Raw genomic sequence first — 56115 nt, forward strand, 5'->3', positions numbered from 1 at the left:
TCTCGCCGCCGGTCTGCTTGATGTCATAGCCTATGCCGATTGCCCCGGACTGCCACGGCAGCGTGAACTGACGTCTGGGGTCGTAGCCGATCGACTTCAGGTTCGGGACGAGGTTTCTCTTGTTCGGGACGTTTCTCCCGTCGATCGGCGTGACGTAGCCGAAGCGCACCCAGCGCGACGCCATGTAGTCCGTCAGCGTGACGATGTCGCGCCCGATCGGGACGCCCTGGGCGAGCTGCTGACGGACCTTGCCGTAGAACTCGTTGTTGTCGTTGATCTCCTCGACGTACTTGCAGTGGCCGCCGTACTTGTTGTTGAAGTCCTTGATGACGGACTTGTCGATGTAGAGCGGCCAGTTGGAGAACGTCCAGTCGCCGATCGCCGTTCTCGGATGGTTGACTCTGGCGGCCTCGGCCTGCAGGTCTCTGAGGTTTCTCGCGGCGGTGCCGTCGATGCCGCAGGCGGCCAGGACGGAGGCGAGACCGCCGGCCATCAGGACGGCGGAGGCGCCGCGGCCGAGGAAGCGGCGGCGCGAGAGGCGCTGCTCGGCGAAGAGCTTCTCCAGCTCGCGGCCGACGCGCTCGGGATCGGGCTGCTGGCCCAGCTCACTCACCGTCGTCACCGCGCGCCACGACGAAGGTATGGCGCGGGTCCCAGGAGAGCAGCACCTCCTGCCCGGCGCCGTAGGCGTCCGGCGCGACCCCCTCGTCGTTCTGGCAGTAGACGGTCAGCTCCTCACCGCCGGCGGCCTTGATCACGTACTGCAGCGAGACGCCGAGGAAGGCGCTCAGCAGCACGCGGCCGCGCAGCACGTTGGCGCCGGGCGGGGTCGCCTCGCCGACGGCGTGCAGGCGCACCTTCTCCGGCCGCACGCCGATCCGCACGGGCGTGCCGGCGTGCTCGGCACAGCGCCTGGCGGGCGCGTGCAGCTCGGCGCCGTCATGCGTTCTGACCGCCGCCATCTCCGCGTCGGAGGCGCCGACCTCGGCGTCGATCAGGTTCGAGATGCCGAGGAACTTCGCCACGAACGCGGTCGTCGGGCGCTCGTAGAGGTCGGTCGCGGAGCCGGCCTGCTCGATCTGGCCTCTGTTCATCACGGCGATCGTGTCGGCCATCGACATCGCCTCCTCCTGGTCGTGCGTCACGTGGATGAACGTGATGCCGACCTCCTGCTGGATCCGCTTCAGCTCGACCTGCAGCTGGCGGCGCAGGCGCAGGTCCAGCGCGCCGAGCGGCTCGTCGAGCAGCAGCGCGCGCGGGCGGTTGACGAGCGCGCGCGCGAGCGCGACGCGCTGCTGCTGGCCGCCCGACAGCTGCGCCGGCTTGCGCTTGGCCAGGTGCGGCAGCTGGACCGTCTCCAGCGCCTCGGCGACGCGCGTGCGCACCTCGGCCTTGGAGACCTTCTTGCGCTCCAGTCCGAAGGCGACGTTGCGCTCGATCGTCAGGTGCGGGAACAGCGCGTAGGACTGGAAGACGGTGTTGACGTCGCGCTTGTGCGGCGGGGCGTTGGTGACGTCGCCGCCGCCGAGCAGGATTCTGCCGGCGGTCGGCAGCTCGAAGCCGCCGATCATCCGCAGCGTCGTCGTCTTGCCGCAGCCCGAGGGACCGAGCAGGGCGTAGAAGGCGCCGCGCTCGATGTCGAGGTCGAGTGCGTCGATGACGAGCGTCTCACCGAAGCGCTTCGTCACTCTCTCGAGCCGGATGTCCGGCTCGTCGGTACCGCTGACGTCTCTCGTCGAATCGGCGACGAGACTCTCGTTCGCAACCAATAGAGCACCTCCAGATGCTGTGCCGACAGTAGCGCGCCGGCATGTACCTGTGTGGCGATCTTTACGAAACCTTTTACTCCTAAACGGAGTAAATTAGACAGCTGTCGAATCAGCCGGCCGCAAGCTCCTCCGCAGGGAGCTTGCGCAGCGGCTCAGCCGGTCGGTCCGTAGCGCTCCGTGCGCACGCGCGCGGGGTCGAACCCCTGTTGCAGCAGCAGCCTGCCGGCCGTCTCGACGAAGCCGTTGGAGCCGCACACGAACGCGCCGCCGTGCGAAGGCTCGACGCCGGCGGCGGCGATCAGCGCCGCGTCGACGCGGCCCGTGTGACCGCTCCAGCCGGGCGGTGCGACACGTGTGTAGGTCAGCAGCGTCTCGTCGCCCTGCGCCAGTTCGCGCGCGAAGATCACGTCGCCGGCGTCGCGCACGGAGTAGACGAGCTTCATGACCGCGTCCGGCGCGGTGCGGCGCCGGTGGCGCAGCATCGACATCAGCGGCACGACGCCGGAGCCGCCGCCGACCAGCAGCGTCGGCGACTCGCCGCTCCAGACGAAGTAGGCGGCGAACGGCCCGCGCACCTCGACCCTGTCGCCGATCTCGACGACGTCGTGGAAGTACGGCGAGACCTCGCCGTCGTCGAGCCGGTCGATCGTCAATTCGATCGCGCCCTCGTCAAGCGGCGAGGAGGCGATCGAGTAGGAGCGCTGCGCCTGGTAGCCGTCGGGCGCGGTCAGCCGCACGTCGTAGTGCTGGCCCGGCAGGTGCGCCGTCCACAGCGGCAGCGCGATCCGGAACGACTTGACGGTCGGCGTCTCGGTGAGGATCTCGGTGACGGTCCCGATCTGCCAGCGGCCGGGCGCCTTCGGCGCCAGCGGCGGCGTCAGTCGTTCCAATACCGCTCCTCGCGCCACGGGTCGCCGTGAGCGTGATACCCGTTGCTCTCCCAGAAGCCCGGCTCGTTGCTGTCCATCACGCGCAGCCCGGCGACCCACTTGGCGGACTTCCAGAAGTACAGGTGCGGGACCAGCAGGCGCGCGGGGCCGCCGTGCTCCTCCGGCAGCGTCTCGCCCTCGTGCTCGGTCACGACCCACGCCTTGCCGTCGGTCAGGTCCTCGAGCGCCAGGTTGGTCGTGTAGCCGCCGAACGAGTACGCCATCGCGAACTCGCCGAGCGGCTCGGCGCCCTCCAGCAGCGTGTCGACGGAGACGCCGCGGAAGCTCGTGTCGAGCTTGGACCACTTCGTCACGCAGTGGATGTCGCACGGCACGTCCTCGAACGGCAGCTGGCGGAACTCCTCCCAGCTCCAGCTCTGCGGCGCGCCGACGATCCCGTCGACTCTGAACGTCCACGCCCCGGTGTCGACCGTGGGGGTGGGGCCGGCGGTCAGGACCGGGAAGCCGCGCTCGTAGTACTGCCCTGGCGGGATCCGGTCCTCCATACCCTCGGGCGGCCGCCGGCGACCGCCGAAGCCGCGCGAGAAGAAGTCGCTCATGGCTGAAGATCCTACGCCGCCGCGCAAGGCCCGCAAGCCCCCGCGAAGGCGCTAGATCGGCGGCGGCGAGTCGATGCAGATCAGCCGCAGCCGCTCCTGCGCGGAGGCGTTGCGGAACATGTGCGGCCGGTCGCTTGCGTAGTAGGCGCTGTCGCCGGCGCCGAGCTCGTGCGGGGCGGCGCCGTCGACCTCCAGCATCAGCCTGCCTTCGAGCACGTGCACGAACTCCTCGCCCGCGTGGTGGCCGGACTCCGCCAGCGACGCGCCGGGGTCCAGCTCCAGCAGCATCGGCAGCATCGTGCGGTCGGTGCCGGAGGAGAGCAGGAAGATCGTCGTGCCCTCCTCGGGCGAGTGCAGCTGGCGCGTCTCGTCGGCGCGCACGACGTCGGGGTCCCTGCCGCCGGGCGCGGGCAGCAGGTCGGTGATCGTGATGCCGTAGTAGTCGACCAGGCGCGTGAGGCGGCCGATCGTGATGTCGCTGCGGCCGTTCTCGACGAGCGACAGGAACGAGGCGGAGATGCCGGTCTCGCGCGCGACGTCGCCGAGCGACAGCCGTCTGGCGCCGCGCAGCGAGCGCAGCTGCGCGCCGACGAACTCCTGCTGGCTCATCGGCTCGCTGGTCTCGGCCGCGTCGGCGGGTTCGGCCGGCTGCGGCTGCGGGGTCGTCGACGACACGATCCGCTCACGATATCCGGGCATCGGCTCGAAGGGGCTCCCGCGCGGCGACCGCAGCCGGACGCGCTCAGACGACCTGCAGCTCGGGGGTCAGCGTGCCGTCGGCGAAGCGGGAGGCCAGCAGCGGCGCGATCCAGTCGTCCGTCCTGCCGTCGACGACCCCGTCGGCGAGCACGCGGCCGATCGTCGGCGCCATCATCAGGCCGCGCCCGTTGAGGCCGGCGGCGACGAACAGGCCGTCGTGGCCGTCGAGCGGGCCGAGCACCGGCTGGCGGTCCGGCGTGACGTCGTAGAAGCCCTCGACGAGCACCGGGAACGAGACGTACTCGAGGATCGGCAGCAGCTCGGTGATCGCGCGGCGGACGTTCGAGTGCCAGATCTCTCTGTGCTCGTTCGGCCGGTTCGCGCTGCCGGCGCCGAGGTCGCTGGCGAGCACGGAGCCGTCGGCCAGCTGCTTGGCGGCGAAGTGGCGCTCCGGCGCGATCACGAGCGGCTCCAGCAGCCGCTCGCGGATCGGGTCGGAGTAGAAGAGGTACTTCGGCTCGCGCTCGATCGGCAGCTCTATCCCGAGCGGCGACAGCAGCGCCGGCGTGTCCCACGCGGCCGCGACGACGACCGCGCCGGCGCGCGCCGTGCTGCCGCCGCGCAGTCGCAGCAGCCAGCCGTCGCCGTCGCGCTCCAGACTCTGCACCTGCGCGTCGTGGAAGGTCGCGCCGCCGCGCACTGCCGCGTCGTGGAAGGCGCCGACGACGGCGAGCGGTCTGTCGAAGTAGCCGTCCTGGTCGCACCAGACGCCGCCGACGATGTTGCTCGCGTCGAGCCCCTCGACCAGCTCGCCGGCCTCGGCGGGCGTGACCTCGCGCGAGGGGATCCCGAGGCTGTTCTGCAGTGCGAGGCGCTCGCGCTGGCCGGCCAGCTCGGCCTGCTCCTGCGCGACGAAGAGGTAGCCGCAGGCGGTCATGCCGGGGTCGACGGCGGGCTGCAGCCGCGCGCCGATCTCGCCGTAGAAGTCGAACGCCTCGCGTGCCATCTTGCAGGCGACCGCGGTCGCCCATTGCTGTCGCACACCGCCCGGCTGGATCGCCGTCGCGCCCGATCCGATCCCGCGTCCGTCGAACGCCGCGACGCTCAGTCCGCGCCGCACCAGATGCCACGCGATCGACAGCCCGGTGATGCCCGCACCGACGATCGCGACGTCGACCGTGGGGACCGTTGTTGCGTGCAGAGAACTGGACATGTCGGCCAGCATACTGGATACTGACCTGGCTCGACCCGTCCGAGCAGCACTTCTGGAAGGTACGTCCGCGCACAAGGGAGCGAGTCGAAGATCATGCGCAGCACAACTCTTGGAAGGGCCGCCGGAGCCGCCGCGATCGCCGCTGCCATCGCGGTTTCCGGCTGCGGTGGTGGCAACGGAGGCAACAGTCCGAGCGCGGACTCGTCTGGCACGTCGACCGCCGGCGGCAGTGGCGGCGGCAGCGCGAGCGGCCCGACCGGCACGCTCGTCGTCGACCAGTCGTTCGTCGACAGAGGCGTCGACCCGCAGCGCCAGTTCACGCCGACGAACAACATGCTCGTGCACGCGATGTACGACACGCTCGTGACGTTCGAGCCGGGCAAGACCGACCCGGTCCCCGACGCCGCCGCGTCCTGGAGAGGGACCGACGACGCGAAGAGCTACACGTTCACGCTCAACCCCGACGTCGTCTTCTCCGACGGCACGCCGCTGACCTCCGCGGACGTCGTCTTCTCGCTCAACCGGCTCGTCAACGTGAAGGGCCCGGGCGCGTTCCTGCTGGAGGGCGTCACGGTCTCCGCGCCGGACGCCAGAACCGTCGTCGTCAGATCCGACAGACCGAACCCCGCGCTGCTGCGCATCCTCGCGACGCCGCCGACCTCGATCGTCAACTCGAGACTGCTGAAGGCCAACGGCGGCAGCGACGCGAGAGACGCCGACAAGAGCGACAGAGCCGAGGCGTTCCTGCAGAAGACCTCCGCCGGCTCCGGCCCGTACACGCTCGAGCAGGGCCAGCAGAACCAGCAGTACACGCTCGCGGCGAACCCCAGATACTGGGGCGAGGACTTCAGCGGCTTCCCGAAGGTCGTCGTGCGCAACATGCCCGCGCCGACGCAGCTGCTGAACGTGCAGCGCGGCGCGAACGAGATCGCGCTGGACCTGTCCGCGCAGCAGGCGCAGACGCTCGAGGGCAGAAGCGAGCTGCAGGTCAGAACCGACGCCTCGGTCAACGTCTTCGACGTCGAGGCGAACATGAACGAGTCGATCTCGCCGACCGGCGACGAGAACGTCCGCAGAGCGATCCGGCTCGCGCTCGACTACGAGGGGTACACGAGACTCTCGGGCGTCGGCGCCGCGCAGGCGCCGGGCGTGATCCCGTCGCAGTTCCTCGGCGCGCTGCCGCCGGAGGACGCCGTCAGACAGGACCTCGCCGCGGCCAGAGCGGAGCTGGCGAAGTCCGGCAGATCCGGCATCGAGGTCGAGCTGGCGTTCCCGTCCGACGCGACCCCCAACGGCGTCTCGTTCTCCTCGATCGCGCAGAAGGTCAAGTCCGACCTCGAGAAGATCGGCATCGACGTCGAGCTGAAGGGCACGCCGGCGGTCACGTTCCTGGCCGACTACGCGGCCGGCAGAAACCAGATGAGCGTGTCGTACTGGGGCCCGGACTACCCGGACCCCAACGACTACCTCGTCTACGCCCCGGGCGCGCCCGGCACCTCGCGCGCGGCCGACAACAGATACGTGCGCGCGATGAACCCGGAGCTGGCGGCGCTCGGCGCCAGAGCGGGCAGCACGCTCGACGACACCGAGCGTGGCACCCTGTTCCAGGAGTTCCAGCGAGGCCTCAACGAGGACTCGCCGTTCATGCCGCTGTTCCAGCCGGCGCAGGCGATCGTCGGCTCCACGACGCTCTCGAATGTCGTGCTCGACCCGACGTACACCCTCAACATCCCCGCAGTTGGCAGCAACTGACACAGCCGTCCCCGCGACGACGGTGCGAGCGCGACACACGTCGCGCTCGCACCGACCGTTGCTGCGCTTCCTCGGGCGCCGCCTCGGCGCGCTCGTGCTGCTGCTGATCGGGATCACGCTGATCTCGTTCGTGCTGACGCAGGCGGTCCCGGGCGACCCCGCGATCGCCAACCTCGGCCAGCACCCGACGCCGGAGTCGATCAGAGCCTTCAACGAGAAGTACGGGCTCGACGACCCGCTGCCGGTGCAGTATCTGACCTACCTCGGCAACCTCGTGCAGGGCGACCTCGGCGTCTCCCAGCAGACCCACCAGCCGGTCGCCGACGACCTCTCCGTCGCGATCCCCGCGACCGCCGAGCTGGCGATCTTCGCGATCGTCTTCTCGACGATCTTCGGCGTCGCGTTCGGCGTGCTGGCCGCGCTGCGGCGCGACACCGCGGTCGACCACGGCCTGCGCGTCTTCACGCTCGCAGGCATCTCCGTGCCGATGTTCTGGCTCGGCCTGCTCGGGCTCTACCTGTTCTTCTTCAAGTGGGGGATCCTGCCCGGCGGCGGGCGGCTTGACCCGACCACGACGCCGCCGACCGACATCACCGGGCTCAACACGGTCGACGCGTTGCTGGACGGCAACCTGTCGACCTTCTGGGACGCGTTGAAGCACCTGATCCTGCCGGGCCTCGTGCTCGTCACCTACAGCGTCTCGCTGATCTCGCGCTACACGCGCTCGGCCGTGCTGGAGGTGCTGCACGCCGACTACGTGCGCGCAGCGCGCGCGAAGGGCCTGCCCGAGCGGACGGTCGTGACGCGCTACATCCTGCGCGCCGCGCTGCCGTCGATCGTGACCGTGATGGGGCTCGTGTTCGCCAACGTGCTGGCCGGCGCGGTGCTGGTCGAGAACATCTTCAACTGGCCCGGGATCGGCCAGTACGCCTACAAGAGCGCGGTCAGCCTCGACCTGCCCGCGATCATGGGCGTGTCGATCTTCATCGCGCTCGTGTACGTGATCGTGAACCTCGTCGTCGACCTGCTCTACGCGGTGATCGACCCGCGGGTGCGGCTGTCATGACGACTTCCTCGCCCGCCGCCCTGCCGCCCTCGCGCCTGCGCCGCTTCAAGCGCGACCGCGCCGCCGCGCGCGCCGGGCGCTCGTGGTGGCGCCAGCCGACGATGCTGGTCGGCCTGACGATCGCCGGGATCTGGGTCTTCGTCGCGATCTTCGCGCCGCTGCTGGCGCCGCACGACCCGCTCGCGCAGGACTTCGCGATCACCGCCGCGCCGAGCGGCGCGCACCCGTTCGGGACCGACGAGCTGGGCCGCGACATCTTGAGCCGCGTGATCGTGGCGGCGCGCAACTCGCTGCCGCTGGCGGTCCTGCTGGTGCTGTGCGCCGGTTCGATCGGGACCGCGCTGGGCCTGATCGCCGGCTACGTCGGCGGCTGGGTCGACGGCGTCATCATGCGCCTCGCGGACCTCTTCTCCGCCTTCCCCGCGATCGTGCTGGCGATGGTCGTGACCGCGTCGCTGGGGCCGAGCACGCGCAACGCCGTGCTCGCGCTCGTGACCGTCACGTGGCCGATCTACGCGCGCGTCGTGCGCTCGCTCGTGCTGTCGATCGGGCAGTCGGAGTACGTGCAGGCGTTCCGCCTCCACGGCGCCTCCGCGCGCCGCGCGATGTGGAAGGAGATCCTGCCCAACGTCGTCGGTCCGATCACGGTGCTGGCGACGATCTACCTCGCCGACGCGCTGCTGCTGCTCGCCGGCCTCTCGTTCCTCGGCCTCGGCACGCAGCCGCCGACGCCCGAGTGGGGCTCGATGATCGCCGTCGGCACGCAGTACTTCCAGAACTGGTGGATGGCGACCTTCCCCGGCCTGGCGATCTTCACCGCCGCGCTCGCGTTCAACTTCATCGGCGACGGGCTGCGCGACGTGTTCGACCCGCAGTCGCAGGTCGGCGCGGGTGCGCGCGGCTCCGATCCGATCGAGGCCGTCGTGGTGGTCGAGTCGCCCGATCCCGTCGCCGCGCCGGGACGCGCGTCATGACGCCGCTGCTGGAGCTGGAGGGCCTGTCGATCAGGCTGCCGACGCCGGACGGGCTGCGGGCCGTCGTGCACGACGTCGACCTGAGCGTCGAGGCGGGGCAGATCTACGGCATCGCGGGCGAGTCCGGCAGCGGCAAGACGATGACGATGCTGTCGCTGCTGGGGCTGCTGCCGCGCGGCGGCGTCGCGTCGGGGCGCGCCACCTTCGACGGCCGCGACGTGCTGGCGGCCGGCAAGCAGGCGCGCCGCTCGCTGCGCGGCAAGGACCTGTCGATGGTCTTCCAGGATCCGATGACGTCGCTGCATCCGATGCTGACGGTCGGCCGGCAGCTGACCGAGCACGCGCGGCTGCACCTCGGGATCTCCAAGGCGGAGGCGTCGCGGCGCGCGGCCGCGATGCTGGAGGAGGTGCGGATCCCCGACGGCGAGGCCGCCCTGCGCGCCTACCCGCACGAGTTCTCCGGCGGCATGCGCCAGCGGATCGCGATCGCGATCGCGCTGATGTGCGAGCCGCAGGTGCTGATCGCGGACGAGCCGACGACCGCGCTCGACGTGACGGTGCAGGCGGGGATTCTGCAGCTGCTCGACCGCCTGCGGCGTGAGAGAGGGATGGCGGTCGTGCTGATCACGCACGACCTCGGCGTGATGTCGTCGATCGCCGAGCGCGTGTCGGTGATGTACGCCGGTCGCGTGATCGAGCACGGCGACGCCCGCGACGTGCTGCAGCGCCCGGGGCACCCGTACACGCGCGGCCTGCTCGGCGCGCTGCCGCAGCCGGGCGCCGGCGCCGGCAGCGAGCTGAGAGCGATCCCCGGCGTTCCCGCCTCGCCGCTGGACCCGCCGCCCGGCTGCGCCTTCCACCCCCGCTGCCCGCTGGCGATCGACGCGTGCCGCACGGCCGTGCCGCCGTTGATCGCCGGAGCGTCGGAGCCGCGGCATGCCGCGGCGTGCATCGTGACGATGGCCGACATCGCGCCGCGGGCTTCCACTGGTTCAGAGGTCACTCCATGACTGCCGTCGCAACCGCCCCGGCCCTCCAGGCGATCGACGTCGAGGTCGTCTACGAGCGGCGCGACCGCGATCCGGTGCGCGCGGTCGCAGGCGTGTCGCTGACGGTGCAGCGCGGCCAGATCGTCGGGCTCGTCGGCGAGTCCGGCTGCGGCAAGTCGACGCTCGCGAAGGCGATCGTCGGGCTGGAGAAGCCGCGCTCGGGACGGATCGTGTTCGAGGGTCGCGAGCTGTCGCCGCTGACGCGCCGCGCGCGGCCGATCGAGGACACGCGCCTGCAGATGGTCTTCCAGAACCCGTTCTCGTCGCTGAACCCGCGCCGCAAGATCGGCGCGCAGCTGGGCGAGGCGCTGCAGATGGCGTGGAGCGGCAGCAGAGCGGGCGGCAGCGGCTCGATCAGAGCGCGCGTCGCCGCGCTGCTGGAGCTGGTCGGCCTGCCGGCGTCCGCCGCCGGCCGCTACGCGCACCAGTTCAGCGGCGGCCAGCGCCAGCGGATCGCGATCGCCCGCGCGCTCGCCGCCGACCCGACGGTGATCGTGCTCGACGAGCCGCTGTCGTCGCTGGACGCCTCCGCCCAGGCGCAGATCGCCAACCTGCTCGTGCGCCTGAGCCGCGAACTGGAGCTCGCGCTGGTGCTGATCTCCCACGACCTCGCGATCGTCCAGCACATCGTCGACGAGGTCGCGGTGATGTACCTCGGCAAGCTGGTCGAGCAGGTCCCCTCCGGCGAGCTGTGGCAGCTCCCCGCCCACCCCTACACCGAGGCCCTGATCGGCGCGATCCCGAAGGCCGACGGCGAACGCCGCCTCCCCGTCGCCCTCGCCGGCGAGGTCCCCGACCCCAGCGCCCCACCGCCCGGCTGCCGCTTCCACCCCCGCTGCCCCTACGCCTTCGACACGTGCCGCGTCGAAGAACCCCAGCCGCTCGCGGTCGGCCGTGGCCGCTCGGTCGCCTGCTGGCTGCACGAGGGCGCGACGGAGCCGCGACGGCCGGGGGAGCTGGCGGCGGCCGCGAGAGCCGCGCCGCCGAGCGCGTAGCTCCGCGCGGCCGGGTCGCGCCGCGCAGCAGCCGAGGACCGAAGGACTCCTGCCCCATGGGGGCGGCGATCCTTCGGTGGTGGAATTCGGACGTGGCCCGACGGGCTCCCCGCGGCGGGCGCGGCTGGGGACGAGGGCCGCGCCCGCCGGTTGGTGCGGGGAGGGGGGTGGGGGAAGCGGGGGCGCGGCTACACGTCGGCGGCGAGCTCGCGCAGGGCCGCGAGGAGGGCGTCGACCTCGGCGGCGGTGTTGTAGTGGAAGATCCCGACGCGGACGGCCTTGCCGCCGATCAGCTCGCGCAGGCCGAGGCAGTAGAAGTGCTCGCTGGCGGTGACGTTGAAGCCGCGTCTGACGAGCTGCTCGGAGGTCTCGGCGGCGTCGTGGCCGTCGATCCGCAGCAGGAACGTGGGGACGCGGTCCTCGCTCGTCGGCGGGCCGATCAGGGTGACGCCCGCGGGCAGGCCGGCGAGGAAGCGCTCGCCGAGCGCGCGCGTGTGGGCGTGGCCGGCGCCCGGCGCGTCGACCGCTTCCCAGTAGGCGACCGCCGCCGTGAAGCCCGCGAGCTGCTCGTACGGCATCGTGCCCGTCTCGAAGCGGCGCCCGATCGGGTCGGCCGGCGCGGGGCGGACCTTGTACGGGCGCCAGGCCGCGAGCACCGAGCGGCGTCCGTACGCGAGCCCGAGGTGGGGGCCGCAGAACTTGTAGGGGGAGCAGACGAGCACGTCGGCGTCGATCGCGCGCACGTCGAGCGGCAGGTGCGCGGCGTAGTGGGTCGCGTCGATCCAGCTGAGCGCGCCGACCGCGTGCGCGAGCCGCGCGACGCGCGCGGCGTCGACCACGTTGCCGGCCGAGTTCGACGCGATCGAGAAGGCGACGACGCGGGTGCGCTCGCCGATCTGCGCGGCGAGGTCGTCGTAGTCGAGCGCGAACGTGCGCTCGTCGACCGCGACCGTCCGCACGACCGCGCCGGCGTCGTGCGCGGCCTCGATCCAGGGGGAGACGGAGGCGTCGTGGTCGGACCCCATCACGACGACCTCGTCGCCCTCGCGCAGCCCCGCGCGCGCGAACGCGCGCGAGAGCGTGAAGTTGAGCGACGTCATGTTCTGCCCGAACAGCGTCTCGTCGGGATCGCAGCCGAGGAAGCGGGCGGCGGCGTCGTGGGCGTCCTCGACGATGCCGGCGATCCGGCGGCTGGTCGGGAACGTGCCGCCGAGGTTGCCGGCGGCGTCGCGCAGCGCGTCGGTGACCGCGTTGCGGACCTCGTCCGGGACCTGGCTGCCGCCCGGCGTGTCGAAGAAGATCGCGGCCCCGCCGCGCAATGCCGCGAAGCGGGCGCGGACGGCGTCGACGTCGAAGCGCGTGTCGGTCGGGGCGGTGCTCATGCCGCGTCGCCCCCGCCGCGCGTGCTGCCGGCGTCGCCCGCATCGGCAGCGCCGTCGTCGGTCCTCGCGCCGGCTCCCGCGGCCACCGGTCCCGACGTGACCGCGTCGACCTCGACCTCGACGAGGCAGTCCTGCGGGATCAGCTCGGCGACGTGAAGCGTCGTGTTGGCGGGGTCGACGCCGCGGAACAGCTCCCCGTGCGCCTCGACAGCGCCGCGCCACTCGGTCCCCGCCAGCAGGTAGATGCGGGTGCGGATCACGTCCTCGCGGCGCGCGCCGAGCGCGGCGGCCGCGTCGAGCGCGCGCGCGAACGCCTCGCGGGTCTGCGCGGCGGCGTCGCCCGGGAACAGCGCGACCCCTCTGTCGTCCAGCGCAGCCGTACCGCTGACGGCGATCAGGTCGCCGATGCGCGCGGCGCGCGAGTACGACGCCAACGACTCGAACGGACTGCCGCTTCTGACCGTGTGCATGAGCCCACGATAGCGAAGCTATTCACTATCGTGGACGATTCGTGCAGTATTTAGCTGCGCCTCCGATGTCCCTCGTGCGAGAGTGAAGGACCCATGACCCCCAGCAGCCCAGCGCTCCTGATGTTCGCGGACACGACCCACACCGCCGAGATGCGCAACGAGGTCCCGCACTCCGTCCACGATCCGTTCCTCTACATCGAGCACGACGGCGAGCGCACGACCGTGCTGCGCTCGCTCGAGGTCGCGCGGATGTCCGAGCTGCCGCGCATGACGGCGCTCGCGCAGGAGCAGTTCGGGCTCGACGAGCTGGTCGCCTCCGGCCTCGACGGCGCGCAGGCGACGCTGGAGATCGCGCTGCGCGCCTGTCGCAGACTCGGGATCGAGCAGGCGATCGTGCCGCCCGCCTTCCCCGTCGCGCTGGCCGACCGCCTGCGCGCCGGCGGCGTCGAGCTGACCGTCGACGGCGACCTCTTCACGACGCGGCGCCGCGCCAAGAGCGCGCCGCAGCTGGCCGGCATCCGCCGCGCGCAGACGGCGGCCGAGGCGGCTGTCGCGTCGGTCGCCGCGGACCTGCACGCGGCGACCGTGGACGCCGACGGCGGCCTCGTGCTCGACGGCGCACCGTTGACCTGCGAGCGCCTGAAGGAGGGCGTCGCGCTCGCCTTCATCCGCAACGGCTGCGGCGGCGACGACGTGATCGTCGCGCACGGCTACCAGACCTGCGTCGGCCACCACTCGGGCTCCGGTCAGGTGCTGGAGGGCGAGCCGGTGACCGTCGACCTGTGCCCGCGCGACCCCGAATCGGGCTGTTACACCGACATCACGCGGACGTTCGTGAAGGGCGCCGTCAACGCCGAGCTGGCGCTCTACTGGCGGATCGTGAAGGAGTCGATCGACGCGGTCCTGGCGGCGATCAGACCGGGGCTGCCCGTGCGTGAGCTGCACCGCATCTCGTGCGAGCCGATCGCCGCCGCCGGCCAGCCGACGCGCCTGACGAAGAAGCCGGGCGAGGTCCTGGACGAGGGCTTCTTCCACTCGCTCGGCCACGGCGTCGGGCTGGAGATCCACGAGGCGCCGCACCTGGACCAGAACGACGACGTGCTCGTCGCCGGCGACGTGATCGCGGTCGAGCCGGGCTGCTACCGCCAGGGCTTCGGCGGCGTGCGGCTGGAGGATCTCGTGCTGGTGACCGAGAGCGGCAGCGAGCTGCTGACCGACTACCCCTACGAGCTGACCCCGCTGCCGCTGGTGCGCGGGGTGCAGGGCTGACGCGCGTGAGCGCCGCCACCGACGCGTTCGTCGCACGCGAGGCCGATCGCTTCGTCGAGGAGTGGCGCGCGATCTGCCGGATCCCCTCGGTCTCGGGCGCGGGGGAGCCGATCGCGGCCGCCGCGGACTGGATCGAGACGCGACTGACGCCGCTGTTCGACAGCGTGCGGCGGATCGAGATCCCCGGCCACGGCCCGCTGCTGGCGGCGACGCTGAACGGCAGTGGGGACGGGCGGCTGCTGCTCTACACGCACTACGACGTGCAGCCCGTGGGCGACGTCGACGCGTGGCGCTCGCCGCCGTTCGCCGCAGAGCTGCGCGACGGCGCCGTGTGGGCGCGCGGCGCCTGCGACGACAAGGCCGACGTGGTTGCGCGGCTGCACGCACTGGAGGCGTGGCTCGCGACGCGCGGCGGCGAGCGTCCGCCGTACACGGTGATCTACCTGTCCGATCCGGCGGAGGAGATCGGCAGCCCCGGCCTCGCCGCGGCGCTCGTCGAGCACGCCGCCGACCTGCGCGCTGACGCCTGCCTGTGGGAGTCGTTCCTGCGCGACGAGGACGGTTGCCCCGGGATCGGCTTCGGCTGCCGCGGCAACCTCGAGGTCAGACTCGACCTGCGGCTGCTGAAGGCCGACCAGCACACCGCCTTCGCCGCGATCGTCCGCTCGGCCCCGCTGGAGCTGATGCGCGCGGTCGCCTCGATGACCGACGGTCGCGGCCGCGTCACGATCGACGGCTTCCACGACGACGTGCTCGCCCCGACGCCCCAGCAGCTGGAGACCGCCGCCCAGATCCCGCTCCCGCGCGAGGCGGTGACGCTCGAAGGATCCGACGTGTCGCCGTTCTGGGCGGTGGACGGCGACGCTTCGCGCGACGCGGATGCGGCTGGATCCGCGAGCGGCGCCGCTGGCGCCGATGCGGTCGGTTCGCCGCCGTCGGCGCCGTCCGCCGCCGACGCCGAGCTGGCGCGGCGGCTCGTGTTCGAGCCCTCGCTGTCGGTCTCGCAGATGCTCGTCGGCGCGGACGGGGTCGGCTCGGTGCCCGCGCAGGCGAGCGTCACGCTGCGCTTCAGCCTCGTGCCCGACCAGGACCCGCAGCGCGTGTTCGAGGCCGTCGCGGCGCACCTCGGCGCGCACGGCTTCGCCGACGTGAGACTGACGAGCGGCCGGATGATCTTCCCGGCCGCCTCGCCGCTCGACACCCCGTTCGCGCGCGCGACCGTCGACGCCGCCCGCGACGTCTTCGGCGAGCCGGTCGTCTACCCGGTCCTGATCGGCGCCGGCCCCGGCCGGATCGTGCTCGACGCGCTCGGCGCCCCGGTCGTCTCGCCGGCCGGCACGCTGCGCCCGGACGGCAACATGCACGGCCCCGACGAGCACGGCGCCGTCGCCGACTACCTCGACCACGTCCGCTTCACCGCGCGCCTGTTCGAGCGGTTGGCGGAGAACGGGTTCTAGGCCAGCCCCACCGACGTCCGCCTCGCCGCTCCGGTCCGCCGCGGCCAGCCCTCTAGGCTTCGCTGCGCTTTCCAAACGCCGGGCGGCGCGACTTTGCCGGCGGTCGGAGTGTTGGAAGGTCGACCTAGCGACTCCGAGTGGGGACTACCGACATGAAGCGCACCGCATTGATCGCAGCGACCGTGACGGGCGTCATCGTCCTGTTGGTCACGGGGCTGCCGGCGCAGGCGGCTCGTCTGATCACGGGCAAGGACATCAAGGACGGATCGATCACGCGCAAGGACGTGCGCAGAGCCTCGCTGACGCTCGACCGGCTCTCGACGCCGACCCAGAGACTGATCCTCGAGCGAGGTCCTGCCGGCCCCGCGGGGCCGAAGGGCAACACCGGAGCGCGCGGGCTGACGGGCGCGCGGGGCTCGGTCGGCGCGACCGGCCCGAGAGGCGCCAGCGGCATCAGCGGCTACGCGGTCGTGACGGCCAACAAGCCGCCCGTCGTCATCGCGGCGCAGACGCTGGAGATCCCGTGCGCGGCCGGCAAGGTCGTGCTCGGCGGTGGCGGCGTGGTGGCCGGCGGCAGCGGCGGCGACGTGACGGGTGGCTTCCCGATGACCGGCAATACGGGCTGGACGGTCACCGCGACGGCCGACCCCACCGGCGGGCCGTGGCAGATCAACGGCTACGCGATCTGCGCGAACGTGACGACGCCGTAGGAGCGCCCGCGGCGGCGCGCCGACCCGCGAGGGAGGCGGCGCCCGCCGCCTCCCTCCGGCCTCAGGCCAGGTCGGCTGCGACCGCGGACTCGCGCGGCGCGACGGGCTCTTCGGAGCTGAACAGCAGCGCGTGCAGACCGGCGGCCAGCAGCGCTCCGACCAACGGCGCGACGATGAACAGCCACAGCTGCGACAGCGCCCAGTCGCCGACGAACAGCGCCGGGCCGATCGAGCGGGCCGGGTTGACCGACGTGTTGTCGACCGGGATCCCGACGAGGTGGATCAGCACCAGCACGAGGCCGATCGGGATGCCGGCGAAGGCGACGCTGGCGATCTTGTCGGTCGCCGCCAGCACGGTGAAGACGAGGAAGCCGGTCAGCACGACTTCGATCGCGAACGCCGAGCCCCACGGGTAGCCGCCGGGCGAGTGGGCGCCGTAGCCGTTGGCGCCGAAGCCCTCGGCGCCGGCGTCGTAGCCGCCGGCCTTGCCCTTCACGATCACGAGCAGGACCGCCGCGGCGACGATGCCGCCGACGATCTGCGCGATCCAGTACCGCACCGCCTCGGGCACGTCGATCTTCCCGCGTGCGAGCAGCCCGAGCGTGACAGCAGGATTGATGTGGCAACCCGAGATCGGGCCGACGGCATAGGCCATCGCCAGGAGCGAGAGGCCGAACGCGAACGCGACGCCGAGAAAACCGATTCTGTCGCCGGCGATCACCGCTGCGCCGACGCCGCCGAAGACCAGCACGAAGGTGCCGAGCGCCTCCGCGATTGCGCGCTTCAAAGCCACGGATCCGTCCTTCCGTATGAGTGAACCTGCCCTCGGTTGCGTTCGTCGCCGTGGTGCAGACTCCTGCGTGCGGAGCTATTCACTCTTCAATGCAGTCTCACGTCGCACTGCAACAAGACCTGTCCAATCCTCACCATGAGGGTCTGGACAGCGGGCGATAGGCCAGTTCTCATCTGACTCTCAGAATCGCCGTGCATGAGATCCCCACGCAGTCAGCGGCAACGACGCCGCGCGCTCGGCGTCGCGGCCGTACTCGCCGCCGGCGCCGGCGCCATCCTCGCTCCCACCGCGGGAGCAGTGAATTACGTCACCAGCGCAAACGGTGAGAGATGGGAGGTGAACGACGCGGCGATGCCGGGCCTGGACACCGGCTCGATCCGCAGCACGACCGGCTCCTCGCTGCTGGGCTACGGCGGCATCCGCGTCAGCGTCTCCGGCGCCGAGCGCGCGCGGATGGACGGCGAGCTGCTGCGCGGCTTCGGGCTGCGCTACGACGGGCTCGACAGATTCACCACCACGACGCCGGTCAACCTGTCCGGGATCGACATCGCGCGAGACGTCGACTTCGACCTCCCGGGCAACACCGCCCGCTTCGTCGACCGCTTCACCAACCGCACGTCGATGCCCGTCACCGTCGAGGTGACGTTCGGCGGGATCCTCGGCCAGAACAACGGCGAGAACCAGAGCGAGGTCGTCAACAGCGGCAGCGGCGACACGACGATCAGCTCCGCCGATTCATGGGTCGAGGTCGCGACGCCGACAGCGGCGGCGACCACGCCGACCTCCGGTCCGAGCCAGAACGGTCCGTCCGCGACCGTGCTCGGAACCGCCGGCACCGGCCTGCTCGGCTCGCTGCTGCGCCCCGCCAACTTCTTCCGCAACCCGTTCGCCAACCCGCTCGAGGTCGGCACGGGCATGGAGGCGAACTTCTTCGGCTTCCTGCGCCGCATGACGCTGCAGCCGGGCGACACGAGAGCGCTGGCGAACTTCGTCGTGATCGGCAGAAGAGAGACCGGCAGCGGCGCGCCCGCGGCCGGCACGGAGATCGAGGCGGTCCGCGTGGCTGCCGCCGCACTCGCGGCGAGCCCCGACTTCGACGACCTCTCGACCGGCCGCCTCTGCGAGCTGGCCAACTGGGACCTCGCCGGGATCGACCCCGCCCTGCCCGCGACCTGCGCCACGCGCCAGCTGCCGCAGCCGGAGGCGGCGAGACCGGCCAGAGAGCCCGTCACCTCCTCGCCCTACGACGTCAAGGGCAAGACGCTGACGCAGCTGCAGGCGGACATGGAGGCGAGCGTCACGACCTCCCAGGAGATCGTGCGCGCCTACCTCGACCGGATCGCCGCCTACGACACCGGCCAGCTCGGCCTGCACTCGTTCATCCACGTCGCCGACGACGCGATGGAGCAGGCGCGCGCCGCCGACGTCGCGCGCGCCAACGGCAGAACCGGCGCGCTGCTGGGGATCCCGGTCGCGGTCAAGGACCTCTACGACACGAAGGACATGCCGACGACGAACGGCTCGCTCGTGTTCGAGGGCTTCCGCCCGACCAAGGACGCCTTCCAGGTCGCGCGCCTGCGCGCCGCGGGCGCGGTCATCCTCGGCAAGGCCAACATGTCCGAGTTCGCCAACTCCGGCCGCCACAGCGAGTCGCCGTGGGGTCAGGTCTGGAACGCGATCAAGCCGTCCTCGACCGCGCAGGGCTCCTCCGGCGGCTCCGGGGTCGCGGTCGCGGCCAGCTTCGCGGCCTTCGCGATGGGCAGCCAGACGGGCGTCTCGCTGAACGCGCCTTCGGGCGCCAGCAGCCTCGTCGCGCTGCGCGGCACCGACGGCATGTCGAGCGTCACCGGCGCGATGCCGCTGACGTGGATGCAGGACTACGCGGGCCCGCTCGCGCGCTCGGTCACCGACCTGGCGACGATCCTCAACGTCACGACCGGCACCGACCCGCACGACGAGGCGACCGTCGACGCCGACAGATACCGCCCGGCCGACTGGACGAGCGTGCTCGACGCCGACGCGCTCAGAGGCAAGCGGATCGGCTACCTGCCCGACACGTTCGCGACGACCAGCTACGGCACGCCCGGCACGCTCGTCGTCTCCAACGCTGCGCTGCAGGAGATCAGAGCGATGGGCGCCGAGCTGGTCCCGATGCCGAGAGCGCCGGGCACGACGTCGAGCAGCGCCGGTGGCAACCTCGGCGCCGAAGGCTGGTACCGCTGGATCGCCGACCACCCGGAGTCGCCGTACAGAACCCCGGCGCAGATCCAGACCTCGCCGCTGAAGCTGCCGTACAACCGCAGCACGACGTACACCGGCGTGCCGATGTCGGCGGAGCAGGTCACCGCCGCCCGCGCCGCGCGCACCGGCTCGAAGGCGAGACTCGCGGCCTGGATGGACGCGGAGAACGTCGAGGCGGTCGTCTACCCGAACAACACGTCGGACTTCCACGACAACGACTCGGGCGCGCTCGGTGGCGCGTTCGCGACCGCGCCGGCGTCGAGCTTCGGGGCGCCCGAGGTGATCGTGCCGGTCGGGATCAACGACCACGGCTTCCCGGTCTCGCTGCAGATCCAGGGTCGCGCGTGGGACGACGCGAGAATCGTCGGCTTCGCCTACGCGATCGAGCAGCGGATGCACGGCCACGTCGAGCCGCCGAAGCTGCCGCCGCTCAGATACGTGCCGGGCAGCGAGCCGGTGCCGATCGTGATCGACAAGGCCGATCCGCCGGTGACCGAGCCCGAGAGCCCGGCCCCGCCGACCAACGGCGGCCCGCCGGCCGAGGGCGGCACGCCGCCGCTGCCGCCGGCGCCCGCGCCCGCGCCGCCGACGACGCCCGGGGTCAGAAAGCCGGTCGTCAAGAAGAGCGTCTCGCTGCGGACCAGTTCGACGGCGATCCGCAACGGCAGAGCGGTGACCGTGAGGGTGACGATCGTCGCGCCGAAGGCGCTCGCGGGCAAGACCGTCGCGATCCAGCGCAAGCTCGGCAGACGGATCGTGACGATCGCGCGCGTGAAGGTCGGCAAGAGCGGGCGGGTGGTCGCGACGCTGCGGCTGAAGCCGGCCGCCTCCTACCGGCTGCGCACGACGGTCGCCGCGACCGCGACGACGAAGCCGGCGACGAGCGCCTTCAAGCTCGTGAAGGTGCGCGCCGCGAAGCGCTGATCAGCCCAGAACGTGCCCCGGGGGGGCGGCACGCGCGGCGTGGGGGGAAGTCCTCGGGAGCTTCCTCCCACGCCGCCAGGTGCCGCCTCGTTCACGCTCGGGGCATGTCCTTCTCCGCACTCCGCGCCGCCCTGCTGCTCGGCTGCGCCGTGTCGCTCGCGGCGGCCGCGAGCGCATCGGCGGCCCAGCTCTCGCTGGAGGGCGGCGCGCTCGTCTACCGCGCCGCCCCCGGCGAGACCAACCGCGTGATCGTCAGCTCCGACGACCCCGGCGAACTGCGCTTCCTCGACGACGCGCCGATCGCCCTCCCCGCCGGCTCCTGCTACCGCGCCGACTGGGACGACGCGACCGTCGCGCGCTGCGCCTTCGGCGGTCCCGTCCGGATCGAGACCGGCGACGGCGCCGACAGGGTCTCGATCTTCGACGAGGTCCCAGCCGGGCAGCCGTTCAGCGCCGACGGCGGCCCCGGCGACGACACGCTCGAAGGCCCGCTCACCGGCGCGCCCGTCAGCTTCACGGGCGGCGACGGCAACGACACGCTGAAGGGCGGGACCGGCGACGACGTGCTCGACGGCGGCACGGGCGACGACACGCTCGAGGGCGGCTGGGGCCGCGACACGCTGCGCGGCGGCGACGGCGACGACGCGCTGCTGGGCGACGGCCTGAAGCCGTTCGCCGACACGATCGACGGCGGCGCCGGCAGCGACACGATCGTCAACGACTGGCTCAACGACCACGCCAACGCGCCGATCTCGGTCACGCTCGACGGGATCGCGAACGACGGGCTCGCGGGCGAGGGCGACAACGTCGTGGGCGTCGAGTCGATCCAGGTCAACCAGCCCGCGACGCTCGCGGCCGGCGCCGACGCGGTCGCGTTCAGAGTCTTCCAGACCGGTCCGGGCAGCTCGAAGCTGGTCGGCAGCGACCGCGCCGACACGCTGATCTCCTACGACGACGCGGACACGATCGACGGCCGTGGCGGCGACGACACGATCGAGGCGGGCTTCGGCGACGACACGATCGTGGGCGGTCCCGGCCGCGACACGATCAACGCCGACGCCGGCAGCGGCGCCTGCAACTTCCTCGTCTGCCGCACGGGCAGCGGCAACGACACGGTCGACGTGCGCGACGGCGAGGCCGACAGCGTCGTCTGCGGAGCGGGTCAGGACCGCGTGATCGCCGATGCGCTCGACACCGTCGCGGCGGACTGCGAGACGGTCGAGCGCCGCGGTGGCACGGTGCCGCCGCCGGACGACAGCTCCAGAGGATCCGGGCCCGCGCCGGGAAGACCGTCCACCTCCGCCAAGCGCTGCGTCGTGCCGCGCGTGAAGGCGGGCGCGAGTGCGGCGGCGGCGAAGAAGGCGCTGGCGAAGAAGGGCTGCAAGGCGGCGACGCGCGGAGTCCGCTCGGCGAAGGTCCGCAGAGGCCGCGTCGTGAAGCTGTCGGCGAAGGCTGGCAAGCGGCTCGCCTACCGCAAGACCGTCACGGTGTACGTGTCGCGCGGGCGGCGTTGAGCGCACACGACGACGAGCGCGGGGCCTCGCGCTCGTGGTGCCGTAGTGGGTGAGAGCTGCCGTCAGGCGGCGCGCTGGAGCGATGCGGCGCTGGTCGGCGCCGCGATCGGTACGTGCGCCGTGACCTCGCGGTCGAGCGCGCGCAGCCTCTGCTCGACGCGCGTCAACTCGCGGTCGAAGTCCGTCATGCCGTGGAGAAGCGGCGCGGGGACCTCGTCGCGACGTGCGTCGGCGAGCCTGTGCATTGCCGCGAGCGCGCGGCGAATACGTGCCGCGCGATGTGCGAGACGCTGACGTTCCAGCTCGATCCCGAGCGAGTGCGTCGGCGCCGTCGGCGGAGCGGTGAGTCTTGCCATGCGCGCATCATCGGCATCCGCGGCACGGAGGTAAAGCCCTTAGTCACCATTCCTACGCGTTTGTAACCGCCAAATGGAAAATCGAAGTTCTGGCGTGCCAGCAAAAACGTTGGATCAGGGGGCGATACGCCCGCCCGGCGTACCGAGCGGGCGTCGATTCGCCGCCGCGTAGAGCGGCGAGGCGCTCAGTCGCCGACGACCGCTTCGTCGATCGAGCCGACGTAGACGACGAAGCCCTTCGTGTAGCCGCGCCGCTCGTACAGGCGGGCCGCCTCGGCGTTCGTCGCGGCGGTCGTGATCTCGAGGTCGCCGACGCCGCGCTCGCGCAGCTCCGCCTCGACCGCGTCGAGCAGCTCCGAGCCGATCCCGCTGCCGCGCAGGTCGGGCAGCACCGACAGCGACTGCAGCGTCGCCATCGTGTCGCCGGTGCACCACGCCGCGTAGCCGGGGCCGACGGTGACGAACGCATACCCGATCGGGCCGCCGGCGTCCTCCGCGACCAGCACGAACGCGTTGGGGTCGGTCAGCCAGCGCTCGTACTTCGCGCGGCGGTTCTGCCACGAGGCGGCCGACCCGCGCGCGAGCGCGTTGCCGAGCAGCGGCGTGATCGCCGCATAGTGCTCCTGCAGCGCTCCCCACAGCGGCTCGAGCTCGCCGAGCTCGGCGATCGGCAGGGTGCGGATGGTGTGCTGCGAGTCTCGTATGCTCATTTTGGTTCGTCCTCGGGGAGGCCTTGCCCGGTCGAGTCGACGTTCACCGCCGTACCCGCGCGGACCCTGCATGACGTTGTACCCGGTCGCGGCGCCGAACGCCAGCGGTTCGAGCGCGTCAGTCGTCGAAGGCGAGCCGGCCGAACTTGCCGCGGTAGTACGCCAGCGGCGCGCCGGGGCGGGCGGTCGCCTCGTGCACCTCGGCGAAGAAGACGACGTGGGTCGCCGCCTCGACCTGCTGCGTGACTCTGCAGACGAGCTGCGCGAGCGCGTCGACCAGCAGCGGCTGGTCGTGGTCCCCGACCGTCACCGCGACGCCGTCGAACTTGTCGTCGCCCTTGCCGGCGAAGCGGCGCGCCAGCGCGTCGTGACCCTCGCCGAGGATGTTGACCGCGAACGCGCCCGAGCGCAGCAGCGCCTGGCCGGTCGCCGACGCTCTGTTCATCGCGACCAACAGCATCGGCGGGTCCAGCGACAGCGAGCTGACGGCGCTGGCGGTCGTGCCGTACAGCTTCCCGTCGAGGCTCGTCGTGATGATCGTGACGCCGCTGGCGAAGTGGCCGATCACGTCGCGGAAGGCCTGCGGGGCGAGCGGTTGGAGGCGGTTGTCTGGGTGGTGTTCGGCGGCCATGTGAGCTCCGTTCTGGACCCATTCTGTCGTGTTCGCGCACGGATTGGTCGTATGACGGGCATCCGATACGCTGAGATCGATGGCTGGACTCGCTGATCTCTCCACCACGGGCGTCGAATCTCTCCGCGTCGGACGTGTCGCGGCGCCGCTGCGCGAGCAGGTCGTCGACGTGCTGCGCGAGGCGATCCTCGACTTCAGGCTGCGGCCCGGGCAGCGGCTGATCGAGCGCGAGCTGATCGAGCAGATCGGCGTCTCGCGCACGACCATCCGCGAGGTGCTGCGCCAGCTCGCCGCCGAGGGGCTCGTCACGACGATTCCGCAGAAGGGCGCGATCGTCGTCGTGCCCTCGCCCGAGGAGGCGGCCGAGCTGTACGACGTGCGGCTCGTGCTGGAGGCGGCGGCGGTCACACGCTTCGTCAGAAACGCGACGCCGGAGCAGCTGCGCGCGCTGCGCGCGGCGGTCGACGAGATGGAGCGCGTCGCGGGCGAGGGCTCCGACGACGTGCGCGGCGTGCTGCGTGCCAACGACGAGTTCTACGAGGTGCTGCTGCAGGGCGCGGGCAACAGAGCGTTCCACGCGCTGCTGGCCGGCGTGCAGGCGCGCGTGCGCGTGCTGCGCGCCTCGTCGCTGTCGCAGCCGGGGCGCCCGGCCGCGGCCGTCGGGGAACTGCGCGTCGTCGTCGACGCGATCGAGGCGGGCGACGGCGAGCGCGCGGCGCAGCTGACCGCGGAGCATCTCGAGCACGCCGAGCGCGCCGGGCTGCAGGCGATCACCGCGGCCGGCCGTGCCGGCGACGCGTAGTCTTCCGCCGCGATGAGCTCAAACCAGCGTCTGATCGTGATCGTCGGCCTCGTCGTCGTCTGCGCGCTCGGCTTCGTCGTGCTGAAGGCCACCGACGAGTCGTCGACCGGCGACCTCCCGCCCGAGCCGACGGTCGCCGCCACGACCCCGGCCCCCGACGCCGGAGTCGACTCCGGCCCCGCGTCCGGCTCCAACGACGGCACCGACCCGACCGCGACGACCGGCGCCGAGAGATCGGCGGAAAGACCCGCGACCCCCGCCGTCGCGCAGATCGTCGTGAGAGGCCTGGAGCCCGTCGGCGGCGTCAAGAAGCTCGTCTTCCGCAAGGGCGACACGATCCGCTTCACGGTCGTCTCCGACGAGCCGGAGGAAGTCCACTTCCACGGTTACGACGTCGCCAGGGACGTCGCGCCGGGCAGACCGGCCGCCTTCGCCGTCCCGGCGAACATCGAGGGCATCTTCGAGGCCGAGCTGGAGCACTCCGGCACCCAGATCGCCTCGATCACCGTCGAGCCGTAGCGGGCTTCTCCGTCCTCCGCGATGAACGCGGCGCGCTAGAACGCTCTCGCGACGGTGCGCGAGACGGTGAAGCCGTGGCCGTTGGCGCCGTTGCGGCAGGTCATCCCGCTTCTGCGGCTGGAGCAGGTGAAGCTGCCGACGCTGCGGGATCTGCCGTAGGGGAGCACGGCGCCTCTGGGGTTGAGCGTCGTGTCGCCGGCGCAGACGAAGGCGCCCCGTCCTCTGCGCCCGACGGCCATGCCGTTGCCCCAGTCGAGCCGGCAGCTGGTCGGCTTGGCGGGCGCCTTCCACGTGTGTCTGGCGACGTCGCAGCGGGCGAAGCCGTTGTCGATCGCACAGCCGATGTTGTGCGAGGGCGCGCTGAACATCACGAGTCTGGCCTGCGCCGACGCCGTGCCGAGGGCAAGCAGCAGCAGCGCGGCCAGTGCGGCGGCCAGCACGCCGCGGGCACGAGCGGAGATGGGTATCGGGGCGGCGGACGCGCGGCGGGCGCGGACGAGCGGGCTCATGGTGCGCGAGCTTACCCCTGCGCTCCGACGGTGAAGCGCAGCGGCAGCGACGCGAGGCCGTGGACGCCCTGGACACCTTCGTGGACCGGCCTCGCGCTCCAGCACGACGTAGCCGAGCGGCGTCGAGGCGAGCCACCCTCTGCCGCGCAGCGCGTCGATCGGGGCGGACGGGCCGGCGCGGGGGGCGAGCCCGGTCGCGGGCGACCTACCAGCGCCAGCGATCGGCCGCCGCGAGCGGCTCGCGCAGCAGCGCGGTCAGCTCCAGCGCGGCGGCGCGGGCGCCGGCCCGGATGCGGGCGTCGATCGAGGCGCCGGCGTCCGCATCCGCGTGGGTTCTCCAGCCGCCCGCGACCGCCCGCGACGCGGCCGGCACGGCGCCGAGCCCGTCCGCGTTGACGAACAGCGGGAAGTCCTGCGGCGAGCCGCCCTGCGGGCCGAGGCCCGGCACGAGCAGGAAGGCGTGCGGCATCAGCGCGCGCAGCACGCGCGCGTCGTCGGGGTACGTCAGGCCGGCGACGGCGCCGACGCTCGCGTACCCGTGAGCGCCGCGACGCGGCTCGCCCAGTTCCGCGACCAGCTTCGCGACCTGCTCGAAGACGCGGCCGTCCGGTGTCTCCAACCCCTGCACGCGCGCGGAGCCCGGGTTCGACGTGCGCACGAGCACGAAGACGCCCTTGCCGTACGCGTCGGCGGCGTCGAGCATCGGCGTCAGCGACTCCGGCCCCAGGTAGGGGCTGAGCGTGACGGCGTCGGAGTCGTGCACGGCCAGCTCGCGGTCGCCGATCCGCAGGCGCCCGAGCGCGGCGGTCGCGTACGCCGCCATCGTCGAGCCGATGTCGCCGCGCTTGGCGTCCTCGATCACCAGCAGGCCGGCGTCGCGCGCGTGCCGGTCGACCTCCTCCAGCGCGTGCATCCCGGCGGCGCCGAACGCCTCGAAGAAGGCCGACTGCGGCTTGACCGCGGGCGCCACGTCGGCGATCCCGTCGATCACCGCGCGACAGAAGCGGACCGCCGCGGCGGCGGCACCGGTGAGGTCGTCGACGCCGTCGAGCAGCTCGGGCGGCAGCTGACCCGGCTCGGGGTCCAGCCCGACGACGAGCAGGCTCTGCGTCTGCTCGATGCGGCCGATCAGGCGGTCGGCGAAATGGTCAGCGCTCATCGCCGGGCGAGTCTAGATGAGCCAACCTTCGCTCGATACGCTGGGCCGCATGGACCAGCTGTTGAAGCTCACCGCCGACGCGGGCGTCGAGGTGTCGGCGGCGGAGACGGCGCTCGACGACGAGATGCCGCAGGCGGCGCGCGACGCGCTCGACCGCGCCGACGACATCCTCGCGCAGCTGCGCGAGCAGTGGCCGTCGATGACGCCGATCGAGCGCCGCATGATCGGCGAGCTGGCGAGAACCGTGCGCGCCCGGCGCGACGCCGTCGCCGCGCGCGTGCCGGTCCGCAGAGTCGTCACCGACGCGGTCGCCGAAGTCGATCCGGAGCAGGACGAGGACCCGGAGGAGGAGTAGGCCGCGGTCCCGCGGCGGAGCGGGGGGGTGCGCGTCACGTCTTCGCCAGGCCTCTGATCGACGCCTCCAAGGCCTCCATCAGGTCCGGTGACGCTCTCTCGCTGCGCTGGTCGCGTCTGGGCGCGGCGATCGTCTCGCCCTTCGCCTTGCGCTCGATCGCTCTTCTGAGCCGCGCGCGGTGGCGGTCGCTCCAGTGCGCGGGGTCGAACTCGCCGCTCATCGACTCGATCAATCTGACGGCCTCTCGCAGCGCTCTCGGCTTTGGTCTGTGCGCTCTGCCGCTCGGCGCGCCGGCGCCGCTGGCGGGGCGCAGCTCGTCGTGGAAGCGCATCGTCGAGAGCGACAGCAGCGGGCCGTCGGGCCGGATCGCGGCCAGGTACAGCTTCGAGCGCAGCACGAAGCGCCCGATCGCGACCTTCTCGCGGTCGCGCATCACGCCGTGCAGCAGCATGTACGCGCGCACGGTCCCCTCGCTGCCGCTGGCGGGCACGAGCACGTACGGATGGTCGAGGTAGGCGGGGTCGAGCTGGTCGAGGTCGGCGAACTGCTCGACGTCGATCGTGCGCGTGCGCCGCGGCGCGGCGGCGGCCAGCTCGTCGTCGGTCAGGACGACCTCTCTGCCGTCGTCCAGCTCGTAGCCGTGCGCGACGTCGTCCCACTCGACCTCGACGTCCTCCTTGGTGCAGTAGCGATGGACCTCGATCGGCGACGACGTTCTCTCGTTCAGCTGCGTGAAGTGCAGCTGCCGGTCGCGCACCGCGCTGCGCAGCTCGACCGGCACGTTGACGAGCCCGAACGAGAGCGATCCGGTCCAGAGCGGGCGCGGCATCAGCCTCTTCTCCCGGCTCTGGCTCTGCCGCGTCTGGCCGATCTCCCTCGCGCTTTGGCGCGTCTCGCCGATCTCGCTCTCGTCCCGGCTCTCGCGCCGGCGCCGGCTCTCGCCGCTCTGGCGCGCGCGGGTGCGTGCCCACCGCGCGCGCGTCTGGTCGCCCCGCCCGCCCTGTGCGGCCCACGCGTGCGTCTTCTGCGTCTGGCGGCCTCGGCCAGCGTCGCCTCCAGGGCGGCGGAGAGGTCGTCGGGGGCCTCGGACGGCCGCTCGTCCGGCGGCTCGATCGCCTCGCCGTGCGCCTTGCGCTCGATCAGCTGCAGCAGCGCGGCGCGGTGGTCGTCGTCGTAGTCGCTCGCGTCGAACGGCTCCGACAGCTGCTCGACCAGCGCGGCCGCCATCTCGCGCTCTCGCGCCGACGGCGCTCTGACGTCGGGCAGCGGGTCGAACGCGTCGGGCTCGACGACCTCGTCGGCGAAGCGCATCGTCGAGAGCCCCAGCACGCCGTCGCCGAGCGCCCGCAGCGCCACGAGCTGCTCGCGCGTGCGCAGCACGATGCGGCCGATCCCGACGCGGTCGCTCTCCGCGAGCGCGTCGTGCAGCAGGCGGTAGCCGTCCTCGGAGCCGTCGCGCGGGCCGAGGAAGTACGGCTTGTCGTAGTAGACCGGGTCGACCTCGCCGGCCGCGACGAACTGCTCGACCTCGACGAGCTTCGCGTGCTCGCCGTCGACCCCGCGCAGCTCGTCGTCGCTCAGCACGACGTACTCGCCGTCGCCGACCTCGAACCCTCTGACGATCCGCTCGTACGGGACGACTCTGCCCGTGCCGGGGTCGACGCGACGGTGCTCCAGCCGCGCGCCGTCCTTCGCGTGGACCTCGTGGAAGCGGACCGCGCGGTCCTCGACGGCGCCGAACAGCTTCACCGGCACGCGCAGCTCGCCGACGCCGATGCAGCCGTTCCAGATCGAGCGGGGCATTCCCAGGGCGGTACCCGTCCGCCGGACTGGCCATGCACCGCGAGAAGGAGCCGCCAGGCGAGGTCCCGTCAAGCGTACGCCGAGCCGCCAGGCGAGGCTTACGTCTACGCCGGCATGAAGATCGCCAGTTGACGCGAGTGCGCCAGCAGCGTGCCGTCGCCGAGGAACAGCAGGCCGTCCTCCTCGACGAGGCCGTCCTGCGCGGCCGAGCTGCGGTACCAGCCGAGCACCGCCTGGTCGGGCAGACCGGCGGGCGGGATGTCGGCGCGGAAGTGGATCGTCAGGTCGATCGTCGGCGCGACCGCCGGGCGGTCGAGCGGCTCGAAGCCGGGCGGCCACCAGACGTCGGCGCAGAGTGCGACGTAGGCGGCGTCGACCGCGTGCGGCTGCGGCAGCGTGATCCAGCCACCCGCCTGCGCGGGCTCCCCGTGCTCCGGCTGGCGCCCGCTGAACGGCGCGCCGCCGAAGCGCGGCGCGAGCTGGACGCGATGCGAGATCGCGGGCGCTGCCTCGTGCACCTGCAGCCAGTGCGCGCTGTCGTCGCGGCGCCACTCGTGCGCCGGGATGCGCGGCGCCTCGCGCGGCGGCGCGGGCGCGACGACCGGCGGGTCCGGCAGCCACGTGCCGGCGGCGGGCAGCGCCGGCACCGCCAGCGCGGCGAGCGCGCTCAGCACCTCGCGCCCGTCCTGTATCGCGCTGACGCGCACGTTGGAGATCCGCCGGCCGGTGCGCACCAGTTCGACCGTCAGCTCCAGCGGGCCGGCGCCGGCTGGACGCAGGTAGTGGATCGTCAGCGAGCGCAGCCGCCGCTCCCCGAGCGGGTCGGCGTGAGCGAGGATCGCGCGCACGACGATCGCGGCGAGATAGCCGCCGTTGGCGGCGGTCGGCGCCGCCCAGCCGAGGTCGACGTCGGCGGCGAAGCGACCGTCGCAGAGCGGCCGCAGGGCGGTCGCGTCGTCGAAGGAGCGGGCTGGGGTGAAGCTGCTCACGGCTGGAAAGCTAGCAACTAGGATGGCCGTCCTAGTCGACCTGCGGGAGATGCGATGAGCGAGACCCTGATCACCACCGAGCGGCACGACCACGTCTTCCTGATCGGGCTGAACCGGCCGCAGAAGCGCAACGCCTTCACGCTGGAGATGCTGCGTCAGCTGGCGCTCGCGTGCGGCGAGCTGGAAGCCGACGACGACCTCTGGGCGGGCGTCCTGTTCGCGCACGGCGACCACTTCACCGCCGGCCTGGACCTTGGCGACGTCGCCCCGGAGATCCAGGCCAACGGGACGTTGTCGGTGCCCGAGGGCGGCCGCCAGCCGTGGCGACTGGACGGGGTGCCGTACACGACGCCGATCGTGACGGCCGTGCAGGGGTGGTGCATCACGCTCGGGATCGAGCTGCTGCTCGCCTCCGACGTGCGCGTCGCGGCCTCCGACACGCGCTTCACGCAGCTGGAGGTCCAGCGCGGGATCTATCCGTTCGGCGGCGCGACGATCCGCATGCCGCGCGAGGCGGGCTGGGGCAACGCGATGCGCTGGCTGCTGACCGGCGACGAGTTCGACGCGGCCGAGGCCTACCGGATCGGTCTCGTGCAGGAGGTCGTCGAGCCGGGTCGCCAGGTCGAGCGGGCGGTCGAGTTGGCGCAGCGGATCGCGAACGTCGCCGCGCCGCTGGGCGTGCGCGCGACGCTCGCCTCCGCGCAGGCGGCGATCCCGTTCGCCGAGCGCGAGGCGGCCAACGGCCTGCAGCCGGACGTGATCCCGCTGATGCAGAGCGCCGACGGCGCCGAGGGGCTCGCCTCCTTCGTCGAGCGTCGTCCGGCGCGGTTCACCGGGCGATAGCGCGGGTAATCGGCCGGCATGGAGCCGACGATCGGTCAGACGCAGGCGGCGAGCTGGGGCGCGCTCGCCGGGCGCGAGCCCGGCGGAGCGGCGGCGGTCACCGCGATCGCAGCCGCGGCCGCATCGCGCGGCGCGAGCTAGGATCGCCCTCATGGTCGGCATCGCGAACCATGCGCTGGCCGCCGGCGACGGCGGCGCGGACGGCGAGACGGTCTCGCTGGCGATCGTCGGACCGGAGCTGCACGCGCGCGTGCTGGCGCTGGCGCCGCACCCGTTCCAGCGCGCCTGGTCCGGCGTGCCGGCCGACACGCTCGGCCCGGCGGAGCGGGATCCGCACCAGTGGCCGGTCGCGATCCTCCTCGACGGCGAGCCGGTCGGCTTCCTGGTGCTGCACGGCGGCGTCAGCGCGGGGCGCTTCGTGCGGCCGCGCGGGGAGCTGCTGATCCGCGCCTTCTTCGTCGACGCGGCCCACCAGCGCGGTGGCATCGGCCGCCGCGCGCTGGCGCTGCTGCCGGCGTTCGCGAGCGGGCTGGAGCCGTCGCTGTCGCGGCTCGTGCTGACGGTCAACGACACCAACGAGGTCGCCCAGCGCGCCTACACGCGCGCCGGCTTCCTCGACACCGGCGAGCGCTACCAGCGCCCCGGCGGGGGACCGCAGCTGGTGCTCGAGCTGCCGGTGTAGCGGCGCGCTCGCACCGGGCGCGCCGCCGGTGCGGATCACGCCGTTTCTTAGCTGCTTCTTTGGTGCGGTCCCCACACTGGGCCGCGATGAGCGCACGCAGACGTGCCAGCCGCGGCTGGACCACCTACGCCCTCGCAGCTGCCTGCCTCGCGGCGATCGCCGCGGCGATCCTCGTCGTCGGGCCGTCGGACGCGGCCGACGGCGGCAGCGGCGAGCGGCTCGTGACGGTCGCGCGCGGGACCGTCCAGGAAACGGTCTCCGGCAGCGGCTCCGTCGCGGCCGCCAAGCAGCTCGAGCTCGACTTCGAGGACGGCGGCACGCTGCAGAAGGTCTACGTCAAGCCCGGCGAGCACGTCGCCGAAGGCCAGCTGCTCGCCCAGCTCGACCCGACCGACGCCCAGGACGCGCTCGACGACGCCGAGGAGGCGCTCGCCGAGGCCGAGTCGGGCGGCTCGTCGAACACGACGGCGGCATACGCGCCCTCGTCGGGCGGCACCGGCGCCGGCTCGTTCGCCGTGGCGGCGAGCGCCGATCCGGCGGGCGCGACGCCCAGCTACGCGACGATCGCCGACGACGAAGGCGGGGCGGAGCCGGAGACGACGACCACGCCCGCGCCCACGACCACCACGCCGGCGCCCGAGGAGAGCACGCCACCGACGACCACGACGAACCCAGCGTCGCCTCCGACCACGACCACGCCGCAGACGACCACGACCCCGGCGCCGCCCTCCGCGACGACGACGACGCCGCAGGCGCCGAGCGGCGCCGGTGGGTCCGGTGCCGGCAGCGGCAGCGGGGCGGGCGCGACGGGTGGCGACGGGGCGGGCCGCGGGACGGAGACGGGTGGCGGGACGAGCGGACCCGCCGGCAGCGGCGCGGCCGCTGGCGGAGCGAACGGCGGCGGAGCGGTTGGCGGCGGAGCGAGCGGCGGGTCGTCCGGCGGCGGCGCGTCCAGCGCGGCGTCGCTCGACGAGCTGCAGGACGCGGTCGACGCGGCGGAGAAGGCGCTCGCGGCGACGAAGCTGCGCGCGCCGATGGCGGGGACGGTCGCGTCGGTCGGCGCGTCGGCCGGTGAGGACGTGAGCGGTGGGGCGTCGAGCGCGGCGAGCGGTTCAGGCTCCGGTTCAGGCGCGTCGACCGCGTCCAGCGGCACGAGCGCGGGTGCCGGTGGCGCGGCGGCCGGCGGCAGCTCCGGCGGCTCGTCCGGATCGACCGGCGACGCCTTCATCGTGCTCGTCGACCTCGACGCGATGAACCTCGTCGTGCCGTTCAGCGAGTCGGACGTCGGCAAGGTCAGACGCGGTCAGTCGGCGACGGTCACCGTGAACGCGCTGCCGGACGAGCAGCTCGCCGCGCATGTGGTCTCCGTCGCGACGCTGCCGAGCACCAACGACGGCGTCGTCAGCTACGACGTCACGCTGCGGCTCGATCAGCTCGCCGACGGGCTGAAGTCGGGCATGACGGCCTCCGCGAGCGTCGTCGTCGACCAGGCCGACAACGTGTTGAACGTCAGCAGCTCCGCGGTCAGCGGGCGCGGCTCGACCGGGACCGTGACGCTCGCGGACGGCGACGAGCGCGAGCAGCGGCGCGTCACGACCGGCATCGTCGGCGACAGCACGACGCAGATCCTCGACGGTCTCAGAGCCGGCGACCAGCTCGTCGTCGCCGCCCCGCCGACCTCGACCGCGGGCGCCGCCGGCGGCGTCGCGTCGCAGCTCGGCGGCGCGAGAGCCGGTGGCGCCGCGTTCGGAGGCGGCGGGGCGGCTGGCGTCGGCGGAGGCGGTGGACTGGTGCTGCGCGGCGGCCCGCCCGCTGGCGGGGGAGGGCGACCGTGACCCGCCCCGTCATCGCCGTCGACGACGTCGCCAAGTCCTATGCGATGGGCGACGTCACCGTCCATGCGCTCCGCGGGGTCTCGCTGCGGATCGAGCGCGGGGAGTTCGTCGCGATCATGGGCAGCTCGGGCAGCGGCAAGTCGACGCTGATGAACATCCTCGGCTGCCTCGACATGCCGACGCGCGGGCGCTATCTGCTCGACGGGATCGACGTGCGCCGCTACGACGACGACGATCTGGCCGACATCCGCAACCGCAAGATCGGCTTCGTCTTCCAGTCGTTCAACCTCGTCCCGCGCACGCGCGCGCTCGCCAACGTCGAGCTGCCGCTCGCCTACGCCGGCGTCGGCCGCGCCGAGCGCCGCCGCCGCGCGACGCGCGCGCTGCGGGCGGTCGGGATGGGCGATCGGCTCGATCATCTGCCGTCGGAGCTGTCCGGCGGACAGCAGCAGCGCGTCGCGGTCGCGCGCGCGATCGTCGCGAGCCCGCCGCTGCTGCTCGCCGACGAGCCGACCGGCAACCTCGACACGCGCTCGACCGACGACGTGCTCGCGATCTTCGCCGCGCTCAGCGCGCAGGGCCGCACGATCGTGCTGATCACGCACGAGACCGAGGTCGCCGAGCGCGCCCGCCGCGTGATCCGCCTGATCGACGGTCGCGTCGTCGAGGATCGACGGCTGGACGGCGGCCCGCCGAGTCCCGTGCCGGCCGGCCGTGCGCCGGCCGGCGCGGACCTGCCCGCGGCTGACCGGAGCGCCGCCGCGTGATCGGCGCCGAGACGATGCGGATCGCGATCGGCGGGATCCTCGCGAACAAGCTCCGCTCGGGGCTGACGATCCTCGGCCTGACGATCGGCGTCGCCTCCGTGATCGTCCTGATCGCGGTCGGCAACGGCTCCTCCAAGCAGGTCGCGGCGCAGATCGAGGCGCTCGGATCCAACGTCCTGCTGGTGATGCCGGGCGGCGCGCGCGGCGGCTCCGGCGCCTCGAACGCGGCCACGAAGCCGCTCACGACCGCCGACGCCGACGGGCTCAGAGATCCCGAGCTGGCGCCCGCGGTGCGGAGCGCCTCGCCGACCGTCAACGCGAGCGCGACGATCGTCAGCGGCGCGACGAGCTATTCGCCGGCTTCGTTCGTCGGCACGACGCCGCCCTACGCCCAGGCGCGCGACTACGAGCTGGCGCAGGGCGAGTTCTTCACCGCCGCCGACGTGAGAGATCGCGAGCGCGTCGTCGTGCTCGGGCAGACCGTCGTCGACAACCTCGGCGCCGGCGTCGGCGAGACGGTGCAGATCGGCGGCGCCGACTTCCGCGTCGTCGGGATCCTCGCGTCGAAGGGCGCCAGCGGGATGCAGGATCAGGACGACGTCGCGCTCGCGCCGCTGACGGCGGTGCAGGACACGCTGACCGGCTACGGCGACGTCGACGCGATCACCGTGCAGGCGAGATCGCGCGGCCAGCTCGACGCGGCGCAGGCGCAGGTGACCGCGATCCTCGACGAGCGCCACAAGGTCAGCGCCGCCGCCGGCTCGGACTTCCAGGTGATCAACCAGGGCTCGATCCTCGAGGCGTCGAGCGAGACGAGCGGCGTCTTCACGACGCTGCTGGCGCAGGTCGCGGCGATCTCGCTGCTGGTCGGCGGGATCGGCGTGATGAACATCATGCTCGTGTCGGTCACCGAGCGCACGCGCGAGATCGGCATCCGCAAGGCGATCGGCGCGCGCCGCGGCGACATCCTCTCGCAGTTCCTCGTCGAGGCGGTGCTGGTCTCGCTGCTGGGCGGGATCTGCGGCGTGCTGCTGGGGATCGCCGCCACGCGCTTGCGCATCTCCGGCATCGCCCCCGTGATCGCGCCTTACTCGATTCCGCTCGCGTTCGGCGCGGCGATCGCGACCGGCCTCTTCTTCGGCACCTACCCCGCCAGCCGCGCAGCCCGCCTGCGCCCGATCGAGGCGCTGCGCTTCGAATGAGGAGCTCACGCTGATGACGACCGAGACGCAACGCGACGACCCGACGCTGGTCGACGACGGCTGGGACGAGACGCCGCTCCCGCCGCCGCGCCCGCGCCGCCGCCTGACCCCGCTGAGCGCCGCGCTGCTGGCGATCCTGCTGCTGGCCGGCGGCTTCGTCGGCGGCGTGCTGGTGCAGAAGCACGCGGACGCGGACGAGCCGGCCGCGGGACTGGCGGCCGGGTTCCCGGGCGCGTTCGCCGCAGCGGGCGCCGGAGCGGGCGCCGCAGCGGCGAGCGCTGGCGGGGCGGGCGGCTCTGCGGCCGGCGGAGCCGGCGCGGCCGGCGCCGACGCGCCGGCTGGAGCAAGCGGGGCCGCCCCGACGACCGGCGAAGTCGTGACGGTGAAGGGCGACACGCTCTACGTCAGAGACAGCTCCGGCAACACCGTGAAGGTGAAGGCCGCAAAGGGCGCGACCGTCACGCGCACGGTCGACAGCAAGCCGCGCCAGATCCGCCCCGGCGAGCAGGTCGTGGTGCAGGGGACGAACAGAGGCGGGACCGTGACGGCGACGTCGATCACGGCCGGCAGAGCCGGCGCCGGTCTCGCCGCGCTCGGCGGCGGCCTGATGCGCGGCGCCGGCGCGGGCGGCGGCGCCGCGGCCGGCACGACGGGCTCCAGAGCCGCCGGCGGCGACGCCGTCGACCAGCTCTTCAACGACGACACGGACGGGACGAGATGACGATCAGATCAGCCGGCCGCCTGCTCGTCGCCGGCCTCGCGGCGGTTGCCGTCGCGCTGGCGCTGGCGGCATGCGGCAGCTCCTCCGACGACGGGGAGAGCGGCGGCGCCACCGCGACGACGCCGTCGGCCGCGGGCGGCAGAGACCGCGCCGCGCTCGCCGCCTGCATGAGAGAGCAGGGCGTCGAGCTGCCGACCCCGCCGGCCGGCGCGCCGAGAGACGGCCCGCGCATCATGGGCGGCTTCGGCAGAGACCTCTCAGACGCCGAGCGCAGCAGACTGCAGGCGGCGCTCGAGAAGTGCGGCGGCAGATTCATGCGCGCTGGTCCGGGCGGCGCAGGTGGCAGAGCCGGCGCGCCGTCGGCCGCGGCGCTGCAGAGATTCGTCGCGTGCGTGCGCAGAAACGGCTACGACCTGCCCGACCCGAACACCTCTGGCGACGGCCCCGCGTTCGACGACAGCACGGTCGATCGCGACGACCCGGCGTTCATCAGAGCGAGCAGAGCCTGTCAGCAGCTGCTGCAGCCGGCGGGCTGAGGGCGTCAGACTCTCTCGACGGCGGCGACGCCGTCGCGTAGGCCCTCGCGGCAACCCGCGCAAGCACGCGTGCAAGGTCAGTCGATCTGCGCAACGCCGCAACTCGGAGCGCGCCGCGCAGTTGTAGACGACGTACGCCAACGACCAATTACGGAGGTCTTCAATGCGGCGATTCGCTGCACTTGGCGTCGTGAGTCTTGCGCTGTTCGCGGGCACTGGCACGCTCGCCACCAACGCGCTGGCAGCAGGCGCGCCCACCGTGGCGACCGGCACGACGTCCAACATCGGTGACACCAGAGCGACGCTCGGCGGCACCGTCAACGCGCAGGGTTCCGAGACGAGCTTCGCGTTCCAGTACGGGACGACGACGAACTACGGACGGCAGACCAGACTCACGTCCGCGGGCGCGGACTCGACCGACAGAGCGGTCAGCGCCGACGTCACCGACCTGGTCGGAGGCACCGACTACCACTACCGCGTGATCGCGACCAACGCGAGCGGCACGACGGTCGGCGCCGACCAGGCGTTCAGAACGACCGGCAACGCGCCGGCTCCGGCGCCGAGACCGGTCGCGACGACGGGCACCGCCGTGACGTCGATCGCGGCCGCGACGGTGAACGGCACCGTCAATCCGCAGGGTCGTCCCGCTTCGTACTACTTCGAGTTCGGCGAGACGACCAACTACGGCAACCAGACCGCCCCGCAGAACGCCGGCAGCGGCACCACGCCGGTGTCCGTCCAGGGCGGGCTGTCAGGGCTCAGAACCGACACCACCTACCACTACCGCCTCGTCGCGGTCGGTCCCGGCAACGCGATCTCGACCGGTGCCGACGCGACGTTCGCGACCGGCGGCGCGGGCTCCACCATCCTGTCGTTCTTCGGTCAGACCTCGTTCACCGACCAGAACGGCGTCGGCGGCGTCTTCCTCGGCTGCTTCGGCGCAGTCGCCTGCAGAGGCGACATGACGCTCGAGCGCAGCGGCAAGTCGATCGGCGTGCGCAACGGCTACACGATCAGAGAGAACTTCGGCGGGATCGTGCACATCACGCTGACCGACCTCGGCAAGAGACTGCTGCGCGCGCGCGGCACGATGAACGTCAAGACGACGGTCGTCAACGTCAACGGCCAGAGAGTCACCGGGACGACCAAGCTCGTCCGCTACTCGACAAACGGACTCAAGGGCTGACGCCGGACTGTCGATGATCTACAGGTCGGTGGACCTCGTTCTCGTGACGTAGGTCCGCTGAGTGGCCCCGCCCCGGCTTGGCGAATTGTCGGGGCGGGGCCGCCTTTGGTTTTGGGGCACCGGCCCCACCGGCCCTTGACGCGAGGTGTGTGTGAGTGCATACTCACACCTATGGCCACCGCGACGCGACAGCTCTCCACCGCCGCAGAACGCCGCGAGGCGCTGATCGAGGCGGCCACGGAGGTGTTCGCCGAGCGCGGCTTCCACGGCACGCCGACGACGGCGATCGCGAAGGCCGCCGGGATCTCGCAGGCGTATCTGTTCCGGCTCTTCCCGACCAAGGAGGAGCTGTACGTCGCAGCCGTCGAGCGCTGCTACGAGCGGCTGGCCGCCACGATGCGCGCCGGCGCCGCGAACGCTGCGAAGGCGGGCATTCCGGCGCTGGAGGGGATGGGCCTCGCGTACATGGAGCTGGTGCGGGACCGCACGACGCTCCGCGGCACGCTGCACGTCTTCGCGGCCGCCTCGGGTGGCGACCCGGTGATCCAGGAGGCCGCGCGCAGCGGCTACGGGATGCTGTTCGAGGTCGTCAAGCAGCTCAGCGGCGCCGACGACGAGAAGCTGCGCGACTTCTTCGCGCACGGGATGCTGATCACGGTCCTGGCGGGCATGGACGCGCCGTCCGTCGACGCCGACTGGGCACGCTCGCTGCTCGGCGGCGACCTCAGCGACTGCGTCGCGTAGCGGGTCGTCGGCCGCATTTTTTTTCACCCACGAGTGAGTGACTGATTACACACATGGCACACGATCGGAAGGGAGCCGCCGCATGAGCCGCTCAGCACAGATCTGGACCTCGATCGTGACGAGCCTCGCGCTCTTCATGGTCACGCTCGACAACCTCGTCGTGACGACCGCGCTGCCGTCGATCCGCGTCGACCTCGATGCATCGCTGGCGTCGCTCGGCTGGACCGTCAACGCCTACACGCTCTCGTTCGCGGTGCTGCTGCTGCCGGCCGCCGCGCTCGGCGACCGGCTCGGGCGCCGGCGCGTCTTCAGCGCCGGCCTCGCACTCTTCACGCTCGCCTCGGCGGCCGCCGCGCTCGCGCCCGACGCAAGCGCGCTGATCGCCGCCCGCGCCGTCCAGGGCGCCGGTGCAGCCGCCGTCCTGCCGCTCTCGCTGACGCTCCTGTCGGAGGCGTTCCCCGCCGGCAAGCGCGGCCTCGCGCTCGGGATCTGGTCCGGCGTCAGCGGCCTCGGCGTCGCACTCGGCCCGCTCGCGGGCGGCGCGGTCGTGGAGGGCATCTCGTGGCACTGGATCTTCTGGCTCAACGTGCCGGTCGGGCTCGTGCTCGTGCCGCTCGCGATGCTGCGGCTGCGCGAGTCGCGCGGCGCCGCCCGCCGCCTCGACCTGCCGGGTCTCGGGCTCGCCGGACTCGGCCTCTTCGGCGTCGTCTTCGGGATCGTGCGGGCGGAGGCGCTCGGCTGGACCAGCGCCGCCGTGCTCGGGACGATGATCGCCGGCCTGCTGCTGCTGGCCGCGTTCGTGGCCTGGGAGCTGCGCACGCCGCAGCCGATGCTGCCGATGCGGTTCTTCAAGAGCCGCGCGTTCACCGCCACCAGCGGCGTCTCGCTGTCGATGTTCTTCGGCGTCTTCGGCTCGATCTTCCTGCTCGCGCAGTTCTTCCAGACGGCTCAGGGCTACTCGCCGCTGGAGGCCGGGCTGCGGACGCTGCCGTGGACGGGCACGACGATGCTGATCGCGCCGCTGGCGGGGATCCTGTCCGACAGGATCGGCTCGCGGCCGCTGATGGCGGCCGGCCTGGCGCTGCAGGCCGGCGCGCTGGCGTGGCTGGCCGCCGTCTCGACGCCGGACGTCGCCTACGCCTCGCTGCTGGTCCCGTTCGTGATGGCCGGCGCGGGCATGGCGCTCGTCTTCGCCCCGGCGGCCAACGCGGTCCTCTCGTCGGTCCGCACGAGCGAGGCCGGCCAGGCCTCCGGCGCGACCAACACGATCCGCGAGATCGGCGGCGCGCTCGGCGTATCCGTCCTCTCGACGGTCTTCGCCGGCGCCGGCTCCTACGCCTCGCCGCAGGCCTTCACCGACGGCCTCACCGCCGCCCTCTGGGTCGGCGCCGCCGTCCTGGCAGCCGGCGTCGTCGCGGCCCTCTTCGTCCCCGGCCACCGCAGCCAGGTCGCCGCCGCGGAGCGGATCGCGATCGAGGACCGCGAGGAGCTGGAGCAGGCCGAGGCGGCGCGGGCAAGCGGCGGTGCGCCGACGCCGGCCGGCGCGACTCCCGCCGGACCCGTGCTCGCCTGAGCAGGCCAGCGTCGAAACGGCGTGCGGGGCGGGCCGGCGCCCGTCCCGCACGCGCAGTTCTTCAGCTGCGCGTGACCGTCAGCGGGGCGCCGAAGGCGCGGGCGAAGAGGTCGCCCTGGCGCTCGGCGCCCCATTCGGCGACGACGGTGTCGCCCTCGGCGTCGAGTTCGAGGACGACGCCGCCGCCGGCGTCTTCGGCGCGGCGCAGGCGGGCGGTGTGGACGACCTGGTCGCGGTTGCGCTCGAGCTGCTCGGCGATCCGCAGCAGCGCGGCGCCGCGCAGCAGCAGCTCCTCGTCGCCCGGCTCGCACAGCGCCGCGGCCGCGCCGAGCTGGGGCGACCCCTTGCGGTGGTAGCGCGCCATCAGGGCGATCAGCGCGACCTCGCGCGGTGTGAAGCCGGGCAGGCCGGAGCCGAGGATCAGGTAGCTGGAGTGCTTGTGGTGGTCGTCGTAGTCGACCGCCATGCCGACGTCGTGCAGCAGCGCGGCCGCCTCGACCAGCTCCGGCTCGCCGGGGGCCGGCAGACCCGCGCCCGGCAGCGCGTCGACGAGCTGGTCCGCCAGCTCGGCGATGTGCTCGGCGTGGACGAGGTCGACGCCGTGCTGGCGCGCGAGATTGATCACGCTCGCTCTGCGCACGTCGGGCACGATCGGCGGATCCTCGGGCGCCAGTTGGCCGGCGAGGAAGATCCCCTCGCGCAGGCCGGCCTCGATCACCTCGATGCCCGGCGCACCGGTCGCCTCCAGCACCGCCCGCAGCACGATCGCGCCGCCGAGGATCACCTCGGCGCGGCCGCGCTTGATGCCCGGCACGCGCTCGCGGTCCTCCGGCGCGCGCTCCGCCAACTGCGCGATCAGCTCGTCGAGCGCGGCCGGCGTCAGGACGAAGCCCTGGACGCTGTCGAGCGGCAGCTCCTGCGCGCGGATCGCGGCCGCGGCGAGGTTGCGCAGCGCGCCGCCGATCCCGACGAGGTGCTCGCGCCCGGCCGTCGCGACCCACGGCTCGCTCCTCAGCTGTGTCAGCGCGTGCTCGCGCAGCGCCGCCATCTCGGCCGGGTCGGCGGGGCCGTCCACATGCTTCAGGAAGCGCTCGGTCGTGCGGACCGCGCCGAGCTGCCACGAGACGCACTCGATCGCCTGGCGCGCCTCGACGGCCACCAGCTCCATCGAGCCGCCGCCGATGTCGAGCACGATGCCGTCCTGCAGCGCCGTCGAGTTGGCCGCGGCGACGTAGGAGAACCACGCCTCGTCACGCTGCGACAGGATCCTGATCGGCAGGCCCGTGGCGCGCCGCGCGCGCTGGACGAACTCCTCGCCGTTGGGCGCGTCGCGGATCGCGCTCGTGCCGACGGCCTCTATCTGGTCGGTTCTGATCCCGTTCGTCGCGCAGAAGGCGGCGAAGACGCGCAGCGTCTCCAGCGCGTGCGCCATCCGCTGCGGCGCCAGCTCGCCGTCGGGCCCGAGGTCGCCGCCGAGCCGGACCATCTCCGACAGCTCGTCGGTGCGCTTCCACCAGCCGCTCTCGCCGACCGAGAAGACCACAAGCCTGAAGCTGTTGGAGCCGAGGTCGATCACGGCCGTGCGCCGCACGACACCGCGCGCGCCCTCTCGCGGCGAGGCGATCACGCTTCGACGTGCTCGGCGCGCGCGAGGTGCATGCGCATCAGCTCGGCCTGCACGTCGTGACGCTCCTCGCCCGGCTGCACGCGGCGGTGCGACCACGTGCCGTCGGCGTGCAGGTCCCATGCGTTCTCGGTGTCCGCGAGGCAGCGCTCCAGCGCGTCGAGCACGTCGCCGCGGGCGGCGGCGTCGACGACCGGCACGACCAGCTCCACGCGCGAGTCGAGGTTGCGCGGCATCAGGTCGGCGGAGCCCATGAAGACGGACGTCTCACCGCCACGCTGGAAGGCGTAGATGCGCGAGTGCTCGAGGAAGCGGCCGACGATCGACACGACGCGGATGTTCTCGGACACGCCGGACACACCGGGCCGCAGGCAGCAGGCGCCGCGCACGTTCAGCTCGACCTGGACGCCGGCCTGCGAGGCGCGGTACAGCGCGCGGATGCAGGCCGGGTCGACGAGCGAGTTCATCTTCATCGCGATCCGGCCCGGCTGTTCGGGCGTGTGCGTCGCGATCGTCAGGTCGATCTGCTCGATGATCCTGTCGCGCAGGTTGATCGGCGCGACCAGCACGTGCTCGAATCCCTCCGGCTTCGAGTAGCCGGTCAGCTGGTTGAACAGCTCCGCGATCTCGGCGGTGATCTCGTCGTTGGCGGTGAAGAGGCCGAAGTCCGTGTACAGGTGGGCGGTGCCGGCGTGGTAGTTGCCGGTGCCGATGTGCGCGTAGTGCTTGACGCCGTTGCCTTCGCGGCGCACGACGAGGACCGCCTTCGCGTGCGTCTTGAGACCGGGCATGCCGAACGTGACGTGGACGCCCGCCTGCTCCAGCGCGCGCGCCCAGGTGATGTTCTGGCGCTCGTCGAAGCGCGCCTTCAGCTCGACCAGGCCGACCGCCTGCTTGCCGCGCTCGGCGGCGCGGATCAGCGCCGGCACCAGTGGCGAGTCGTCGCTGGTGCGGTAGACGGTCTGCTTGATCGCCAGCACCTTCGGATCCGACACGGCCTGCTTGACGAACTGCTCGACGGTCGCGAACGAGTCGTACGGATGGTGCACCAGCAGGTCGCGTTCGCGGATCTGCGAGAAGAGGCTCTTCTGCTTGCCCTCCTCGACGAACTCGGGCGGCATCACGGGCGTCCACGGCGCGTCGCGCAGCTCGCGCAGGCCGGGCAGCTTGGCGATCTGCCACAGGTCGGCGTAGTCCAGCAGCCCGTCGAGCTCGTAGACGTCGCTGTCCTCGATCCCGAGGTCGGTCGTCAGGCGCGTCAGCAGCAGCGGGTCGATCCCGGTGCTGACCTCCAGCCGCACGACTTCGCCGAAGCGCCGCCGGCGCAGCTCGGCCTCGACCGCCTCGAGCAGGTCGTCGGCCTCGTCGGAGACGGTGAAGTCGGCGTCGCGCGTGACGCGGAAGACGGCGTGGGAGACGATCTCCATGCCGCGGAAGAGCTGGTCCAGGTGCGCTGCGATGACCGTCTCCATCGGCACCAGCGTGCGGGCGCGCTCGCCGATCTGGAGGAAGCGCGGCAGCCCCTCCTTCGGCACCTTCACGCGCGCGAAGCGGGTCTGGTCGGCCTCCGGGTCGCGCACCAGCACGGCCAGCGACAGCGACAGGTTGGAGATGTAGGGGAACGGCTGGGCGGGGCCGACGGCCAGCGGCGTCAGCGCGGGGAAGACCTCGCGCTCGAAGCGCACGTCGACCTGCTCGCGCTCGTCCGCGTCGAGCTGCTCGTAGTCGAGGATGCGGATGCCGTGCTCGGCGAGCGCCGGCAGCAGCGTCTGCTGGAACAGCGTCGACTGGCGCACGCTGAGCTCGCGCACGCGCCGCGCGATCTCCTCAAGCAGCTCCGGCGGCGGCATCCCGTCGGCGCTCGTCGCCTCGATCCCGGCGTCGACCTTCTCGTGCACGCCCGCGACGCGGACCATGTACCACTCGTCGAGGTTGGAGCTGTAGATCGCGCTGAACTTGACGCGCTCCAGCAGCGGCTGGTGACTGTCCTCGGCCAGTTGCAGCACGCGCTCGTTGAAGTCCAGCCACGACAGCTCGCGGTTGATGAAGTGCGCGGGGTCGGCGGTCTCGACCGTCTTGGAGGCGTCGGCGGGCTTCAGCCGCTCGATCGCCTCGGCCAGCGGCTGCAGCAGCGGCAGGTCGGGGTAGGCGTCGCGCAGTTGCGCGAGCGTCGCCTGGTAGTGGCGCAGCTTCTCGGGGCGCAGGCGCCCGCCGGCGGCGCGCGTGGCGCGCGCGAGCTTGTCCGCCGCCATCACGGCGGCGACGTCCTTGCCTGCCGCGATCCCGCGCGCGCGCAGCTCCGCCTTGCGCTCGCCGTAGCTCTCCAGCTCGGGTCGCTCCGTCAGCGCCTCGACGCGACGGGCGATCTCCTCGCCCATCCGGTCGGCGATCACGCTGCGATCGACGCCGGTGTCCTCGATCACGTCGTGCAGGATGGCGGTCGCGATCGTGGCGTCGTCGCCGCCCGCGTCATGCAGGAGCCGGGCGGTGATCGCAGCGTGCTCGACGTCGGCGGCGATGTTGCCGCCGCCCTTCGCACGGTATGTCTCGAGCGCGAGCGCCCATGCGTTCGCGATCGTGTCCGAGTTGCGAGCGAACGCTGGCAGCTCACTGGTCGTCGCGGCAGGCCCTGCGGTCGATGACATGGCAACGATTGTGGGCGTTGCGCGCCCGGCTCCTGTTATCGGCGTGTGAACGAGTTGTCGCCAGTCAGCCTATCTGTCGCGGTGCAGCACGGACTTCAGCTTGTCGGCGGCTTCGTCCACCTTCTCCTTGATGCCGCCCTCGGCCTTGTCGACGCGGCCCTCGTTCTTCAGGTCGTCGTCGCCGGTCAGCTCGCCGGCAGCCTTCTTGACGCTGCCCTTCGTCTTGTCGATCGATCCGTCGTCGGCCATTTCGCTCCTCCTTAGGTACGTGTGGATCCTGTGGAGAGTGGCCTGCCCGTTGAGGCCTGCAACTACGCGCGCTCAGCGCCCCGAACTGTGAGAGAGCACACACAAGTGCCGCACGGGGCTCAAAGTGGTTGACGAAGCAATGATCCCGACGTACAATACCTAGCGTAACAGTAGGTATTGAAAGGACCCCGAGACGAATACGAAGGTTGACATGAAGACGTCCGGAACTGCACAGCACGAAACCCACGACACCACGTTCGACCCGCTCCAGCTGCTCATGCGCGAGGCGCGCAACTGGCCGCTGCTGACGCCGGCCGAGGAGATCGAGCTCGCGAGACGCATCGAGCGCGGCGACCTCTCGGCGAAGGAGCGGATGGTCAACTCCAACCTGCGCCTCGTGATGTCGATCGCCCGCCACTATCAGGGCCAGGGGCTCGGCATGGGCGATCTCGTGCAGGAGGGGACGCTCGGGCTCATCCGCGCGGTCGAGAAGTTCGACTGGCGCAAGGGCTTCCGCTTCTCCACCTATGCGACGCTCTGGATCCGCCAGTCGATCCAGCGCGGCCTCGAGAACACCGGGCGCACGATCCGCCTCCCCGTCCACGTCGGCCAGCGTGCCCGCAAGGTCGCACGCGTGCGCCGCGAGCTGACGGCGAGATTCGGTCGCGACGCGACGGACGAGGAGATCGCGGAGGTCGCGAGACTCCCGCTCGAGCAGGTCATCGAGGCCGGCAGAGCCGACCGCGAGCCGACCAGCCTCGACGCACCCGTCGGCGAGGACGGCGACACCGCCCTCGGAGCGCTGATCAAGACCGACACGCCCGAGCCGGACGAGGAAGTCGCCGACACGCTCCGCCACGAGACGGTGCAGAAGGCGATCGAAGAGCTGCCCGACAACGAGAAGACCGTCATCCACCTCCGCTTCGGCACCGCCGGCGAGCCGCCGCAGACGCTGACGCAGATCGGCAGACGCCTCGGCGTCAGCTCCTCGCGCGCACGCGAGATCGAGGAGCAGGCCCTGCGCCGCCTCTCTCGCGAGGCCTCGCTGTCCGCGCTGCGCGAAGCCGCGTAGTGCCACCAGCCTGCAAGACCACCACCACGACCGACCCCCCGGACCACTCCTCTCCCAGCCCCCCCGCAGCACCGCGACCGCGCTCCACGAAGCGCGGTCGCGCTCGTTGAGGGCATGATCCGGTGATGTCGTCCGAGGTCACCGTCCTCGTCGAGCCGTACGACACGCCCGACGGCGAGTTGCTGCGCGCCGAGATGGTCGCCGCCCAGGTCGGCGCAGCCAACTCGGTCTGCTTCGCGCGCGGACTGGGCTGAGCAGCGGCGCTTTCGGTACCGCGGCGGTTCGGAAGCTGCCGGTGGGCGCCGCTCAGGCCGCGCCGGCCGGTTCTGGCAGCTGCGGGAGCGGCTCCGGTCTTGCCTCGCTCGACGCCCCGACGATCGCGCCGCCGGGGCAGCTCTCGCAGCGGACCTCGCGGCGCGGGTCGCGGATGCCGGCGAGCGAGACGAGGCCGCCGAGGATCGCGAGCGCGCCGGCGAGGCCGACGGCGACGTGGAAGCCGCTCAGCGAGGCGTCGGCGAGCGCCGTCTCGACCGTCGCGCGCTCGGCCGCCGGGGTCCCGGGCGCGCGGTCGGTCAGCCGCAGCTTGCGCGCTCTGTCGACGGCGACCTGCGCGGACGGCGACAGCGGCGGATGCGACGCCAGCTCGGAGTCGAGCTTGTCGCTCGCGGCCGCGGCGACGGCGGCGCTCGCGATCGCGATCGCGACGAGCCCGGCCACGCGCGCGACCGCGTTGTTGACGCCTGACGCGATGCCCGCGTGCTCGACGCCGGCCGAGCCCAGCACGGTCGCGGTCAGCGGCGCGACCGTCATCGACAGGCCGAGGCCGAACAGCAGGATCCCCGGCAGCACCTCGGTCAGGTAGTCGGGCGTCGTGGTGACGCGCAGCAGCAACAGCAGCCCGGCGCCTGCGACGAGCGGTCCGTAGCCCATGAAGCGGCGCGGCCCATATCTGTCGGCGAGCGCGCCGAAGCGCTTGGAGAGCGTGAACATGATCAGCGTCACGGGCAGCATCGCGGCGCCCGCGGCGACCGGCGAGAAGCCGCCCACCTGCTGCAGGAACAGCACGAGGAAGAGCGACATGATGCTGAGGCCGGCGTAGAGCGAGAAGGTCGCGAGGTTGCCGACGGAGAAGTTGCGCGTGCGGAACATCGACAGCGGCAGCATCGGCGCCCGCGCGCGTCCCTCCCACCAGACGAACGCCGCCAGCAGCGCGAGGCCGGCGAGCAGCGGGATCGCGACGCGCGGGTCAGACCAGCCGTACGTCGGCTGCTCGGTCAGCGCGAAGACCGGGCCCGCGAGCCCGAGCGCGCACAGCGCGGCGCCGAGCCAGTCGATCGGGACGCCCGGCTCGCGGTGGCCCTCCGGCGCATGTCTCAGCAGCCACAGCGTCACCAGCACCGGCACGACGTTGATCGCGAAGATCCAGCGCCACGAGACGACCTCCAGCAGCAGGCCGCCGCCGAGCGGGCCGATCACGGTCGCGATCCCCGTCCAGGCGGTCCAGCTGCCGATCGCGGCGCCGCGCTCGGACTCCGGGAACGTGTCCATGATCAGCGCGAGCGTGCTCGGCACCAGCAGCGCGCCGGCGATCCCCTGCAGGGCGCGGGCGAAGATCAGCAGCTCGGTCGTCGGGGCGACCGCGCATATCAGCGAGCAGACTCCGAAGCCCGCGACGCCGACGGCGAACACGCGGCGGCGCCCGAGCAGATCGCCGAGCGAGCCGCCGAGCAGGATCAGCGAGCCGAGCGTCAGCAGGTACGCCTCGACGATCCAGGTCTGCGCCGAGAGGCCGCTGTCGAGGCCCGTGGCGATCGCCGGCAGCGCGACGTTGACGACCGTGCCGTCGAGGAACACGACGGCGGAGCCGAGGATGCAGGCCATCAGGGTCCAGCGCTTCGCCGCCGCCGAGATCGGCGCCGCGTCGCCGGGGCCGGGGGCGGCTGCTGACGCGCCAACACTCGCTTCGCTGCTCACCGGGTCACGGTAGCGCCATGCCACACGGGGCGGGCGACGTTGCGCACACCGGGCGGCCCGGCGACGCTCCAATGCGTCACAAGTTCGCATTCGTGACGAAACCATTGCGCGGTTCTGCCGTTGATAGAGATAGATGCAAAGAGGCTTTGTCGATCTTCACGTCCACCTGCTGCCAGGCGTCGACGACGGTCCCCGCGACCTCGACGCGACGCTGGAGCTGGCCGGGCTCGAGGTCGCGGACGGGATCGTGACCGCGACCGCGACCCCGCACGTCGCGTCGCTCGACGTCGCGGAGATCCCCGCGCGCGTCGCGGAGGTCAACGCGGCGCTGCGCGACGCGGGCATCCCGCTGACGGTCGAGGGCGGGGGAGAGCTGGCCGCGCGCGGCGCGGCGCGGCTGTCCGCCGACGAGCTGGAGCTGATCGCCCACGGCCCGGCCGGCGCGCGCTGGATCCTGCTGGAGGCGCCGCTGGACGGCTCGATCGCGATATTGCACAGCGCCGCCGACACGCTGCGCGACGCCGGCTACGGCGTCGTGCTCGCACATCCCGAGCGCTGCCATCCGCTGTTCGAGCGGGAGATGCAGGGGCTGCGGCGCGAGCTGGAGCTCGGCTCGCTCGCGCAGGTCAGCTCCTCCTCGCTGCTGGGGCTGCACGGGATAAGAGCGCGCCGCAACGCCGTGCGCCTGCTCGCGGGCGGCCACGCGGGGCTGATGGCGTCCGACGCGCACGGCCGTCGCCGGCCGCCGTCGATGACGGCCGCGCTGGCCGCCGCGTGCGAGCTGGGACTGGATCCGCTGGAGGCGCGCGCGCTGTGCGCCGAGCGTCCGCGCGCGCTGCTGATCGAGGGGCTGTGCCCGTGCGGTCAGGCGTCCGACGGCGCCGCGCCCGCGAACGGCGCCGCCCCCGATGCCGGCGGCGGCTACGTCGCCGGCAGGGACGTGTCGGTCGTGCGCAGGGTCGCGCCGGGCGCTGCGGCGCCGTCGCTGACGTCGCGCTGATCCGCCGCGCCGGCGCTCGCGCCCGCGCGGCGTCTTCTCAGCACCGGCACCGTCTGCGCCGCCAGCGCGGTCCCGATCCCCAGCAGCGCCCACGTCAGCGGGTCCTCCAGGAACGCGGCGTACAGCAGCGTGTGGACGATCAGCGCGACGAAGGCGGCGGCGACGAACGCGCGCTGCGGGGTCGTCGCGGCACCGCGCAGCAGGCGCGCGAAGGCCGCCGCCAGCAGCGCCAGGTAGGCGAGCACGCCGACGATCCCCTGCTCGGAGGCGACCGTGATCGGGATCGTGTGCGAGGTCGCGGCCGCGTCGCCGCCCTCGCGCCCATGGCTGGAGCGGTACTCGACCTCGAACGCGCCGGAGCCGAAGCCCTGCAGCGGCCGGTCGACGAACAGGCTGCCGCCGCTGGTGACGAGGCCGGAGCGGCCGCTGGTGGAGGCGTCGAGGTTGTCGAGGTCGACGCCGAACGTGCTCGGCGAGGCGAGCACGGCGGCGCCCGCGACGACCACGACGACGAGCACCGGCAGCAGCGTCCGCCGTACGCCCCACTGCAGCACCGCGAGCGTCGCGAGGCCGACCAGCAGCGCCAGCAGGCTCGACTGCGACAGCGTCAGCACGAGCCCCGCCCACAGCGCCGCGAGCACGACCGAGCCGCCGATCAGCAGCTCTCTGCGGCGCGCGTGCAGCATCGTGGCGGCGACCGCGAGCATCGCGACGACGAGGAAGCGGCCGTAGATGTTGGGGTCGAAGAAGACCGAGTTGGTGCGGAAGTAGGTGTGCAGCTCGTTGGAGGCGATCAGCTTCGGGTTGAGGAAGATGTGCTTGGTCGCGTACTCGACGTAGCCGATCCCGGAGAAGACGAGCGCGAGCCCGACGAGCACGCCGAAGCACCAGCGCAGCAGCCGCGGCGTCCACTCGATCTGCGCCAGCAACACGAACAGCAGCGCGAACGGGACGTAGAAGAACGCGATCTGCTGCAGCGCCTTCTCGAAGTCGGCCGAGTAGGTCGCCTGCACGCCGTAGAGCACGACGAACAGCGCCAGCAGCCGCTCCAGCCAGCCGGGCTCCCACGTGCGCGCGGGCTGCGGCGCCTCGGGGTCGGCGCGCAGTGCGGGCACGACGAAGGCGAGCGCGCCGGCGGCGACGACGAGGTAGAGCGGCACGAGCAGGTTGGAGGTCGTGCCGCCGACCTCCAGCGGGATCCGGAACGGCAGCGCCGCGACGGCGAGCACCGGCAGCAGCAGCGGCTTGCGCGCCATCAGCGCGGCCAGCAGCGAGAGCGCGCCGAGGCCGACCACGGCCGCGACCAGCGCCGGGCCGGCATGGTCGCGCACGACCTCCAACTGCGGCGAGTCCCAGATGTCGGAGACGAGCAGCACGGGCGCCAGCAGCAACGCGCCGGCCATCGCGAGCGCGCGCGTGCGGACGGAGCGCGCGACGAGTGCGCACGCTACGAGCAGGACGGCTGCGACGGCGCCGGCCTCGGGCGCCGGACCCGCCAGCGCGAAGGGGACCGCGAGCATGGGGCGCCGGAGTCTAGAGGTCCGCGCAGCGCCGGCCTGCACGCGAGCGTGCGGTCGACGCGCCTCCCGATCCTCTAGCCTGTCCTGTTCATGCTTCGCCGTGCGTTCAAGGCCCCTGCGCTCGTCGCTGCCCTCATCCTCACCCTCGCGCTCGCCGCCTGCGGCTCCAGCGGCACCAACGTCGGCGGCGGCAACGACGCCCCCGAGACCGGTGCCGGCACGCGTCAGGCAACCGCGTTCGATCCCCGTGACGAACCGCTCGGCTGCTTCCGGGGCAAGGGTGTCGAGGCGACGAAGGACGACCGCTACCGCGAGCGGATCAACATCATGCCCGCGACGTCCGGCGCCTACGTGACCTTCGCCGCGACGCTCCAGGACGCTCTCAGCCGTCAGCTGCGCAACGAGTCGGACGCCGTCGGCGCCGAGGCGATCGGCCCCGCGCTGTTCACCGTCGGCGACCTCGACGACAGCGTCGCCGGCAAGGTCGAGGACTGCCTCGACGCGCGGGGCGTCAGATACTGATGACGCAGCTGCAGAAGCGCATCCTGATCGGCGTCGTCTGGCTGATTCCGATCGTCTGCGTCGTCTGGTGGGCGAGCAAGCAGGAGGCGCCGACGCTGCCGTCGGACGCCGGTGGGATCCTTGCGCTCGTCGGGGCGCTCGCGCTCTACGGCGTCGCGACGCTGATGCGCGCCGAGCGCTGGGAGCGGATCCTGCGCCGCGCCGGCGTGAAGGCCAAGCGCGCGGACGTGTACGCGCTGACGCCGATCGGCTACATGGGCAACAACGTGCTGCCCGCGCGCGGCGGCGAGCTGCTGCGCACGTTCCTGCTCGGCGCGAGAGCGCCGGACGCGACCAAGCGCACGATCCTCGGCACGATCCTCGCCGAGCGCGTGCTCGACGCGGTCGCGCTCGGGATCATCCTCGTCGTCCTCGCCTCCAACCTGCTGAGCGAGCTGCCGGCGCCGAGCACGACGCTGCTGCTGGCCGGCGCGGTGGTGCTGGTGCTGCTGCTGATCGCGCTCGCGGTCGCGCTGCTGAAGTACCGCGAGCGGCTCTTCTTCGTGCTCGAGTCGCTGAAGCCGATGCTGCAGCCGACGAGACAGCTGCTCAGCAGCCACGGCATCACGCTGCTGGTGCTGTCGCTCGTCGTCTGGTGCGTCGAGGCGAGCGTCTACATCGCCGTCGGCCACGCCGTCGGCATCGAGCTGGGGCTGCAGGACGGGCTCGCGGTGGTCGCGTTCACGAACGCCGCCGCGCTGATCCCCGCCGCGCCCGGCTACATCGGCACCTACGACGCGGCCGTGATCTTCGCGGTGAATGCGGTGTCAACCGCCTCCAGAAGCGCCGTCCTGTCGTACCTGATCCTGCTGCGCTTCGTCCTCTTCGTGCCGATCACGATCGTCGGCTTCGTCGTCCTCGTCGCCCGCTACGGTGGTCTCTCACGCGTGAAGGCCGCGCGCGAGGCGGCCCGTGTCGAAGAGCGGCTCGAGCACGAAGCCGCCGCGGCCGCGCGCACCGACACGCACGCGGAAACCGCCGCGACGACCGCGTGAAGCCGCACCTCTCCCCCTCTGTGACTGCCTCGACCGCATCCCCCCAGTCGCCTGCGTGGCTTGCCACGCTGCAGGCCCGCCTGACGCCCAAGCCTGTGCAGGAGCGCGCCACCGACGGCCGCCTCTACACGCTGCTCGCCGTCATCGCCGTCGTCTGCGCGGCGTTCACGCTGCTGTATCCGTCGACACCGACCTACGACCCCTGGTCGTGGATCGTGTGGGGGCGCGAGATCATCCACTTCGACCTCGTCACGACCGACGGTCCGTCGTGGAAGCCGCTGACGGTCATCTTCACGACGCTGTTCGCGCCGTTCGGCAGCATCGCGCCGGACCTCTGGCTCGTCGTCGGCCGCGCCGGCGCGTTCATGGCCGTCTTCCTCGCCTTCCGGCTCGCCTGGCGGCTGACCGGCGGCTCGCTGCCGGCGCGCGCGATCGCCGGTGTGATCGCCGCGATGGCGCTGTTCATCAGCTCGCAGTTCATCCGCAACATGACGCTCGGCAACTCCGAGGGGCTGCTGGTCGCGTTCACGCTGTGGGGGATCGAGCGACACCTCGACGGCAAGTACCGCCAGGCCTTCTTCCTCGGCTTCCTGTCGGCACTCCTGCGCCCGGAGATCTGGCCGTTCCTCGGCCTCTACGGACTCTGGCTGATGCTGATCGACCGCGATCGCCGCACGCTCATCCTGGTGCTGACCTGCGGCGTGCTGATCCCGGTCCTGTGGCTGCTGCCGGAGTACTGGGGCTCGGGCAACTTCTGGCGCGCGGCCGACCGTGCGCAGCAGCCGAGCCCGAACAGCCCCGCGTTCGCGGAGCATCCGGCTTGGCAGGTGATCAAGAACACCTGGCCGCTGATGCTGACGCCGGTCAAGGCGGCGGCCGCGTTCGCGCTGGTCGTCGCCTGCTGGCAGTGGGTCAAGCACAGACGCGACCTCGCGGTGATATCCGTCTTCGGGCTCGCGGTGTTGTGGATCGGGCTGATCGCGCTGATGACCGAGGCCGGCTTCTCCGGCAACCCGCGCTACATCATCCTCGGCACGACGCTCATCGCCGTCGTCGGCGGCGTCGGCTTCGGCCGCGCGGTCGACATCGCGGGCGCCGTCGTCAGCCGGATCGGCAACGACGGCAACCGCAACTGGCTCGCGCTCGGCACGGGCGTGCTCGCCTGCGTCGTGCTGCTCGGCGCGACCTACCACTGGGCCGGTCCGCGCTTCCGCAGCTTCGGCAACCTCGACCGCGCGCTGCGCTACCAGGCGGAGCTGCGGATCGACCTCAGCGACGCGCTCGACAAGGTCGGCGGCGGCGAGCGGTTCGCCTCCTGCGGCACGATGGCGACCGGCACCTACCAGGTCCCGATGGTCGCCTGGTACGTGCACAGACACACCCAGGACGTCGGCCTCGACGTGCTGCCGGGCAGAGGCTCGGCCGTCGCGTCGCGCTCGACCGGCGCTGCTCCGTGGGCGCCTCCGGGACCGTTCCCGGCGGGCTACGAGCGACTCGTCATGCAGCGCACCACGCACCTGTACTCGACCTGTCCAGCACCAGGCGCCTAGGGCCTGGGTAACCTCTCCTTCGCCGATGGCCACCGTCGCAGTCCCCCGTTCTGAGCGCAGATTCGATCTGCGCGCCTCAGACGGCGTCCTCGCAGCGATCACCCTGATCGCGCTGGTCGCGCTGTCGATCTACGTGCGCACGCGCGCGATCAGCGGTTCCTTCTGGATGGACGAGGGGCTGTCGGTCGGCATCTCCTCGCACGACCTGCTCGACATCCCGGGCGTCCTCAGAGAGGACGGCTCGCCGCCGCTCTACTACATGGGCCTGCATGTCTGGATGGACGTCTTCGGCCGCACCGAGACGGCGGTCCACTGGTTCTCGCTGACCGCCTCGCTGCTGACGATCCCGTCGGCGATGTGGGCCGGCTGGAGCCTCTGGGGCAAGCGCGCCGGCTTCATCGGCGCGGCGCTCTGCACGCTGTCGCCGTTCCTCACCTCCTACGGCGAGGAAGCGCGCATGTACGCGCTGATGACGCTGTGGGCGCTGCTCGCCACGGCGTTCTTCCTGCACGCCTTCGTCTACCGCCGCGGCCGCCTCTACATCGCCGGCTTCGCGCTCTTCCAGACGCTGATGCTCTACACGCACGGCTGGGGGATCTTCTACGGCATCGGCGCGTTCCTGGCGTTGATCCTGATCTGGAGCCGCAGCGAGGAGAGAAGAGCGCTTGCGATCGACGGCCTGGCCGCCTTCTGCGCCGCCGCGATCCTGTTCCTGCCGTGGCTGCCGACGCTGCTGTTCCAGACTGCGCACACGGCCGCTCCGTGGGGCAGAGCGCCGCGCTTCGGCGCGCCGATCCAGATCTCGCGCGACCTGCTCGGCGGCGACCGGTCGTCGATCATCCTGCTGCTGATCGGCGGCTTCGGCCTGGCGACGGCGCTGCAGGCGCACAGAGGCCGTCGCGACGGCGAGCGGCTGTCGATCTACGTGCTCGTGCTGATGCCGGTCGTGACGCTCGCGATCGCTTGGACGCTGTCGCAGATAACGCCGGCGTGGGCGTCGCGCTACTTCGCCGTCGCGCTCGGCCCGATCCTGCTGCTGGCGGCGCTCGGCCTGGCGCGCGCGAAGACGCTCGGCATCTGCGCGCTCGCCGTGCTGATGCTGTTCTGGCTCAACCCGAAGCCGTTCGTGGACGGCTACAAGTCCGACGTGCGCGACATCGGCGCCGAGGCCGGATCGCTGATGAGACCGAACGACATGGTGATAGTCGGCCAGCCCGAGCAGGTCCCGGTCGCCTGGTATTACATGCCCGGCGGCCTCAGATACGCCGACACCGCCGGTCCCGTCGCCGATCCCCGTCACATGGACTGGATCGACGCGATGGACAAGTACGAAGCGGCACAGCCGCGGGAGGTCGTGCCAAGACTGCTTGATAGCCTGCAGCCCGGCCAGAAGGTCCTGTTCATGCGACCCCTCACCGAGGGCGTCGAGAACTGGTCGGCCCCGTGGACGCAGCTCGCCCGGCGCCGCTCGGCGCAGTTCGGTGCGATCCTTGCGCAGGCCGTCAGAGACGGCGAGCTCAGAGAGCTCGCGGTCGCACCGAAGTTCTACCGCGGGGCATCGACCGTCGGCAACGTCGGGATCCTCTACGAGAAGGTGTCCGACAGACCGATGACGCAACTCCCCTGACACGCCGCAGAGAAGACGAACGGATATGACTGAGAACGAGACGAGAACCACCAAGCCCGCCTCCGAGGACAGCCGCCCGTACGTCGTGCTCGGCGGCGGACCCGCCGGCCTGACCGCGGGCTACCTGCTCGCCAAGCGCGGCGAGCCCGTGATCGTGCTGGAGTCGACCGACATGGTCGGCGGCATCGCCCGCACCGAGGTGCGCAGAGCGCCCGACGGCGGCGAGTACCGCTTCGACCTCGGTGGTCACCGCTTCTTCACGAAGGTCAGAGAGGTCGACGATCTCTGGCTGGAGATCATGAAGGGCGAGTTCCTGCTGCGCCCGCGCCAGTCGCGCATCTACTGGCGGCGCAAGTTCCTCCAGTACCCGCTCGAGGGCATGGACGTCATCAAGAAGCTCGGCCCGGTCGACCTCAGCAAGGCCTTCCTCTCCTACCTCTACGCGGCGATCAAGACGAAGGTCCGCCCGCAGCGAGAGGACACCTTCGAGCAGTGGGTCTCCAACCGCTTCGGCAGATTCCTCTTCACGCAGTTCTTCAAGACCTACACCGAGAAGGTGTGGGGCGTGCCGACATCGGAGCTGCGCGCCGACTGGGCCGCGCAGCGGATAAAGGGCCTGTCGTTCTTCGCGGCCGCGAAGGCCGCGTTCTTCGGCAACAAGGGCAACGAGATCAGATCGCTGATCGGCGAGTTCCACTACCCCAGATTCGGCCCCGGCCAGATGTGGGAGAGAATGCAGTCCGACATCGAGGAGCAGGGCGGCGAGGTGCGGATGAACGCGCCCGTCACCAGAATCCTGATCGAAGACGGCAAGGCCGTCGGCGTGATCGCCGGCGGCGAGACGATCAAGGCGCGCGCCGTGATCTCCTCGCTGCCGCTCGGCGTGACGACGAAGATCACCGATCCGGAGGCGCCCGCCGAGGTCCGCGACGCCGGTCGCAACCTGCGCTACCGCGACTTCCTCACGGTCTCGCTCGTGATCGACGGCGGTGACCTCTTCCCCGACAACTGGATCTACATCCACGAGCCGGGCGTGCAGGTCGGCCGCATCCAGAACTTCCGCTCCTGGTCGCCGTACATGGTCCCCAACGACCACGAGGCGTCGATCGGCATGGAGTACTTCTGCTTCGAGGGCGACTCGCTCTGGAACATGAACGACGAAGACCTCGTCGAGCTGGCCAAGCGCGAGCTGGGGCAGATGGGCCTCGGCGACCCGTCGAAGGTCACGATGGGCTTTGCGACTCGCGTCCACAAGGCCTACCCGGTCTACGACGAGGAGTACGCGAGAAACCTCGAGGTCGTCAAGAACTGGCTCGCCGAGACGCCGAACCTCGTCCAGGTCGGCCGCAACGGCCTGCACCGCTACAACAACTCCGACCACTCGATGCTGACGGCGATGCGCGCGGTCGACAATCTCGTCGACGGCACCAGACACGACATCTGGGGCGTCAACGCCGAGCAGGAGTACCACGAGGAGGGCGACGACTCGTCCTCCGACAAGGTCAACGGCCAGGGCGACCGCAACGCGGTCAACCCGTACCCGTACAGAGAGTCGCCGCCGCTGAACGAGCGCGAGCAGGCCGCGAAGACCTCGTCGTAGGCGGGCGGCC

At 72.1% G+C, this 56115-nt stretch carries 54 protein-coding genes (1 of these 54 only partly in view); 32 read left to right on the forward strand and 22 right to left on the reverse strand.

Annotation, left to right across the window (positions count from 1 at the left end; genetic code table 11):
* From Q7L65_RS15165 to Q7L65_RS15190, 6 genes are all read right to left on the reverse strand, one after another.
* A protein-coding gene (locus Q7L65_RS15165; protein ID WP_304722315.1) for a spermidine/putrescine ABC transporter substrate-binding protein crosses the window boundary here: on the reverse strand, positions 1-622 show its 5' portion. The gene continues 620 nt to the left of window position 1, outside the view; only the first 622 of its 1242 coding nucleotides appear in the window; its start codon is at positions 620-622; the stop codon falls past the left edge of the window.
* On the reverse strand, positions 606-1769 hold the full coding sequence (locus Q7L65_RS15170) for an ABC transporter ATP-binding protein (protein ID WP_304722316.1): 1164 nt from the start codon (positions 1767-1769) through the stop codon (positions 606-608). Before Q7L65_RS15170 ends, Q7L65_RS15165 begins: the two co-directional genes overlap by 17 nt.
* Positions 1770-1921: 152 nt before the next feature.
* Positions 1922-2659, reverse strand: a complete 738-nt coding sequence (locus tag Q7L65_RS15175; RefSeq protein ID WP_304722317.1) for a ferredoxin reductase — start codon at positions 2657-2659, stop codon at positions 1922-1924.
* Positions 2647-3258, reverse strand: coding sequence for a sulfite oxidase-like oxidoreductase (locus tag Q7L65_RS15180; RefSeq protein WP_304722318.1), 612 nt, complete (start codon positions 3256-3258; stop codon positions 2647-2649). Before Q7L65_RS15180 ends, Q7L65_RS15175 begins: the two co-directional genes overlap by 13 nt.
* Positions 3259-3309: 51 nt before the next feature.
* Positions 3310-3933: a cupin domain-containing protein gene (locus tag Q7L65_RS15185; RefSeq protein WP_304722319.1), complete on the reverse strand. Its 624-nt coding sequence runs from the start codon at positions 3931-3933 to the stop codon at positions 3310-3312.
* A 67-nt stretch (positions 3934-4000) separates the two neighbouring features.
* A complete protein-coding gene (locus Q7L65_RS15190; protein WP_304722320.1) occupies positions 4001-5170 on the reverse strand; it encodes an FAD-binding oxidoreductase in 1170 nt (389 codons plus the stop codon).
* 93 nt (positions 5171-5263) lie between these two features.
* On the opposite strand from Q7L65_RS15190, the gene Q7L65_RS15195 reads away from it, so the two are divergent.
* From Q7L65_RS15195 to Q7L65_RS15215, 5 genes are read left to right on the forward strand one after another with little or no spacing between them, the layout of a single operon-like run.
* Positions 5264-6922, forward strand: a complete 1659-nt coding sequence (locus Q7L65_RS15195) for an ABC transporter substrate-binding protein (RefSeq protein WP_304722322.1) — start codon at positions 5264-5266, stop codon at positions 6920-6922.
* Positions 6923-6944: 22 nt separating this feature from the next.
* Complete coding sequence (locus Q7L65_RS15200) at positions 6945-7988, forward strand: ABC transporter permease (RefSeq protein ID WP_370552577.1); 1044 nt, start codon at positions 6945-6947, stop codon at positions 7986-7988.
* Entirely contained in the window at positions 7985-8962 is a 978-nt protein-coding gene (locus Q7L65_RS15205) for an ABC transporter permease (RefSeq protein WP_304722324.1), read from the forward strand. The genes Q7L65_RS15200 and Q7L65_RS15205 overlap by 4 nt, the downstream gene beginning before the upstream one ends.
* On the forward strand, positions 8959-9972 hold the full coding sequence (locus Q7L65_RS15210; RefSeq protein ID WP_304722325.1) for an ABC transporter ATP-binding protein: 1014 nt from the start codon (positions 8959-8961) through the stop codon (positions 9970-9972). Before Q7L65_RS15205 ends, Q7L65_RS15210 begins: the two co-directional genes overlap by 4 nt.
* Positions 9969-11006 carry an ABC transporter ATP-binding protein gene (locus Q7L65_RS15215; RefSeq protein ID WP_304722326.1) on the forward strand — a complete coding sequence of 346 codons (1038 nt, stop codon included), beginning with the start codon at positions 9969-9971 and terminating at the stop codon, positions 11004-11006. Before Q7L65_RS15210 ends, Q7L65_RS15215 begins: the two co-directional genes overlap by 4 nt.
* Before the next feature lie 188 nt (positions 11007-11194).
* Here Q7L65_RS15215 and Q7L65_RS15220 read toward each other — a convergent pair whose 3' ends face one another.
* Positions 11195-12388, reverse strand: a complete 1194-nt coding sequence (locus Q7L65_RS15220; protein ID WP_304722328.1) for an aminotransferase class V-fold PLP-dependent enzyme — start codon at positions 12386-12388, stop codon at positions 11195-11197.
* Positions 12385-12858, reverse strand: a complete 474-nt coding sequence (locus Q7L65_RS15225) for a Rid family hydrolase (protein ID WP_304722329.1) — start codon at positions 12856-12858, stop codon at positions 12385-12387. Before Q7L65_RS15225 ends, Q7L65_RS15220 begins: the two co-directional genes overlap by 4 nt.
* Before the next feature lie 93 nt (positions 12859-12951).
* Here Q7L65_RS15225 and Q7L65_RS15230 point away from each other — a divergent pair, with 93 nt between their 5' ends.
* The 3 genes from Q7L65_RS15230 (at position 12952) to Q7L65_RS15240 (ending at position 16294) form a co-directional block, all read left to right on the forward strand.
* Complete coding sequence (locus Q7L65_RS15230; protein WP_304722330.1) at positions 12952-14127, forward strand: Xaa-Pro peptidase family protein; 1176 nt, start codon at positions 12952-12954, stop codon at positions 14125-14127.
* 5 nt (positions 14128-14132) lie between these two features.
* Positions 14133-15584 carry a M20/M25/M40 family metallo-hydrolase gene (locus Q7L65_RS15235; protein ID WP_304722331.1) on the forward strand — a complete coding sequence of 484 codons (1452 nt, stop codon included), beginning with the start codon at positions 14133-14135 and terminating at the stop codon, positions 15582-15584.
* Between the two features lie 152 nt (positions 15585-15736).
* Positions 15737-16294 (forward strand): hypothetical protein, encoded by a 558-nt coding sequence (locus Q7L65_RS15240; RefSeq protein WP_304722332.1) that lies wholly within the window; start codon positions 15737-15739, stop codon positions 16292-16294.
* 61 nt (positions 16295-16355) lie between these two features.
* Here the strand turns inward: Q7L65_RS15240 and aqpZ are convergent, their stop codons facing one another.
* Positions 16356-17087 (reverse strand): aquaporin Z, encoded by a 732-nt coding sequence (aqpZ, locus tag Q7L65_RS15245; RefSeq protein WP_304722333.1) that lies wholly within the window; start codon positions 17085-17087, stop codon positions 16356-16358.
* Positions 17088-17282: 195 nt separating this feature from the next.
* On the opposite strand from aqpZ, the gene Q7L65_RS15250 reads away from it, so the two are divergent.
* On the forward strand, positions 17283-20252 hold the full coding sequence (locus Q7L65_RS15250) for an amidase (protein ID WP_304722334.1): 2970 nt from the start codon (positions 17283-17285) through the stop codon (positions 20250-20252).
* 104 nt (positions 20253-20356) lie between these two features.
* Positions 20357-21766, forward strand: coding sequence for a PASTA domain-containing protein (locus tag Q7L65_RS15255; protein ID WP_304722335.1), 1410 nt, complete (start codon positions 20357-20359; stop codon positions 21764-21766).
* A 62-nt stretch (positions 21767-21828) separates the two neighbouring features.
* On the opposite strand, the gene Q7L65_RS15260 is transcribed toward Q7L65_RS15255, so the two are convergent.
* The 3 genes from Q7L65_RS15260 to Q7L65_RS15270 form a co-directional block, all read right to left on the reverse strand.
* Positions 21829-22122: a hypothetical protein gene (locus tag Q7L65_RS15260; protein ID WP_304722336.1), complete on the reverse strand. Its 294-nt coding sequence runs from the start codon at positions 22120-22122 to the stop codon at positions 21829-21831.
* Between the two features lie 185 nt (positions 22123-22307).
* Positions 22308-22832 (reverse strand): GNAT family N-acetyltransferase, encoded by a 525-nt coding sequence (locus tag Q7L65_RS15265; protein ID WP_304722337.1) that lies wholly within the window; start codon positions 22830-22832, stop codon positions 22308-22310.
* Positions 22833-22950: 118 nt separating this feature from the next.
* Positions 22951-23463 (reverse strand): flavin reductase family protein, encoded by a 513-nt coding sequence (locus tag Q7L65_RS15270; protein WP_304722338.1) that lies wholly within the window; start codon positions 23461-23463, stop codon positions 22951-22953.
* Between the two features lie 79 nt (positions 23464-23542).
* On the opposite strand from Q7L65_RS15270, the gene Q7L65_RS15275 reads away from it, so the two are divergent.
* Both Q7L65_RS15275 and Q7L65_RS15280 read left to right on the forward strand, forming a co-directional pair.
* Positions 23543-24265, forward strand: coding sequence for a GntR family transcriptional regulator (locus Q7L65_RS15275; protein WP_304722339.1), 723 nt, complete (start codon positions 23543-23545; stop codon positions 24263-24265).
* Positions 24266-24277: 12 nt separating this feature from the next.
* Positions 24278-24784 carry a hypothetical protein gene (locus Q7L65_RS15280; protein WP_304722340.1) on the forward strand — a complete coding sequence of 169 codons (507 nt, stop codon included), beginning with the start codon at positions 24278-24280 and terminating at the stop codon, positions 24782-24784.
* Positions 24785-24819: 35 nt separating this feature from the next.
* Here Q7L65_RS15280 and Q7L65_RS15285 read toward each other — a convergent pair whose 3' ends face one another.
* Positions 24820-25293: a DUF6636 domain-containing protein gene (locus Q7L65_RS15285; RefSeq protein ID WP_304722342.1), complete on the reverse strand. Its 474-nt coding sequence runs from the start codon at positions 25291-25293 to the stop codon at positions 24820-24822.
* A 205-nt stretch (positions 25294-25498) separates the two neighbouring features.
* Positions 25499-26452 carry an orotidine-5'-phosphate decarboxylase gene (gene pyrF, locus Q7L65_RS15290; RefSeq protein ID WP_304722343.1) on the reverse strand — a complete coding sequence of 318 codons (954 nt, stop codon included), beginning with the start codon at positions 26450-26452 and terminating at the stop codon, positions 25499-25501.
* A 49-nt stretch (positions 26453-26501) separates the two neighbouring features.
* On the opposite strand from pyrF, the gene Q7L65_RS15295 reads away from it, so the two are divergent.
* Positions 26502-26807, forward strand: a complete 306-nt coding sequence (locus Q7L65_RS15295; protein ID WP_304722345.1) for a hypothetical protein — start codon at positions 26502-26504, stop codon at positions 26805-26807.
* Between the two features lie 34 nt (positions 26808-26841).
* On the opposite strand, the gene Q7L65_RS15300 is transcribed toward Q7L65_RS15295, so the two are convergent.
* The 3 genes from Q7L65_RS15300 to Q7L65_RS15310 all read right to left on the reverse strand — a co-directional run bounded on the left by Q7L65_RS15300 (position 26842) and on the right by Q7L65_RS15310 (position 29599).
* Positions 26842-27636, reverse strand: a complete 795-nt coding sequence (locus Q7L65_RS15300; RefSeq protein WP_304722346.1) for a Ku protein — start codon at positions 27634-27636, stop codon at positions 26842-26844.
* Positions 27636-28610, reverse strand: a complete 975-nt coding sequence (locus Q7L65_RS15305; protein WP_304722347.1) for a Ku protein — start codon at positions 28608-28610, stop codon at positions 27636-27638. Before Q7L65_RS15305 ends, Q7L65_RS15300 begins: the two co-directional genes overlap by 1 nt.
* Positions 28611-28714: 104 nt before the next feature.
* A complete protein-coding gene (locus Q7L65_RS15310; RefSeq protein WP_304722348.1) occupies positions 28715-29599 on the reverse strand; it encodes an acyl-CoA thioesterase II in 885 nt (294 codons plus the stop codon).
* Between the two features lie 54 nt (positions 29600-29653).
* Here Q7L65_RS15310 and Q7L65_RS15315 point away from each other — a divergent pair, with 54 nt between their 5' ends.
* The 11 genes from Q7L65_RS15315 to Q7L65_RS15365 all read left to right on the forward strand — a co-directional run bounded on the left by Q7L65_RS15315 (position 29654) and on the right by Q7L65_RS15365 (position 39688).
* Positions 29654-30442, forward strand: coding sequence for a crotonase/enoyl-CoA hydratase family protein (locus Q7L65_RS15315; protein WP_304722349.1), 789 nt, complete (start codon positions 29654-29656; stop codon positions 30440-30442).
* Between the two features lie 18 nt (positions 30443-30460).
* Complete coding sequence (locus tag Q7L65_RS15320) at positions 30461-30583, forward strand: hypothetical protein (protein ID WP_304722350.1); 123 nt, start codon at positions 30461-30463, stop codon at positions 30581-30583.
* 10 nt (positions 30584-30593) lie between these two features.
* Positions 30594-31124, forward strand: a complete 531-nt coding sequence (locus Q7L65_RS15325) for a GNAT family N-acetyltransferase (protein ID WP_304722351.1) — start codon at positions 30594-30596, stop codon at positions 31122-31124.
* Between the two features lie 86 nt (positions 31125-31210).
* Positions 31211-32959 (forward strand): efflux RND transporter periplasmic adaptor subunit, encoded by a 1749-nt coding sequence (locus Q7L65_RS15330; protein ID WP_304722352.1) that lies wholly within the window; start codon positions 31211-31213, stop codon positions 32957-32959.
* Positions 32956-33726 (forward strand): ABC transporter ATP-binding protein, encoded by a 771-nt coding sequence (locus tag Q7L65_RS15335; RefSeq protein ID WP_304722354.1) that lies wholly within the window; start codon positions 32956-32958, stop codon positions 33724-33726. Before Q7L65_RS15330 ends, Q7L65_RS15335 begins: the two co-directional genes overlap by 4 nt.
* Positions 33727-33740: 14 nt before the next feature.
* Positions 33741-34928, forward strand: coding sequence for an ABC transporter permease (locus Q7L65_RS15340; protein WP_370552578.1), 1188 nt, complete (start codon positions 33741-33743; stop codon positions 34926-34928).
* Positions 34929-34941: 13 nt separating this feature from the next.
* Positions 34942-35649: a hypothetical protein gene (locus tag Q7L65_RS15345; RefSeq protein ID WP_304722356.1), complete on the forward strand. Its 708-nt coding sequence runs from the start codon at positions 34942-34944 to the stop codon at positions 35647-35649.
* Positions 35646-36185, forward strand: a complete 540-nt coding sequence (locus Q7L65_RS15350) for a hypothetical protein (RefSeq protein WP_304722357.1) — start codon at positions 35646-35648, stop codon at positions 36183-36185. Before Q7L65_RS15345 ends, Q7L65_RS15350 begins: the two co-directional genes overlap by 4 nt.
* 190 nt (positions 36186-36375) lie before the next feature.
* Positions 36376-37371 (forward strand): hypothetical protein, encoded by a 996-nt coding sequence (locus tag Q7L65_RS15355; protein WP_304722358.1) that lies wholly within the window; start codon positions 36376-36378, stop codon positions 37369-37371.
* A 171-nt stretch (positions 37372-37542) separates the two neighbouring features.
* Positions 37543-38115, forward strand: coding sequence for a TetR/AcrR family transcriptional regulator (locus Q7L65_RS15360; protein ID WP_304722359.1), 573 nt, complete (start codon positions 37543-37545; stop codon positions 38113-38115).
* 82 nt (positions 38116-38197) lie between these two features.
* Positions 38198-39688 carry a DHA2 family efflux MFS transporter permease subunit gene (locus Q7L65_RS15365; RefSeq protein ID WP_304722360.1) on the forward strand — a complete coding sequence of 497 codons (1491 nt, stop codon included), beginning with the start codon at positions 38198-38200 and terminating at the stop codon, positions 39686-39688.
* A gap of 61 nt (positions 39689-39749) precedes the next feature.
* On the opposite strand, the gene Q7L65_RS15370 is transcribed toward Q7L65_RS15365, so the two are convergent.
* The 3 genes from Q7L65_RS15370 to Q7L65_RS15380 all read right to left on the reverse strand — a co-directional run bounded on the left by Q7L65_RS15370 (position 39750) and on the right by Q7L65_RS15380 (position 44206).
* Entirely contained in the window at positions 39750-41315 is a 1566-nt protein-coding gene (locus tag Q7L65_RS15370) for a Ppx/GppA phosphatase family protein (RefSeq protein WP_304722361.1), read from the reverse strand.
* A complete protein-coding gene (gene ppk1 / locus Q7L65_RS15375) occupies positions 41312-43957 on the reverse strand; it encodes a polyphosphate kinase 1 (protein ID WP_304722362.1) in 2646 nt (881 codons plus the stop codon). The genes Q7L65_RS15370 and ppk1 overlap by 4 nt, the downstream gene beginning before the upstream one ends.
* 69 nt (positions 43958-44026) lie before the next feature.
* Positions 44027-44206: a CsbD family protein gene (locus Q7L65_RS15380; protein WP_304722363.1), complete on the reverse strand. Its 180-nt coding sequence runs from the start codon at positions 44204-44206 to the stop codon at positions 44027-44029.
* A 211-nt stretch (positions 44207-44417) separates the two neighbouring features.
* Between Q7L65_RS15380 and Q7L65_RS15385 the strand changes: the two genes are divergently transcribed.
* Positions 44418-45278 (forward strand): RNA polymerase sigma factor RpoD/SigA, encoded by an 861-nt coding sequence (locus Q7L65_RS15385; RefSeq protein WP_304722364.1) that lies wholly within the window; start codon positions 44418-44420, stop codon positions 45276-45278.
* Positions 45279-45403: 125 nt separating this feature from the next.
* A complete protein-coding gene (locus Q7L65_RS15390) occupies positions 45404-45532 on the forward strand; it encodes a hypothetical protein (protein WP_304722365.1) in 129 nt (42 codons plus the stop codon).
* A 52-nt stretch (positions 45533-45584) separates the two neighbouring features.
* Here the strand turns inward: Q7L65_RS15390 and Q7L65_RS15395 are convergent, their stop codons facing one another.
* Positions 45585-47252, reverse strand: coding sequence for an MFS transporter (locus tag Q7L65_RS15395; RefSeq protein ID WP_304722366.1), 1668 nt, complete (start codon positions 47250-47252; stop codon positions 45585-45587).
* Positions 47253-47385: 133 nt separating this feature from the next.
* Here Q7L65_RS15395 and Q7L65_RS15400 point away from each other — a divergent pair, with 133 nt between their 5' ends.
* Entirely contained in the window at positions 47386-48252 is an 867-nt protein-coding gene (locus Q7L65_RS15400) for a CpsB/CapC family capsule biosynthesis tyrosine phosphatase (protein WP_304722367.1), read from the forward strand.
* Here the strand turns inward: Q7L65_RS15400 and Q7L65_RS15405 are convergent.
* Positions 48174-49772 (reverse strand): O-antigen ligase, encoded by a 1599-nt coding sequence (locus Q7L65_RS15405; RefSeq protein WP_304722368.1) that lies wholly within the window; start codon positions 49770-49772, stop codon positions 48174-48176. The genes Q7L65_RS15400 and Q7L65_RS15405 overlap by 79 nt on opposite strands.
* A 90-nt stretch (positions 49773-49862) precedes the next feature.
* Between Q7L65_RS15405 and Q7L65_RS15410 the strand changes: the two genes are divergently transcribed.
* The 5 genes from Q7L65_RS15410 (at position 49863) to Q7L65_RS15430 (ending at position 56105) form a co-directional block, all read left to right on the forward strand.
* The gene (locus Q7L65_RS15410) at positions 49863-50294 is read left to right on the forward strand and encodes a hypothetical protein (protein ID WP_304722369.1); all 432 of its coding nucleotides are present in this window, start codon (positions 49863-49865) and stop codon (positions 50292-50294) included.
* Positions 50294-51328: a lysylphosphatidylglycerol synthase transmembrane domain-containing protein gene (locus Q7L65_RS15415; protein WP_304722370.1), complete on the forward strand. Its 1035-nt coding sequence runs from the start codon at positions 50294-50296 to the stop codon at positions 51326-51328. Before Q7L65_RS15410 ends, Q7L65_RS15415 begins: the two co-directional genes overlap by 1 nt.
* A gap of 95 nt (positions 51329-51423) precedes the next feature.
* The gene (locus Q7L65_RS15420; protein ID WP_304722371.1) at positions 51424-52878 is read left to right on the forward strand and encodes a hypothetical protein; all 1455 of its coding nucleotides are present in this window, start codon (positions 51424-51426) and stop codon (positions 52876-52878) included.
* Positions 52879-52903: 25 nt separating this feature from the next.
* Positions 52904-54505 carry a glycosyltransferase family 39 protein gene (locus tag Q7L65_RS15425; protein ID WP_304722372.1) on the forward strand — a complete coding sequence of 534 codons (1602 nt, stop codon included), beginning with the start codon at positions 52904-52906 and terminating at the stop codon, positions 54503-54505.
* 25 nt (positions 54506-54530) lie between these two features.
* A complete protein-coding gene (locus tag Q7L65_RS15430; RefSeq protein WP_304722373.1) occupies positions 54531-56105 on the forward strand; it encodes an NAD(P)/FAD-dependent oxidoreductase in 1575 nt (524 codons plus the stop codon).
* The last annotated feature ends 10 nt before the right edge of the window (positions 56106-56115 follow it).

It is taken from the genome of Conexibacter sp. CPCC 206217 (genome assembly GCF_030646165.1).
Classification (GTDB): domain Bacteria; phylum Actinomycetota; class Thermoleophilia; order Solirubrobacterales; family Solirubrobacteraceae; genus Conexibacter.

Bases quoted from the DNA above. Each gene is read 5' to 3' on its own strand.
- Q7L65_RS15305 (WP_304722347.1), bottom strand. From the start codon at position 28,610: ATGCCCCGCTCGATCTGGAACGGCTGCATCGGCGTCGGCGAGCTGCGC.
- Q7L65_RS15205 (WP_304722324.1), top strand. From the start codon at position 7,985: ATGACGACTTCCTCGCCCGCCGCCCTGCCGCCCTCGCGCCTGCGCCGC.
- Q7L65_RS15350 (WP_304722357.1), top strand. From the start codon at position 35,646: ATGACGATCAGATCAGCCGGCCGCCTGCTCGTCGCCGGCCTCGCGGCG.
- Q7L65_RS15425 (WP_304722372.1), top strand. From the start codon at position 52,904: ATGGCCACCGTCGCAGTCCCCCGTTCTGAGCGCAGATTCGATCTGCGC.
- Q7L65_RS15250 (WP_304722334.1), top strand. From the start codon at position 17,283: ATGAGATCCCCACGCAGTCAGCGGCAACGACGCCGCGCGCTCGGCGTC.
- Q7L65_RS15430 (WP_304722373.1), top strand. From the start codon at position 54,531: ATGACTGAGAACGAGACGAGAACCACCAAGCCCGCCTCCGAGGACAGC.
- Q7L65_RS15270 (WP_304722338.1), bottom strand. From the start codon at position 23,463: ATGGCCGCCGAACACCACCCAGACAACCGCCTCCAACCGCTCGCCCCG.
- Q7L65_RS15275 (WP_304722339.1), top strand. From the start codon at position 23,543: ATGGCTGGACTCGCTGATCTCTCCACCACGGGCGTCGAATCTCTCCGC.
- Q7L65_RS15180 (WP_304722318.1), bottom strand. From the start codon at position 3,258: ATGAGCGACTTCTTCTCGCGCGGCTTCGGCGGTCGCCGGCGGCCGCCC.
- pyrF (WP_304722343.1), bottom strand. From the start codon at position 26,452: ATGAGCGCTGACCATTTCGCCGACCGCCTGATCGGCCGCATCGAGCAG.
- Q7L65_RS15240 (WP_304722332.1), top strand. From the start codon at position 15,737: ATGAAGCGCACCGCATTGATCGCAGCGACCGTGACGGGCGTCATCGTC.
- Q7L65_RS15260 (WP_304722336.1), bottom strand. From the start codon at position 22,122: ATGGCAAGACTCACCGCTCCGCCGACGGCGCCGACGCACTCGCTCGGG.
- Q7L65_RS15315 (WP_304722349.1), top strand. From the start codon at position 29,654: ATGAGCGAGACCCTGATCACCACCGAGCGGCACGACCACGTCTTCCTG.
- Q7L65_RS15325 (WP_304722351.1), top strand. From the start codon at position 30,594: ATGGTCGGCATCGCGAACCATGCGCTGGCCGCCGGCGACGGCGGCGCG.
- ppk1 (WP_304722362.1), bottom strand. From the start codon at position 43,957: ATGTCATCGACCGCAGGGCCTGCCGCGACGACCAGTGAGCTGCCAGCG.
- Q7L65_RS15195 (WP_304722322.1), top strand. From the start codon at position 5,264: ATGCGCAGCACAACTCTTGGAAGGGCCGCCGGAGCCGCCGCGATCGCC.
- Q7L65_RS15300 (WP_304722346.1), bottom strand. From the start codon at position 27,636: ATGCCGCGCCCGCTCTGGACCGGATCGCTCTCGTTCGGGCTCGTCAAC.
- Q7L65_RS15330 (WP_304722352.1), top strand. From the start codon at position 31,211: ATGAGCGCACGCAGACGTGCCAGCCGCGGCTGGACCACCTACGCCCTC.
- Q7L65_RS15340 (WP_370552578.1), top strand. From the start codon at position 33,741: ATGCGGATCGCGATCGGCGGGATCCTCGCGAACAAGCTCCGCTCGGGG.
- Q7L65_RS15285 (WP_304722342.1), bottom strand. From the start codon at position 25,293: ATGAGCCCGCTCGTCCGCGCCCGCCGCGCGTCCGCCGCCCCGATACCC.
- Q7L65_RS15210 (WP_304722325.1), top strand. From the start codon at position 8,959: ATGACGCCGCTGCTGGAGCTGGAGGGCCTGTCGATCAGGCTGCCGACG.
- Q7L65_RS15385 (WP_304722364.1), top strand. From the start codon at position 44,418: ATGAAGACGTCCGGAACTGCACAGCACGAAACCCACGACACCACGTTC.
- Q7L65_RS15320 (WP_304722350.1), top strand. From the start codon at position 30,461: ATGGAGCCGACGATCGGTCAGACGCAGGCGGCGAGCTGGGGCGCGCTC.
- Q7L65_RS15215 (WP_304722326.1), top strand. From the start codon at position 9,969: ATGACTGCCGTCGCAACCGCCCCGGCCCTCCAGGCGATCGACGTCGAG.
- Q7L65_RS15280 (WP_304722340.1), top strand. From the start codon at position 24,278: ATGAGCTCAAACCAGCGTCTGATCGTGATCGTCGGCCTCGTCGTCGTC.
- Q7L65_RS15345 (WP_304722356.1), top strand. From the start codon at position 34,942: ATGACGACCGAGACGCAACGCGACGACCCGACGCTGGTCGACGACGGC.
- Q7L65_RS15405 (WP_304722368.1), bottom strand. From the start codon at position 49,772: ATGCTCGCGGTCCCCTTCGCGCTGGCGGGTCCGGCGCCCGAGGCCGGC.
- Q7L65_RS15390 (WP_304722365.1), top strand. From the start codon at position 45,404: ATGTCGTCCGAGGTCACCGTCCTCGTCGAGCCGTACGACACGCCCGAC.
- Q7L65_RS15415 (WP_304722370.1), top strand. From the start codon at position 50,294: ATGACGCAGCTGCAGAAGCGCATCCTGATCGGCGTCGTCTGGCTGATT.
- Q7L65_RS15360 (WP_304722359.1), top strand. From the start codon at position 37,543: ATGGCCACCGCGACGCGACAGCTCTCCACCGCCGCAGAACGCCGCGAG.
- Q7L65_RS15255 (WP_304722335.1), top strand. From the start codon at position 20,357: ATGTCCTTCTCCGCACTCCGCGCCGCCCTGCTGCTCGGCTGCGCCGTG.
- Q7L65_RS15230 (WP_304722330.1), top strand. From the start codon at position 12,952: ATGACCCCCAGCAGCCCAGCGCTCCTGATGTTCGCGGACACGACCCAC.
- Q7L65_RS15190 (WP_304722320.1), bottom strand. From the start codon at position 5,170: ATGTCCAGTTCTCTGCACGCAACAACGGTCCCCACGGTCGACGTCGCG.
- Q7L65_RS15265 (WP_304722337.1), bottom strand. From the start codon at position 22,832: ATGAGCATACGAGACTCGCAGCACACCATCCGCACCCTGCCGATCGCC.
- Q7L65_RS15380 (WP_304722363.1), bottom strand. From the start codon at position 44,206: ATGGCCGACGACGGATCGATCGACAAGACGAAGGGCAGCGTCAAGAAG.
- Q7L65_RS15225 (WP_304722329.1), bottom strand. From the start codon at position 12,858: ATGCACACGGTCAGAAGCGGCAGTCCGTTCGAGTCGTTGGCGTCGTAC.
- Q7L65_RS15220 (WP_304722328.1), bottom strand. From the start codon at position 12,388: ATGAGCACCGCCCCGACCGACACGCGCTTCGACGTCGACGCCGTCCGC.
- Q7L65_RS15365 (WP_304722360.1), top strand. From the start codon at position 38,198: ATGAGCCGCTCAGCACAGATCTGGACCTCGATCGTGACGAGCCTCGCG.
- Q7L65_RS15295 (WP_304722345.1), top strand. From the start codon at position 26,502: ATGGACCAGCTGTTGAAGCTCACCGCCGACGCGGGCGTCGAGGTGTCG.
- Q7L65_RS15410 (WP_304722369.1), top strand. From the start codon at position 49,863: ATGCTTCGCCGTGCGTTCAAGGCCCCTGCGCTCGTCGCTGCCCTCATC.
- Q7L65_RS15400 (WP_304722367.1), top strand. From the start codon at position 47,386: ATGCAAAGAGGCTTTGTCGATCTTCACGTCCACCTGCTGCCAGGCGTC.